The following is a 54198-nucleotide window of genomic DNA, read 5'->3' on the forward strand; positions in this document are numbered from 1 at the left end:
GGTGCTGCTGCCGCCGGAGCTCGAGAACTGGACCATCGACGTCTTCGGCTTCATCCCCAAGCGCTACGATTCCTCGCTGCTGAACTTGCAGATCCCGGGCGGCGCCGGCGCCAAGGTCTGGACCTTCGTCACCTATTCGCTGCTGCACGCCAATCTGACCCACCTCGGCTTCAACGTGCTCTGGCTCTTGCCGTTCGGCAGCGCGCTGGCGCGGCGCTTCGGCGCGGTCAGGTTCTTCCTGTTTCTGGCGGTGACGGCGGCGGCCGGCGCGCTCGCCCATCTCGTCACCCATGAGCATGCGGTGGCGCCGATGATCGGCGCCTCGGCCTCGGTGTCGGGCGCGATGGCAGCCGCGATCCGCTTCGCGTTCGTCCGCGGCAGCTTCCTGTCGTTCAACCGGTCGGACGCCGATACCGCAGCAAAGGTTCCGGCGCTGCCGCTGTCGCGCGCGCTGCGCGACGGACGGGTGGTCGGCTTCCTCGCCGTGTGGTTCGGCGTCAACATCATCTTCGGCGTCGGTGCGATCGGCATCGATTCCGAAACCACGAGCGTGGCCTGGCAGGCGCATATCGGCGGCTTCTTCGCCGGCCTGCTGCTGTTTGCGCTGTTCGATCCCGTGCCGCGCGTGCGAAACGATGCTGCGGATGCGTCATCACAGGACGTTTCAGACCGTATTTGAAGCAGCGCTTGCGGTGCGGCCCGAATTCATCCATCATTTGCCGGAAGAATGTTCCGAAGCTGCAAGCCGCTAGCGGCGATGCTTCGCAAAGCGCCTGAGCCTGCAACCGGCGCTGAAACTGTTAGTTGAAGACTCGAAGAACAAGTCCGGGCCGCCAAAGGCGGAACGGGTCCGATTCAGGGAGGCAACAATGACGGTACGTTCCATTCTCAACACCAAGGGCCACCAGATCGTGAGCGTCGAGCCCGACGCGAAGCTGGCTGCCGCGGTCAAGTTGCTCGGTGAGAAGAAGATCGGCGCGGTGCTGGTGATGAACCAGAGCCGGCTCGAGGGCATCCTGTCGGAGCGCGACATCGTCCGCGTGATCGGCGAGCGCGGCGCCGGCGCGCTGGAGGAGCCGGTCGCTCAGGTCATGACCCGCAAGGTCGTGACCTGCAAGGAGACCGACACGGTCGCCGAGCTCATGGAGATGATGACGTCGGGCAAGTTCCGCCATCTGCCGGTGACCGACAACGGCAAGGTGGTCGGCCTGATCTCGATCGGCGACATCGTCAAGCGCCGGGTCCAGGAATACGAGTCCGAGCAGGAAGCCCTGCGCGACTACATCAAGACGGCCTGATCAGGTCTGCTCGCCGGCTTTCGGCGCGGTGCCTTCCGGCGCCGGCGCCAGCACATGGATTGCCTCCTGGATCGACTCCAGCGCGCGCTCCGCGGCGCGGGTGCCATGAGCGATCAGGTCCTCGGAGCGGTGGAAGTCGAACCAGCCGAACTGGCCGACCCGCGGCGTGATCAACAGATCCGGCGGATCGCCGGCAAGGCGGGCGCGGGTGATGCGATCCTGCATGATGTTGAAGGCATCCACCATCACCGAGGAGATGCCGGGCCGGCCATTACCTCCAAAGAACTCGCGCTTCATCGTCCTCTCGGGCGAGAACAGGCGCGGGAAGCGCCGCTTGGCCGTCGGCTCCTCCGCCTCCGGAGCGACCGGGGCGGGCAGCGCGCCGTGCGAATAGATCGTCGTGGAATGGGTGAAGATGTCGCTGGAAAGATTTGCGGCGATGACGATTTCGGCGCCGAGCGCGCGGGCGGCTGAGACCGGCACCGGGTTCACCAGCGCGCCGTCGACCAGCCAGCGGTCGCCGATCAGGACGGGCGAGAAGATGCCGGGCAGGGCGTAGGACGCACGCATCGCATCGACGACGCGGCCGCGTGTCAGCCAGATCTCGTGGCCGGTGCGGACCTCGGTCGCGACGCTTGCGAACTTGATGGGCAGGTCCTCGATCAGGGTCTGTCCGACCGCATTCACGAGGCGGGTCGCCAGCTTCTCGCCGCCGAGCAGGCCGGAGCCGTTGAGGCGGATGTCGAGATAGCCGAGGATGTTGCGCATCCCTTGCAGGCTGCGCCCCCACTCTTCGAACGTCTCGAGCCGGCCGGCCGCATGCAGGCCACCGACCACGGCGCCGATGGAGGTGCCGACCACGACGTCGGGCACGATGCCGTTGGCAATCAGGGTCCTGAGGATTCCGATATGGGCAAAGCCGCGCGCCGCGCCGCCACCGAGGGCGAGGCCGATGACCGGCCGGCGGGTGGGGCCAAGGCCAATCTTCTCGCCGTTCGAGCCGTTCGCGCCACGCCCCTTCAAGATGTCTAGCACCGAAACTCTCCTACGCCGGGGCCTGCACCGTCAGACTAGGCACCGCATTTGCGCTTCGCCATATCAGGCGCGAAGCATGGTTTATGCCGCTTTGGAAAGGGCACGGGGCAGGAGTATGGCGAGGGACGGTTGCCTCTGGTGTAATCACGCAGGCGTCAACCAGGTTCCACCGATCTGCACGGGCCCGTATTTCCAGGGGTATCAGAGGCTTGAATTTGCCGCGTTTTCGGTGAAAAGCAGGGGGCATGACACGCGGGGGTGACGGCATCATCGGATGGCGGCGCAGCGGCAGGCTGCTGCCGGCGCTGATCCTTGGCGCGTGCCTCGTTACCTCAGGCCAAAACGCTGCGCAGGCGCAGCTTTTCTCCGATCGTCCGCCGCCGGTCCCACCGGCTTCGGTGCCCGAGCCCGGCGGCGCCGTCAGCCTGGCGCCGCCCTCCGGGCCGGGCGCCGGCCCGCCGAGCCTGCCGCCGACCCTGATGCAGCCGGCAACCCCGAGCATGCCGCCGCCCGCGGTCACGACCGTGCCGCCGGCCGCCCCGCTCAATGCGGCCGTGCCCGGACAGGGCGTGCTGTCGCTGACCGCGAAATACGGCAAGGATTCTCCGGCGATCACCAGCGGCCTGGTGTGGCGCGTGTTTGCCGACCGTCCCGACGAGAACGGCACCTTCAAGCTGATCCGCGAGGACCGCAGCGCCACGCCCAACATCGTGCTGCCGCCGGGCAATTACGTCGTGCACGTCGCCTTCGGCCTCGTCAGCGCGGTGCGCACCGTCAGCCTGAAGGCCGAGACCGATCGTGAGTCCTTCGTGCTGCCGGCTGGGGGCCTGCGGATCGAGGGCCGGGTCGGCACCAGCCGCATTCCCCAGAACCAAATCTCGTTCGCGATCTACAAGGGCAGCCAGTTCGAATCCGGCGAGCGCGCCTCCTTGGTGCCGAACGTCGCCGCCGGCGACGTCGTGCTGCTGCCGGAGGGCACCTACTACATCATCTCCAACTATGGCGACGCCAATTCGGTGGTGCGCTCCGACATCCGCGTCCAGGCCAGCAAGCTCACCGACGTCACCATCACCCACCGTGCTGCCGTGATCACCCTCAAGCTGGTCAGCGACAGGGGCGGCGAGGCGCTCGCCAACACCGCCTGGTCGGTGCTGACCCCGGGCGGCGACGTCATCAAGGAATCGATCGGCGCCTTCCCGCGCGTCGTGCTCTCCGAAGGCGAATACCGCGCCATCGCCAAGAACGAGGGCAAGGTCTACGAGCGCGGATTCAACGTCGTCAACGGCGTCGACGGCGAGGTCGAAGTCGTCGCGCGCTAAGGCCATCGCGCGCTAAGGCCGGGCGGCAATGCCGCCTGCAACCTGACACCGACCTGACGCTCGCACGGAAATTCTCATCGAGCGCACCAGCGTGCATCTCCTGTTACCGTCGCATCCGTCGTGGGGACTGGTGAGCAAATGCTCATCCCCATCAACCCCTGTGTTCTGCTTTGAATACTGCAAGCGCCGCCGGATTGCCTCCTGGGGCCAAGGCGAACACCGCTGGCGAAAGCTTATTCCCGCACCCCCGCCGTCGTCATCCCAGCGGTGCAAGAGACGAATTTCCGATCATCAATTTTATTCTCTTTCCACTCGGCTGGGTTATATGTCGGACATCCGTTTGATGGGGGAGGCCGGAGCAGGGGCTTGGATGCCTTTGCGAGACCGGCAAGGAGCAGGGGACCAAGCTCGTCGGCATGTTCGAAGTGATCCTCACCAGGCGCAAGCGGTTTGGCTGGCGATGGCAGGTGTGCGACCAGTCCGGCAAGATCTTTGCCGATGGTTTCGAGCGCACCCGGCCGTCCGCCAAATATCATGGCGAGCGCGCGTTGTTCTTCCTGTTGTCGCAGGCCTACTTGCGCAACCGCTCCGCCGCGTCCAGCGAGGACTAGCGGCGCGCACAGCTCCGTAGCCCGGATGGAGCGCAGCGTAATCCGGGGCCTTCGTGCTCTTAGCGAGAATCCCGGATTGCGCTGCCCTCATCCGGGCCACAAGCTCCACCTCAGACATCGACGACCAACTTGCCCTTGGCGGCGTGATCCCTGATCAGCGCATAGGCCTCGTCGACGCTCTCCAGCGTAAAACGCCTGGCGTCGAGCAGCGGCACGAGCTTGCCGGTCTCGGCGAGGCGCGTGGCTTGCGCCATGATCTCTCCATGATGCGCGCGGCCTTCGCCCGACAGCAGCGGCAGCAGCGTGAACACGCCTGAATAGGTGGCCGCCCGGAATGACAGCGGCGCAAGCGCATGCGTGCCCCAGCCGAGCGCGCTCACCACATGGCCGAAGCGGCGCACTGCTTCGAAGGAAGCGTCGAGCACCTTGCCGCCTACGGTGTCGTAGACGATGTCGAAGCCGCGGCCGCCGGTATGCTGCGTCACGTAGGTTTCGACCGAGCTGCCGCGGTCGATGAAGACGGCGCCGAAACCTTCGATGGTGGCGCGCTGCGACGGCGAGCCGGTTGCGAACACATCCGCTCCGACGGCGCGCGCGATCTGGATCGCGACATGACCGACGCCGCCCGCACCGCCATGAATCAATACCGTCTGGCCCGCCTTCAACGCCGCCCGGTCGATCAGGCCTTCCCAGGCCGTGATGACGATCAGCGGCAGGGCGGCAGCCTCCCGCATGCTGAGATTGACAGGCTTCGGCGCGAGGAGATCGGCATCGACCGCGGCGAATTCGGCCAGCGATCCCTGTACGCCGCCGACACCACCGGTCATGCCGTAGACCTCGTCGCCCGGCTTGAACCGCGTCACCTCGCGCCCGGCCAGTTCGACCACGCCGGCGAGATCGATCCCTGGAATCGCCGGCAGCGGATGGCGCGCATGCGCCGCGGCGCCCGCCTGGATCTTGGTGTCGAGCGGATTGACCCCGCTCGCCCGCACCCGCACCAGCACGTCGTGCGGGCCGATCTCGGGCGTGGAGATGGTTGAGACGCGCAAGGGAGCGTTGTGGGTCTCCAGGACGCCGGCGCGCATCGTCGATTGTCTCGTCATGATCGTCTTGCTCCGTGATCGGCTCAATATGCCCATGAAATTTTGCATGAGAAGGATCAAGGCTGTACGCTTGTCATACATTTTTGTATGGCGGGAAATCCTGATGGACTGGAGCGATCTACGCATCTTCCTGGCAATCGCGCGCGAAGGCACGCTCGGCGCTGCCGCACGAAAAATCGGCCAGACCCAGCCGACGATGGGCCGGCGGCTTCGCGCGCTCGAGACATCGTTGGGCCAGACCCTGTTCCAGCGCACCGCCGATGGCCTGGTGCTGACCGACGAGGGCGCCGCCGTGCTCCGCCATGCCGAGCGGATCGAGGACGAGGCGCTCGCACTGGAGCGTCATGTATCCGGCGCGGAGACGCAGCTCGACGGCCTGCTGCGCCTGTCGTCGTCGGACTGGTTCGGGACGGTGATGCTGTCGCCGGTGATCGCCGCGTTCGGCAAGCGTCACCCCAAGGTGACGGTGGAGCTCCTGACCGATGCGCGGCTCTACAGCCTGCCGCGGCGTGAAGCCGATCTCGTCTTCCGCATCAAGCCGTTCAGCGAGCCCGAGGTGATCTCCAGAAAGCTGCTGCACATTCCCTACGCGCTCTACGGCAAGAAGGGCAGCAAGCCGCCGCGCGCCGGCGGCGCTGTCCGCGTCGTGACGATGAATGCCGAGTTCGCCGACATGCCGGACGCCGTTTGGCTGAAGCGCGCACTGCCGAATGCAGCAATCGCCTCGCGCAGCAACAACAGGCAGGTGCAGGCCGAGCTTTGCGCCAGCGGTGACGGCTTTGCCGTGCTGCCGCGTCCGCTCGGCGACCGCGACCGCCGTCTGGTCGCGCTCGACGTCGGAACGGCGCCGCCCGGCCGCGACACCTATGTCGGTTATCACCGCGATCTCAGGCGCCTCGCCCGTCTGCGCGCGCTGCTCGATATCGTGATCGAGAGGCTGGCGGGGTGAGGCTTCGTAGCCCGGATGGAGCGAAGCGTAATCCGGGGCGCTCGTGCCTCGTAGCAGGACTCCCCGGATTACGCTGCGCTCCATCCGGGCTACAAGATCTTGCGCTGCCCGGCGGGCAAAACACGCGAGCCCTGGGTCAATCACGCGTGCCAAAAATATTCCACTTTACCGAAATTCGGAAATCACGTATGTGTCGCCTCAACCCGGCCCAAGGAAGAGGGGCGTATCGCGATCGTCACGAACGCGGGCCGGGCGGCGGTGGACGCAGGTGACATCGGCGCGAACAGCTTCGCAGGGCGGGTAACCGTGAGCGAAGACCTCGCGCACACGACCGGTGTGATCGGCGTACGGCAAAATCGTGTGGTCCTGACGCCCGGGGTCTGTGCGTCAAGTGTTGCGGTGATGGGTGTCGTCCAACCGGACACATCCGTCAGCCAGCCGCAAGGCGACGGGGGCAATAGTGCAACGCTCCCCGGGGAGAGCACGACATAAGCCGTAAGCCCACTGCGCAGGGAAGGCCGGATGTCCTGGCTACACCTGTATGCCGCTGTGCAACTTCTTGTCACGCAGGTTTCGCACAGTGGACCGCGGGTGCCAGCGGGCGCCCGGCCTTCCCTGCGCCCTCTTTCAATTATGAGGGTGAAGAGATCAAGCAAAGCTCGGGCGAGATGCGCCGCGAGGATGTGAAGGTGTGTCTCCACGTCGAGAGCGAATACGGAATGCTGCCGCAAGCTCTATCCATCACCGTCACCCTGAGGTGCGCGCGCTGCGGCGCGACAGCGACGCAGAGCAAGCCTCGAAGGGCGACGGCCCGGCTGCATCAGCTCGGCCGTTCATCCTTCGAGGCTCGGCATGCGATGCGTTCGCATCGCACGCCTCGCACCTCAGGATGACGGATTAAATATGGCCACTGCGGAAGGATTCTGGATTGCTTCGGCCTTCGCCAAGGCTTCGGCGGACAAGTCGCTGCGCTCGCAGTGACGATGTTGACGCAGTGGTGCGCCAAGCTCCGCTCTCGTGCCCCGGACGCTGCGCAGCGCCTCTTCGGCGGTGCGCTGCAGAGCCGGGGCCCATGTATCAGCACGTGCTGCGGCTTCCTGGGTCCCGGCTCTGCGCAGCAGCGTAAGAACGCTGCAGCGCGTTCCGGGGATACGAGAGCTTCGCATCACCGTCATAGTCTCTAACGCCCACTAACCAACACCTGACTTAAAACTGTCATAATCGCCGAATGGAACCCGCGCCTGCGGCCTTTTTACATGTCGTTAAGCGCAGCTGCATTGGATGCGCCGGGAAAGTGCGTTGGGGACTGCCATGAATGCCGCGAAGAAAGTGTCGGGAAAACCGGCCGCCGAAATGTTCGACGACATCCCGGTGCTTCAGCGCAAATGGCGTGCCGCGCTGAAGCCGGGCGATCGGCTGCCGCGCTATGAGGACGTGATGCTCGGCAGTCTCGGACGGCTCGCCGATCACATCGCGCTATTGAGGAACGACGGCACGCTCGAACTGTCACGCAGCGGACGCTACGTGCAAAAATGGCTCGGCGAGGAGCGTTGGGATATCCCCGTCGCCGAATTGTCGCCGGATTGCGCCACCGCGCTGTCGGAAGCGGCGACGAGCGCGCTTGCCAATGGACGACCCTATCAGGCCAGCGCGCATTGCGTGCGCGACGGCATGGTCCGGACCTACGATGTGCTGGCGCTGCCGACGGCCTCGCGCTGGGGCGCCACGCTGGTCGGCGCCTATATCAACGAGCGCGGCACCCAGTACAATCTGCTGGACGCGATCTTCGCCTCGACCGACGACGCGGTGATCTCGCTGGCGACGCTGCGCGATGCCGGCGGCAAGCCGTCCGATCTCCAGGTCGTGCACCACAACAACAGCGCAAGCGCGCTGCTATGTCGCGACCGGAAACCTGTTGTGGCGGCGGATCGGCAAGGGCAACACGCTGCTGGCCTCGCCCGAGATCATGGACTTTTTGCTCAAGGCCGTCGCGGGCGGCCGCGGCGAGCAGCTCGAGATCGAGAGCGAGGGCCGGCATCTGCGCCTCAGCGCCACGGCCTTCGCCGACGTGGTCTCGTTGACGATCTCCGATGTCACCGCGCTGAAGCGGCGCGACGCCTCGTTCCGCCTGCTGTTCGACAGCAACCCGGTGCCGATGTGGGTGTTCGACGCGCAGACCAAGGAATTCCTTGGCGTCAACGACGCCGCGGTCCAGCATTACGGCTACAGCCGCGCCACCTTCCTGCGCATGAAGCTGCACGAGATCTGGCCGGAGGACGAGTGGGACAGCCACGCCGAGGCGCTGGAGCGCGTCGGCGAGGCCTACCACTCATCGCGCAACTGGCGGCATTTGCGCGCCGACGGCAGCGAGATCGAGGTGCTCACCTTCGGCCGCCGCGTCGCCTTCGACGATCGCGACGGCTATCTGGTCGCGGTGGTCGACATCACCGAACGGCGCAAGGCCGAGGCGCGCATCGCGCACATGGCCCACCATGACGGGCTCACCGACCTGCCGAACCGCGAATATTTCCAGGAGCGGCTGAAGCAGGCGCTGGAGCAGGCGGCGGGAAGACGGGTCGGCGTGCTCTACATCGATCTCGACCTGTTCAAGAACATCAACGATTCCTTCGGTCATCCCGTCGGCGACCGCCTGCTCAAGGACGTCGCCGAGCGCCTGACCCTTGCCGTCCGCGGCGGCAATCTGGCGGCGCGGCTCGGCGGCGACGAATTCGCGGTGATCCTTGCCGCCGACGTCTCGCCGAACGAGGCCAGCGCCTGCGCTGGCCTGCTGATCGACATGCTGAAGGCGCCCTACGATCTCGACGGCCAGGAGATGGTGATCGGTGCCAGCATCGGCATCGCGCTGTCGCCCGGCGACGGCGCGACGCCGGAAGAGCTGATGCGCAATGCCGACATGGCGCTGTACCGGGCGAAGTCCGACGGCGGCGGCGTGCACCATTTCTTCGAGCGCGAGATGGACCTGCAGGCGCAAAAGCGCCGCGACATGGAGCTCGATCTGCGGCGTGCGTTCGCCAATGGCGAGTTCGAGCTGCACTACCAGCCGCTGGTGTCGATCGCCTCCGACCGCATCTCCGGCTTCGAGTCGCTGCTGCGCTGGCGTCATCCGGACAAGGGCATGATCTCGCCGGCGGAGTTCATCCCGGTTGCCGAGGACATTGGCCTCATCACCCAGTTAGGGGAGTGGGTGCTGCGCGAAGCCTGCGCCGAGGCCGTCAAATGGCCTGCCGACGTCAAGGTCGCGGTCAATCTGTCGCCGGCGCAATTCCGCAGCCGCAACCTGGTGCAAATCGTGATCTCGGCGCTGGCGCAGTCCGGCCTGTCGCCGCGGCGGCTCGAGCTCGAAATCACCGAGTCGATCTTCCTGGCCGAGACCGACGCCAATCTCGCCATCCTGCACCAGCTCCGCGAGCTCGGCGTCAGCATCTCCATGGATGATTTCGGCACCGGCTATTCCAGCCTGAGCTATCTCAGGAGCTTCCCGTTCGACAAGATCAAGATCGACCGCTCGTTCGTCAAGGATCTGGCGCAGCGGCCCGATTGCAGCGCGATCGTGCGCGCGATCTCCGGGCTCGGCCGCAGCCTCAACATCACCACGACCGCGGAGGGCGTCGAGACCGAGGATCAGCTCGACTGGCTGCGCGCCGAGGGCTGCAACGAGGTGCAGGGCTTTCTGTTCAGTGCGGCGCGGCCTGCGGCCGAGATCGCAAAGCTGCTCGCCGATTTCGGTCAGCGCGCCTCACGGGCGGCGTAGTCCCTCGGGGTAGCAGTCGTAGACCAGCGCCTTGAAGGCGGGCGTGATGCGGCTGCGCTCGTTCTGGGTCTGCTGCATCATGAGGTAGACCATGTGGAGCTTGGGATCGACGCCGAAATAGGTGCCGCTCCCAGAGTCCCATTTCAGCTCGCCGAGCGAGCCCGGCGGCGGCGGTTTGGCGTTGCCGGGATCGGTCCGCACCGCAAGGCCGTAGCCATAGCCGAAGCCGTCACCCGGGAAATAGAAATAATCGCGTCCGACGCCGGAGCCGGGTCCGATGTGATCGGTCGTCATGGCCTTGAACGCGGCAGGGCTGAGATAGCGCTTGCCCTCGAATTCGCCGCCGTTGAGCAGCATCTGCGAGAAGCGCTGATAGTCGGTGATGGTCGAGAGCAGGCCGCCGCCGCCGGATTGCCATTCGGGATGATCGAGGCGGTCGCGCTCGGCGGCGAGCAGGATGAAATCGTTCGGCAGCGGCCGCGCCATCCGCGCGAGCTCGTCTTCGGTCGCCAGCGTGAATTTGGTGCTGCTCATGCCGAGCGGGTCGAAGATGCGCTGTTTCAGGAACTGATACAGCGTCTGGCCCGAGATGATCTCGATGACGCTGCCGAGCACGTCGGTGGAATGGCCGTAGCGCCACAGCGTTCCCGGCTGCCGCGCCAGCGGCAGCTTGGCGATGCGGTCGGCGAATTCCCTGTTGTTGAATTGGCCTTCGAAGATGTTGGCGGCCTTGTAGGCCTGCTCGACCCATTTGCCGCCGATATAATCGTAGCTGATGCCCGAAGTGTGCCGCAGCAAATCCTCGATGTTGACGGGGCGGACCGGCGGCACGAGATCGAGCTCCAGCTTGCCGTTGGGCAGGGTGACCTCGAGACCGACCTTGGTGTCGGCAAACAGGGGAACGTATTTCGACACGGGGTCGGTGAGCGCGAGCTTGCCTTCGTCGATCAGCATCATCGCGCCAAGGCAGGTGATCGGCTTGGTCATCGAGTGGATCGCGAAGATCGTATCCGGCGTCATCGCAAGACTGGTCCTGACGTCGCGCACGCCAAACGTCTTCAGATAGACCGGCTTGCCGTGCTGCTGCACCAGGATCACGGCGCCCGGCAACCGGCCGCTTCCCACCTCGTTGTCGAAATACGCCGTGATGCGGTCGAGCCCGTCGGGCGAGGGGGCGGGGATGTCGGCGGCGCGGCTTCGTGCCATCGTGCCGGCCAGCAGCGCGGCCCCGACCAGAAAATCACGACGCTTCATCCCGGCTTCCTCCCTGGCCGGGATCAAAGCCGCAAGACGCCAGAGGCGTCAACAAGCCTTCGATTAAAAACGCGTCACGATTTCCGAAAGGAACGGCCGCGGACGGTCTTCGCTCGGCTTGGTCGGCGTGCCCACGTGGATGAAGCCGGCGAGCTTTTCGTCCGGCTTGAGGCCGAGGCCATCGAGCACCTCGCGATCGAACGAGAACCAGCCGGTCAGCCAGCAGGCGCCGTAGCCGAGCGCGGTCGCGGCCGTGACGATGTTCATGGCGCTGGCGCCCGCCGACAATTCCTGCTCGAACGCCGGCACCTTCGGATGCGGCCTGGTGAAGCTGACGATGCCGATCACCAGCGGCGCGTCGGTGAGGCGCTTGCGCTCAATCTCGACGTCGGCGGCGGGCGCGCCGGGATTTTTCCGGGCAAACACCTTCGCGATCACCTCGCCGGCGCGCTGGCGGGCGTCGCCCTCGAAGATGATGAAGCGCCAGGGCGCCAGCTTGCCATGGTCGGGCACGCGGGCGCCGATGGTGAGGATGGTCTCGAGCTCGGCCGCCGAAGGGCCGGGTCCGGTCATCTCGCGCGGCTTGACCGAGCGGCGGGTCTTCAGGAGTTCGATGGCGTCGGGCACTGGGAGATCCTCTTCAACTGGTCGTCGGGCGTGCCATGCGGAGATAAGCATGCACGCCCGCAACCGGAAGCGAGTTTAGATCGATTTCAGGGATCAGACCGCGCCCCGCACCCGCTTGACGTCCGGCGGGGTCGCCTCGTCGACCAGGGCGGCGATCGCCTCCTCGGTCGTCATCACCTTCTGGCCGTCGCTGCCGAGGCGGCGGACCGAGACCGAATGCGTCTCGGCCTCCTTCTTGCCGACCACGAGCAGGGCCGGGATCTTGGCCAGCGAGTGCTCGCGGACCTTGTAGTTGATCTTTTCGTTGCGCAGGTCGATCTCGACCCGAAGCCCGGCGCGGCGTGCCTGCTCCATCACCACCTTGGCGTACTCGTCGCCTTCCGAGGTGATGGTGGTGACCACCGCCTGCACCGGCGAGAGCCAGAGCGGGAAGTTGCCGGCATAGTGCTCGATCAGGATGCCGATATAGCGCTCCATCGAGCCGCAGATCGCGCGGTGCACCATGACAGGCGGCTTCTTGCCGCCGTCATGGTCGATGTAGAACGCGCCGAACCGCTCCGGCAGGTTGAAGTCGACCTGCGTGGTGCCGCACTGCCAGTCGCGGCCGATGGCATCGCGCAGCACATATTCGAACTTCGGCCCGTAGAAGGCGCCTTCGCCCGGGTTGATCTCGGTCTTGATGTGATTGTTCTGCGACTGGATCTCGCGCAGCACGGTGGCCATCACGCGTTCGGCGTGATCCCACATCTCGTCGGTGCCGACGCGCTTGTCCGGCCGCGTCGACAGCTTCACCGTGAGATCGCCGGTGAAGCCGAAATCGGCATAGGTGGACAGGATGAGCTCGTTGATCTTCAGGCACTCTTCGGCGAGCTGGTCCTCGGTGCAGAAGATGTGCGCGTCGTCCTGGGTGAAACCGCGCACGCGCATCAGGCCGTGCATGGCGCCGGAGGGCTCATAGCGATGCACCACGCCGAACTCGGCGAGGCGCAAGGGCAGGTCGCGGTAGCTCTTCAGGCCGTGCTTGAAGATCTGCACGTGACCGGGGCAGTTCATCGGCTTGAGCGCAAACCAGCGCTTGTCCTCGGCCTCGTCGCCGGCCGACTGCGCCGCGAACATGTTCTCGCGGTACCAGCCCCAATGGCCCGAGGTCTCCCACAGCACCTTGTCGAGGATCTGCGGCGCGTTGACCTCGCTGTAGTCGCCGGTCAGGCGCCGACGCATATAGGCGATCAGCTGCTGGAAGATGGTCCAGCCCTTCGGGTGCCAGAACACGACGCCCGGACCTTCCTCCTGGAAATGGAAGAGGTCGAGCTCGCGCCCGAGCTTGCGATGGTCGCGCTTCTCGGCTTCCTCGATCTGCTTGAGATAAGCGTCGAGGTCCTCCTGCTTGGCGAAGGCGGTGCCGTAGATGCGGGTCAGCATCGGGTTGTTGCTGTCGCCGCGCCAGTAGGCGCCGGCCACCTTCATCAGCTTGAAGGCGTTGCCGACCTTGCCGGTCGAGGTCATGTGCGGGCCGCGGCACAGATCGAACCAGTCGCCCTGATAGTAGATCTTGATCGGCTCGGTGCCGGGAATGGCGTCGACCAGCTCGACCTTGAAGGCCTCGCCCTTGTCGCGGAACACCTGCTTGGTCTTCTCGCGGTCCCAGACTTCCTTGGTGAAGGGTTTGTCGCGCGCGATGATCTCGCGCATCTTCTTCTCGATTGCGGCAAAGTCTTCCGGCGTGAACGGCTCGTTGCGGAAGAAGTCGTAATAGAAGCCGTTCTCGATCACGGGACCGATGGTGACCTGCGTGCCCGGCCACAGCGTCTGCACGGCCTCAGCCAGCACGTGGGCGCAATCGTGGCGGATCAATTCGAGCGCGCGCGGATCGTCGCGGCTGATCAGCTCGAGCTTGGCGTCGGCCTCGATGGGATCGTTGAGGTCGGCGACGACGCCGTCGAGCGCCATCGCGACCGTGCGTTTGGCCAGCGACGGCGAGATGCCCTTGGCGATATCGAGGCCGGTGATGCTTTGGTCGTATTGACGCTGGGCGCCGTCCGGGAAGGTGAGGGTAACTTTGGCGGCGGGGGTCACGGGCTTCAGATTGCTGAGGGAATATTGGAAGCCGGATTCGGACTTCGGCTGGTCCTTGGACTGGTCAGTCATTGCTTTTCTCCTGAGGCTCACTCCTGCGAACGAGCGCAGGTAAGCGGGAACGAGCGATATATCAGGCGATTCGGCCTGCGCAATCCGGCAATTCCAAGAAAATCGGCGCATAAAACGGGCGTGCGCACGAACTATTTCGCACCGGCCCTTTAACTGGCCCGGCGGCTGCTCTACATGCACTTGCATGGAAAATGCACGCGCCCCGCGTTTCGCGCCAACCGCCTCGATGCTCGGCAATCTCGTCACTGGCTGCTCGGTGCTGGCGCCGGCGGGCATGCTGCCGGAGTTGGCGACGGGGCTCGACGTCAGCATTCATGCGGCCGGGCTCCTCATCACCTTCGGCGCGATCACGCTGTGCATCGGCTCGCCGCTGACGGCCTGGCTGACAAGCCGCATCGAACGGCGGACGCTGCTCACGACGACGCTGGCGGTGCTCGCCTTCAGCAATCTCGCCTCGGCCTTTGCACCCGATTACACCAGCCTCCTCGCCATCCGTCTCGTGATGCTCGCGGTCGGTGCGCTCTACACGCCGCAGGCCGCCGGCACGGCGGCGTTGATCGTGCCGGTGGAGCGGCGGGGCAGTACCATCGCCTATATCTTCCTCGGCTGGTCGCTGGCTGCCGCCGTTGGCCTTCCGCTGATCACCTTCATCGCCAGCCGCTATGGCTGGCGCGCAGCCTATGGCGAGATCGGCGCGCTCGGCTGCATCAGTTTCCTCTTGTTGCTGCTGCGTCTGCCGGCAGGCCTGAAAGGCGCGCCGGTGGACCTGAAGACCTGGCGCGACGTCGGCCGCAACAGCACAATTCTGCTGCTGCTGGCGATCACCATGCTGCAAATGTCGGGGCAGTTCGTGGTGTTCACCTTCATGGGCCCGTTGCTCAAGAAGCTCACCGGTGCCGGTCCCGATGCGGTCGGCATGGTGTTCGCGCTTTACGGCGTCTGCGGCTTCCTCGGCGTCGTCATCGCCACCCGCATCGTCGACACCTCGGGCCCCTATCGGACCTCGCTGCTGTTCACCTGCCTGCTGCTTGCGGGCATCACGGGCTGGGCGCTCGGCGCCGGCACGCTAGCCTTCATGACGGTCGGAGTCGCGATCTGGGGCCTCGGCTTTGCCTCGACCAATTCGATGCAGCAGGTGCGGCTGGTCGCGGCCGCGCCGCCGCTGGCATCGGCGACCGTCGCGCTCAATACGTCCGTCCTCTATATCGGCCAGGCGGTCGGCTCCGCCGTCGGCGGGCTGCTGTTCGCCCGCGAACTCCTGCATGCGCTCGGCTTCGTCGCGGTCGGTTTCGTCGTGCTGGCGCTGATCCTGGTGGTCCTGACCCGGCCCCGGCCTGCGGCCGCAACGGCCTGAATCCCGCGGCTTCGTGTACGCAATGTGCTTGGCAAACCGCGCGCGGGAGCGCTAGAACGCCGGTCATGGGGACCAAAGAGAGTTGACTGAAATGAGGATGATTCTGGCGGTTGCCGCGGTGCTCTATTCAGCCTCCGCGTTTGCGCAAGCCGACAAGCCACCGATGGTGGGGGACAAGCCCTTGGTGCAGGTCAAGCCCAAGGGGACGAAGGAGGCAGCGGCCAAGCCGGCCGCAGCGCCGAAGGGCAAGCCGCAATCGATCGCGGCCCGGCTCCAGGCCTGCCTCGAGCTCGACGACGGCACCAAGGACCGCCTCAACTGCTACGACGCGGTGATCGCGCCGGCGCCGAAGCCGAAGCCGGCGAAGGCCAAGGGCTACGCCGATTGCCGCTTCTTGAAGGAAGAGGACGAGCGGCTGGCCTGCTTCAACGGCTTTGCCGAGAGCATTCCGAAGCTGCCCAAGAGCTAGTACTGACAAGAGCTGATCGTAGACGAGCTGAAGCTCAGTCGCTGATCCGGCTCAGCACGGCCCGGAAGGCAACGCCCGGCGCCTGCAAGGCGTTGCCTTCGAATTCCGCGTTGTCGCCGTCCTCCCGGCCGGCGAGCGCCAGCGTGATCCGGTCGGTGCCGAACAGCGCCTTGAAGGAGGGGTCGTCGTTGTAGCGCTGGGTCGAGATCTTGACCTTGATGCTGTCGCCTTCGCCCTGATAGGTGCCGATGAAGGCGAAAGCGGAATTGCCCCCGCGCATCTTGCCATCCATCACATAGACGACGCCGCAGCCCGTTCCATGAACGGTATGGAAGTCGACCTTGTACAATCCCTGACGCACTGCCTGTCCCCACCGAATTCCAATCGCAAACTGGCCGGCAAACTATGAGCCTTGCTGGCGGAAGCAATCCGGTGGCACCCGGGGATGTCGGCCATCAACATTACATTTTGATCAGAGCCTGAGGGAATTGCAGGCAATGCAGCCGGACACCGGCTGGACCAACATCCAAACCTATCGGCTCGATGCGCCGGAACTGGTGGCGGCCACGCGGGTCAGCGCCAGCGCCGGCGTCGCCGACATCTTCACCAGCACATCCTTGAGTGGATCCCGCGTCCAGGCGCGGGTGACGTAGTCGCGATGGGTGATGCCCTCGCCGGTCTCGACGAACACCACGCTGCCGGGACGCAACGGGCCGTCCATGTCCTCTGCGACGCTGATGCCCTTCTGCCGGAGCATGCTCATCAGCTCGCGATCGCGCCGCGCGGTGTGGCGGGTGTAGGCGCTGACGAAGAAGCCGGAACGGTGGTTCTCGATCCAGGACGCGAACTTGTCCATCTCGCCATAGACGGCGTCGAGCAGCACGACGCCGCGGACGCGGTCGCTGATGCCGCCGACCTCGAGGCTCCAGGCCGTCGGCAGGAAGCCGCCGCTGTAGCCGACGATCACGATCGGCATGTTGGCGAAGGCGCGGGCGCTGTTGGGATCGCCGGTGACGCGGGCGAGGTGGTCGGCCGATTCCGCCATGAAGCGCTTGAAGCCGCCAGGTTGCCAGAACTTGCCGGCGCTGGAATCGGCGGCATCGACGGCCATCTGGGGGGCGAGCAGCACGGCATTGGCGCCGGAATCGGTGATCTGCTTCGGCACCAGCTGGCGATCACGCACGTCGCGTTCGAGCGTTGCGCCATTGCCGTGGAAGAACACCACGATCACGCCGGGCTTGCGGACGTCGAAATGCTCGGGCACGTGCATCAGCACGCGGCTGTCATTGTAGGTCTCGTCCTGCCAGAACACGCGACCGGAATAGCTGCGATGGCCGCGGCGGTCGCCCTTGGCGACGTTGAGGAACGGCGCGTCGGAAGCGGGGTTGTTGCCGAAATAGGGGAAGGCCGACGACTTCATGCTGACCAGCGTCGTCAGGTCGTCGCGGGGCGAACGCTTGTAGGGGACCTGCGGCTCGAGCGAAGCGACCTTGTAGGGGGCCTGCTCCGGGGGCGATTGCTGCACGGCCCGCTTCGGCGAGAAGTCCGACATCTGCCGCTGCAGAAAACTCTCGCTCGCCGAGGGGAAGCGCTCCCCGAATTGCGGGGCGGGGAAGCGATCCTCGAACGTGTCGCCGCTCGCGACTTGCTGATTTGTCTTCGCAACGACCTGAACATTGGCCTGCGAATTCGCCGCGAGGGCCGCCGGATTGGGCGCCTTGCCGCATTGAACCAGTGTCAGCGAAAGCGGCACCAAGGCTGAGATCAGGCCGACCCGGAGCGCATGACCGCGCGCACCGGACGACGTCCGGTCGGCACGCATGTCAGCTCTCAATTTCGGAACGGCCCCGACCATCCACCCATGACCCCAAAGTCACGTCCATCGGCGTATTAAGAGACAATTGAGCCGACCGGCGTTTAGGTGACGTTAAGCGTCCGGAGAACTTCCCCACATCCGGAACGCTCAAAAGGACCATGCAATCGTGTCCTGATTGTGGGGGAGGGGGACGGGCTTTCCCGGGGCTGGCGCAGCTTTAGCGCTTGGGAGCAGAATAAGCGGTGTTCAATTACCTGCTTCCGTCGCCTCATTTAGCCCTTGTTAACCCTGCTTGAATTGACTGGGCCAACCTGCACGATGCGCCCATGAGGCACGACGCCTGAGGTTAAGGACCCCGATGACGGCATCAAATGCGGGAACCGCGCCCTGGACTGGCCGGCTGACCGGAAGCGGGACCGGGGTCTCAGTTCTGGTCGCAACCGCCATCGTCGTGGCCGACATGATCGGGGTCGGCGTCTTCACCAGCCTCGGCTTCCAGGTCAAGGACATCCCGTCCGGCTTCTCGATCCTGCTGCTGTGGACCGTCGGCGGCATCGTCGCGCTGTGCGGGGTGTTCGCCTATAGCGAGCTCGGGGCGATGTTTCCGCGCTCGAGCGGCGAGTACAATTTCCTCGGTCGCGCCTATCATCCCGCCTTCGGCTTTCTCGCCGGCTGGGTGTCGGCGACGGTCGGCTTCGCAGCGCCCGTCGCGCTCGCCGCGATGGCGTTCGGCGAATACGCCAAATCGGTCGTGCCCGATCTGCCGCCGATCCCGCTCGCCATCGCCGTGGTGTGGCTGGTCTCGCTCGTGCAACTGACAGGCGTCAGGCACTCCTCGACCTTCCAGCTGATCGCGACGATCATCAAGGTCGCGCTGATCGTCGCCTTCCTGGTCGCCGGCTTCGTCATCGCTGCCCCGCAACCGATCACCTTCGCGCCGCAGCCGGGCGATCTCGCCCACATCGTTAGCGCGCCGTTTGCGATCGGGCTGGTCTTCGTGATGTATTCGTTCTCGGGCTGGAACGCCGCGACCTACATCATCGGCGAGATGAACATGCCGCAGCGGAATCTGCCGCGCGCGCTGCTGGCGGGCACGCTGATCGTGCTCGTGCTGTACGTCGCGCTGAATGCAGTGTTTCTCCATTCGACGCCGGTCGGTGCGCTTGCCGGTCAGCTCGATGTCGCCAGCGTCGCCGGTAGCGCCATCTTCGGCAGCCTCGGCGGTCGGATCGTCGGCGCGATGATCTGCGTTGGCCTGATCTCCTCGATCAGCGCGATGATGTGGATCGGCCCGCGCGTGATGATGACGATGGGGGAGGACATTCCCGCCTTATGCGTGTTCTCGAAGCGATCGGCGAGCGGCGCACCGGCCTATGCGATTCTGTTTCAGCTCGCCGTCGCCAATCTGCTGCTGTTCACGCGCAGCTTCGAGGCGGTGCTCGACTTCATCCAGTTCGCACTGTTGTTCTGCTCGTTCTTCACGGTCGCCGGCGTCATCAAGCTGCGCATCACCGATCCCGATTTGCCGAGGCCCTATCGCGCCTGGGGATACCCGTTCACGCCCCTGGTTTTCCTGCTCGTGACTGCGTTCATGATGTACTACCTGTTGACCGAGCGGCCGCTGCAGTCGCTCGCGGGGATGCTCGTCATGCTCTCGGGCCTAGTGATTTATGCTGTTTTCCGCAGGCGGCCGGTCGCCGCTGGCAATTCACACGATCGCACATAGACATGTTTCGTCCCCTCAGAATTGCGGTCACAGCTCTTGCCCTGCTGGCCGCGGCCGTCTCGTCCGCCCGCGCCGCCGACGCCACCTTCGATGACACCGCGCGCTTCCTCGCGGGCATGCAGCCCTCGGCGGACTCGCCACTGGTGGCGCTCACGAAGGACCCAGGCTGGCAGCGCCACGCAAAATTCTTCGACGGCGCCTTCGCCCAGCTCGAACAGCGCCAGCTCTCCAAGATCCGCGATTGGGCCGACGTCAATCTCGCCGCGCCCCGGCCGACCATGTTCTACATGTTCAGCGGCCCCGATTTTCTCTACGCCAACGCCTTCTATTCCAAGGCCAGCACCTACGTGCTTGGCGCGCTGGAGCCGGTTGGCGCCGTGCCCGATTTGACCCGGCTGCCGCGCGGTTCGATCGGCGCCGCGCTCTACAATGTCGAGCGCTCGCTCGGCTCGATCCTGAGCTTTTCCTTCTTCATCACCAAGCAGATGAAGGTCGACCTGCACGCCAACCAGGTCAACGGCACCTTGCCGATCCTTTATGTTTTCCTGGCGCGCTCCGGCAAGACCATCCGCAACGTCGAGATGATCGCGCTCGACGACAAGGGGGGCTTGCGTGTCGGCGACGACAATCCGGGCCGTAACGCGACGCGCGGCGTTCGCATCACCTTCGCCGGCAGCGACGGGGAAACGCGCACGCTGTATTATTTCTCGACCGATCTTTCCAATTCCGGCGCGCGCAACACCGGATTCTTGAAATTCTGCGAGACGCTCGGGCCCGGCAACAGCCTGCTCAAGAGCGCGTCCTATCTCATGCACTCCGGAAACTTCACCGTCGTTCGCGACTGGTTGCTTGCCAACAGCGCCACCATCATCCAGGACGATTCCGGCATTCCGCTTGCGAACTACGGCGCGCGGCAATGGCGTTTCTTCCCGTTCGGCCGCTATCTCGGGCCGATCGACGAATTCCCCGGCCGCTACCAGGAGCGCTACGCCGAGTTGTTCACCCGGGCCCAGCCGATCGATTTCGGCGTCGGCTACCGCTGGCGGATGCACGAATCCAATTTGCTGCTGGCGGTGAGGGTGCCGGGCATCGAAACGGCGCCGGGCGGGGAGGCCACCTCGTCGGCCGATCCGACGCCGAAACCGCCGCGTCCAAAACGGCTGCGGCCGCCCGAGCCGATCCCGCCGCCGCCCGGGCGCTTTTACTGGTTCCGATAATCACCAGTGCACGCTCTGGCTCGGTACGATGAACGCAGTCGTGCTCGGCGCGGTGGCTAAACTCGTCGCCAGATACCAGCCGGAGCCAAGCACGAGCGCCAGCAAGGCGACGATCGCGAGCAGATCCAAGGTTCTGGGGTCGTGGTGCCGCCTGGAGCCGGGGGTGGGCCCAGGCCTGAAGTGAGAAAGCCCGAAGTGAAAAGGCCTAAAGTGAAGATGAGGGCTGATTTTCCAGCGCATTGTTGTTTCCTCCCGGGGGAGCATCAAAACAACGCGGGAAGAACCCTTACGGTTCCCCTCAGGCCACCGATGCTCAGAGCATCGCAGCACTCTCAGGATGCATTGACGCCGCGCCAACGGCCGTAGCGCCAGGGCAGATACCAGTGTGCGCCTGGCGGTGCGGTGAGCGGTACATTGTCGATGCCCGACGTGCCGAACGGATTGCAGCGGAGCAGGCGCGCGAGCGTCATCCAGCCGCCGGCCCAGAGACCGAAGCGTTCGATCGCCTCGTCGCCATAGACGGAGCAGGTCGGCAGATGCCGGCAATTGTAACCAACCAGGGGCGACAGCGTGTGCCGGTAGAGCCAGATCAGCGCACGGCCGAATCTGCGCGGGAGCCGGAGCACATCTTCGACCGGACTGGAACAATGCTCGCAGGCTGAATGCTTCATGGGCGCTTTGCTGCAATGTTGATCGAGGTGTTGCACAGTTCCGGCGCAGGGAACTGTAAGCTGTTGTTTGCGCGCCATATTTTGCGTGCTTTTTGGGAGCAGTGCAGCAAGTAGCTGTGGACGATCTGTATTCCCACGGATACCATTTTTGTGACGTCCATGTGTAGAAACATACGCCTGTATGATGGACTCAGAGGGCGCTACCAAGGATTGTTGGGGACCTTAGGGGCTTGGGGAAGGAACCAGATTGAGACTTCTGAACTCCCTTAATCTTCGCGGCTGGTTGCTGGTGGGAACCGCCGTCTGTGGAGTCGTGCTGGCTGGCGCCGTCGCGACACTCGGGTCATCGGCTCGCGCGGGTGTTGCTCTCGAAGAGCGCAAGCTGCCGATGAAGTTCAACTGGATTGCCTGCGAGCCGAACTGCCGCGGCTGGGTCAGCGCGGTCGGCATCATCACCGCTGACACACCGAAGGATTTCGAGGAGTTTTCCCGCGGACGCCAGCTCGGCGGCGCCACCGTGGTGCTCGATTCCAGCGGCGGTTCCGTCAACGACGCGATCACCCTCGGCCGACGTTTCCGCAATCTCGGACTCCTGACCACGGTCGGCGTAAGTCTCCGCGGCGGGCAGTCTGGCCGCCCGGCGGTTGCGCCAGAGGCCTATTGCGAATCCATGTGCGTGTTCCTGCTGCTGGCCGGCAAGAAGCGCTACGTGCCGGAAGCTGCCCATGTCCGCGTCCATCAGATCTGGATGGGCGACCGCGCCGACGATGCGAAGGCGGCGAGCTACAGCGCGCAGGACCTGATGATCGTCGAACGCGACATCGGCCGGCTCGCCAAATACACCTTCGACATGGGCGGAGCCGGCGATCTGCTGTCGCTCGCGCTCAGCGTGCCGCCCTGGGAAGACCTGCATGAGCTGGACGCCGGCGAGCTCAAGCTCACCAATCTCGTGACCACCGATCTCGTCGCCGACGTGCTGCCGCATGTGGACATCTCCGCCCCGGCAATGGCGGAGCTTGCGCCGAAGACGCAGGCGAGGTTCGGCGCGGAACCGGAGCAGTCGCAAGCTGCCAAGTCGACCAAGACGGCGGAAGCCCTGGTGCCGACCGGCGGCGTGGCCGCGCCGGCTCCGGCGACGCAGAAGTAAGCTCTGAAATCTTGATCATGATTCCGGGTTCGTCGCTTGGCGACGCCCCAGAATGACCTAGGGAAGTTCAGCCCTGCGCCGCAGCCGGCTGCTTGGCCTTGGCTTCGATCTGGCCAATGGCGTCGACCACCGCATCGAAGGTCAGGAGCGTCGAGGCGTGCCGCGCCTTGTAGTCGCGGACCGGCTCGAGGAATTTGATCTCCTCCCATTTGCCTTCAGGAGGCGCACCGTTTTCCTTCAGCATCTTGCGAACAGTTTCGCGTAACTCACGGAGTTCGCTCGCAGTCGAGCCGACGATGCGACTTGCCATGATGGATGAGGAGGCTTGTCCGAGCGCGCAGGCCTTCACGTCATGGGCGAAGTCGGTGACCCTGTCGCCCTCCATCTTGAGATCGACCTTCACGGTCGAGCCGCACAGCTTGGAGTGGGCGGTGGCGGAGGCATCGGGGTCCGGCAGCCGTCCGAGGCGCGGAATATTCCCGGCCAATTCGATGATCCGCTTGTTGTAGATGTCGTTCAGCATGTGATGGGGTCCAGCACTTCCGCATCGGATCGGCCTTGGCGGGCGCCGTCCACGGTCCTATATAGGGTCGGAACTGGCGGAAAAACAGTCCAGCGGCGGTGGCGACAGGCCATGCGGCCGACGGGAGAGGTGAGGACCTTTTCGCCGGGTTCAACTGTTCTCTTCAGGCGTCCGGCGGCATGCCGCCCCGTCTGCCGGTGACACTCCGGCCGAAAGGCCGTCGAACGGAGTAGACATGGACGCGACCATCAAATCCATCCGCCCCAACAAGCCCTCCGACCGGCAGCCCGAGAGCCGCCCGGCCGAGCTTGACCCTGCCGAATTCCTCGCGGCCGCCGTCCGCGCCGACCAGCCGCGCCCGGCGCGTGCCGAGGCCGAACAGGCGGTGAAGACGTTGCTCGCCTATATCGGCGAGAACACCGAGCGCGAGGGCCTGCTCGACACGCCGCGCCGCGTGGTCGAGGCTTTCGACGAGCTCTATCAGGGCTATCACCAATGCCCGGCCGAAGTGCTCGACCGCACCTTTGGCGAGACCGCGGGCTATGACGATTTCGTCCTGGTGCGCGACATCGAGTTCACCTCGCAATGCGAGCATCACATGATGCCGTTCTACGGCAGGGCGCACATCGCCTATACGCCGGTGGAACGTGTTGTCGGCCTGTCCAAGCTCGCCCGCCTCACCGACATCTTCGCCCGCAGGCTCCAGACCCAGGAGCATCTGACGGCGCAGATCGCGGCTGCAATCGACGAGGTCCTCAAGCCGCGCGGCGTCGCGGTGCTGATCGAGGCCGAACATACCTGCATGTCGGTGCGCGGCGTCGCCAAGCATGGCGCCTCCACCTTCACCAGCCGCTTCACGGGCATGTTCCGCGACAACCCGGCGGAGCAAGCCCGTTTCCTGTCCCTGGTGCGAGGCCTGCAGCGCTGACCTCGCAAAGCTCTGTTGTTTGAGCATGATCTTTTCGGAAAACCGCTTCACACTTTTCCGGATCATGCTCTAGCGAGGTCGCTGTGTCCGCCCACTCCCATGAGATCGAGGAAGGCCTGTCCTTCCTGCCCAAGTTCGACGCGAGCGGCCTCGTGACCTGCGTCGCGACCGACGTCGCCTCCGGTGACGTGCTCATGGTCGCGCACATGAACGAGGAGGCGCTCCGCAAGACGATCGCGACCGGCGAGGCCTGGTACTTCAGCCGCTCGCGCAATGCCTTGTGGCGAAAAGGTGAGACCTCGGGTCAGACCCAGCGCGTGATCGAGATGCGCACCGATTGCGACCAGGACGCAGTCTGGATCCGTGTCGAGCAGATCGGCGCTGCCTGCCACACCGGGCGAAGGTCGTGCTTTTATCGCAAGGTCGAGGCCGAAGGCGGCGGGGCGAAGCTGGTCTTCGCCGATGCGGAGCGGCTGTTCGATCCGGACGCGGTCTACAAGAAATGACTTTCGTCATTCCGGGGCGGCTCAAAGAGCCGAACCCGGAATCTCGAGATTCTCAGGTGCGCAACTGCGCGCCATAGTTCGCGCTGCGCGCGCCCCGGAATGACTCGGAGAGGGGTCGCCCCCCGAATTAACCCCGCATTAACCATACCTGTCCCACGGTGAGACGACGGGCGCCGAATTGCCGGCGCTGCTCAACGCCGCGCGGGGCGGGCACCTCATCATGTCGGTCGACAATTCCAGTGCCACGCAGACGGCGGTTCTCGATCCGTCGCGGGCGCGCGTCGCCGGTGCGATCAAGCAGGCCTCGAATGTTTCAGGCGTCAGCTTCCAGTACATGCTGACCACCGCCAAGATGGAATCGGATTTCGATCCGACGGCGGGAGCCACCACGTCGTCCGCCCACGGGCTCTACCAGTTCATCGACCAGACCTGGCTCGGCACGGTGAAGGAGGCGGGCCCCCAGCTCGGCTATGGCAATTATGCCAACGCGATCTCCAGGACGACGTCGGGCGGCTACGCCGTCGACGATCCCGCGATGAAGCGGTCGATCATGCAGCTGCGCGACGATCCCGAGGCCGCCTCCAGCATGGCGGCGGCGCTGACGCAGTCGAATAGTTTCAAGTTGACGGGCCTGCTTGGGCGCAGGCCGAGCGACAGCGAACTCTACATGGCGCATTTCATGGGCGTCGGCGGCGCCGCGAAACTGATCGCCAATGCCGAGGACAATCCGCAAGCGGTCGGCGCGCGGCTGTTTCCCAATGCGGCATCCGCCAACCGCTCGATCTTCTACGCCAAAGACGGCCGCGCCCGCAGCGTCTCCGAAGTCTATTCGGTGCTGGACGCGCGCTATGCCAGCGCGGCCAATTCGAAAACGACCCGCAGCGCGATGGCGATGTACGGCGGCACGCCGTCGACCACCGAGGTTGCGAGCGCGAGCGGCGTGCAGCCCACCGCGCCTGTTATCGACAACGCCGCCTATCTCCAGACCTTCCCGAACACACGCGCGGTGACGCCCGTCAGTGCGACATCGCCGACGACGGTTGCGGACAATGCCCCGACCGCGCCGGTGTTTCGTTCGATCTATCAGCCCGGCGATGCCACGCAGCCGGTCTCGACCACAGTGCAGAAATTGTGGGGCAACAACGCCTCGCTCACGTCGGTCGCACCAGCGACCTCAGTTGCATCCGCGACGCCGGATGTGCGTCCGCCGCAGCCGCTCGATCTGTTCAGCGATCGCAGCGGCACGTTCTCGAGCTGACCCCGCTCTCGTGTCCCGGACGCGCTGCAGCGCCTCTGTTCCCTTAACAAAACGTCAATAAAACCAGCCAGTTATGGTGAACGCTTTGTTAAGCGTCGTGGTTTATTTTGTGTTGCAGGTGACGAGCCGTCACCATTTTCGTTTGTTGTGTAAGCCGGAAGCAGCATGATTGTTCGGCAGTTTATCAATTGGATCAGGACGGCGCCCGCCGGCGAGCGGGCCGAGGCAACACGGGCGTTGGCCCGGGCCTGGCTGATATCAGATCTTTCGACCGACGACCGCCTCGCCGCCGAAGGCGCGCTTCTGATGCAGCTCGACGATCCCTCGCCGCTGGTGCGGCAGGCGATGGCCGAGGCTTTTGCGCGCAGCACGGATGCGCCGGCCTCGATCGTGCGGGCGCTGTCGGCGGACCAGCCGACCGTCGCGCTGCCCGTGCTCGAACATTCCCCGCTGCTGATCGACGCCGATCTCGTCGACATCGTCGCGACCGGCAATGACGAGGTGCAATGCGCGGTCGCGCGCCGCATCGCGCTGCCGGTCTCGGTCTGCGCCGCCATCGCCGAAGTCGGCTGCGCGGCGGCCGCGCTGGAGCTGATCGAAAATCCCAACGCCGAGCTTGCACCATTCTCCTGGGATCGCATCGCCGAGCGCCACGGCCATCTCGCCGCGATCCGCGAGGCGATGCTGGTGCTGGACGATCTGCCGTCCGCAACGCGTGCCGCGCTGGTGGCGAAGCTCTCCGAGACGCTGGCGCAATTCGTCGTGGCGCGGAACTGGCTCAGCGCCGACCGCGCCGAACGCATCGCGCTCGAGGCGCGCGACCGCTCCACCATGAACATCGCATCGCGCTCGCGCGGCGAGGACATGCAGGGCCTGGTGCGGCACCTGCGCGTCACCGGCCAGCTCACGGCGGGCCTCGTCCTGCGGGCGCTGTTGTCGAGCAATCTCGACCTCTTCGACGCGGCGCTGGCCGAGCTTGCCGACCTGCCGCTGGCGCGCGTCACCGCGCTGTTGCACGACCGCGGCGGCAACAGCCTGCACGCGCTGCTGCGCCGCGCCGGGCTTCCCGAGGCGACGTTCGCGGCGTTCCAGGTCGCGCTCGATGCCTGCCACGAGCAGGGCTTCGTCGACAGCGACGACGGAGCGGTGCGGCTGCGTCGGCGCATGGTCGAGCGCGTGCTCACCCATTGCGAGACCGACCGCGGCGTCACCGAGCCGCTGATGGTCCTGCTCCGCCGCTTCGCCACGGAGTCCGCGCGGGAGGAAGCAAGGCTGTTCTGCGACGAGCTGGTCGCGGATGATACGATCGATCCGCTGTATGGCGATCTGATTGCCGCGTAGCGAGCTGCCGTAGGGTGGGCAAAGGCGCACAGCGCCATGCCCACGACCTATCAGTATGATTCGAGATGAATCGTGGGCACGCTTCGCTTTGCCCACCCTAAGATGCTGCCCGTGCGGATGGAGCAGCCTCCCACGAGATGAAAAAGACGGGCCTTTACTCCGCCGGCGCTATGCTCGGCGCGAGGATTACCTCGAGATGCTCGGGGCGGTCGCGGTTGACCTGGGTGAGATAATCGTCGGCGACCTTGCGCAGGCGGCGGCTGAGCTCGGCGGAGACGCTGATGCTGTCGAGCCTGGTGTTCTCGTGCACGATGGCGAGGATGGCGTTGATGTGGTGCGTGAACAATTCGGCCGGCACCTTTTCCAGATCAGGCGCGTGCTCGATGACGCGGCACAGGCTCTCCGCGATTCCGGCCGCGGCCGGATAGCCGAAGGTCGCGGCGTCGCCCTTGATGTCATGCGCGGCGCGGAACAGCTCGTCGCGCCGCTCCTTGGTGAAGCCGTCATTACGGATGGCGACATAGGCGGCCGAGAGACGGTTGACCTCGGTCGTCATCCAATCCTTGAATTCGCCGGACAGGCCCGCGAGCGCCTGCTCGGCGCGGCCGATCGGATCGTCCATGTCCTTGTCTTCGACCCGGCGCAGGACTTTCCGCAGCGGGTTGGGCTGCGTGATGATCTGATGCGTGGCGAAGGCCGTGATCTCGATGTCCTTTGCGCTGTTCTTCGCCATGATGCCTGCCTCGTCTGAAGGCGTTGCGCTAGATGGATGAGCGGGCCTTGTCGAGCAGCGAGGGCTGCTGGAGCACCTCGTGCTTCTCGCCGACGCGGCGCTCGGGACCCATATAGGCGGAATTGGTGTTGCGGCGCCGGTCCGGCCCGAAATAGGTCTTGGTCTTGATGAAGGGGCGGGGATTGGCGACCACGTTGAGGATGCGCTGATAGAGCCCCTTGGCCGAGATCGGCTTGGCCAGGAATTCGGTGACGCCGGCATCGCGCGCCACGGTGACGCGGCGCTTCTCGGAATGGCCGGTCAGCATGATGATCGGCGCGTAAGGGTTGCCCTTGGATTCCGGCTGCCGGATCATCTGCGCCAGCTCGAGCCCGTCGAAGATCGGCATCGCCCAGTCGGTGATGACGATGTCAGGCACGTAATGGCTGTACATTTCGAGCGCGGTGGCGCCGTCCTCGGCCTCATAGACCTCGCGCGCGCCGAAGGAATGCAGCAGCGTCCGCAGGATGCGGCGCATGTGCGGATTGTCGTCGCAGACGAGGAAGCGCAGCTTGTTGAAGTCGATACGGAACATGACGCCCGGGCCAAAGCGGTCAACCTTCGTTAACCATATCGTGGCGAGGGTTAACGAAGGGTTGCGACCGGGCTCCCGCAGCGTGCGGGGGCAGGGGCTCAGTAGCCGAACTGCTCGCGCAAAATGCGTTCTTCCAGGCTGTGGCCGGGGTCGAACAGCATGCGCATCGAGATGCTCTTGTCGGACAGGACCTCGACGCGCCGGACCCTGCGGACCTCCTCATGGTCGGCGACGGCCGCGACCGGACGCTTGTCGTCCTCCAGCACCTCGATCACGACATAGGCGGTGTTGGGCAGCAGGGCACCGCGCCAGCGGCGCGGGCGGAAGGCGCTGATCGGGGTCAGTGCCAGAAGGGCGGCGTTGATCGGCAGGATCGGTCCCTGCGCCGACAGATTGTAGGCCGTCGAGCCGGCCGGCGTTGCCACGATGATGCCGTCGGCGATCAGCTCGGGCATGCGCTCGCGCTCGTCGATCAGGATCCGCAGGCGCGCCGCCTGCGAGGTCTGCCGGAACAGGTAGACCTCGTTGATGGCGTGGTGCAAATGGACGCGGTCATTGACGTCGGTTGCACGCATCAGGAGCGGATTGATCTCGGATTCATGCGCCGTCTCGAGCCGCGTGCGCAGATCGTGCGTCGCGTATTCGTTCATCAGGAAGCCGACGGTGCCGCGATGCATGCCGTAGATCGGCTTTCCCGTGCGCATGTTCTGGTGCAGCGTCTGGAGCATCAGCCCGTCGCCCCCCAGCGCGACCACGACGTCGGCCTCCCTGGGGTCGCAATTGCCATAGTCCCTGGTGAGCTGGCTGAAGGCGGTCTGCGCCTCGCTGCTCGGGCTGGCGACGAAGGCGATGCGTTCGTATCGCTGGGGCTTGGTCATGGCTTGTCAGGCAGGCCGCTGGCTGGAGGAAGTTCCGCCGGGCTCGTCTATACGAGGTGGCCCTGCATTGTCGAGGATGACCGGGTCTCAAGGCAAACGGGCGATTGTCGATCCGGAGAACAAAACGGGTTGATTTGAGCCGTCCCGGGCGCCTTACTTGCCCATCGGGCCGGTGATCCCGCAAAGCGTCGCAATTCCGCGCTAGCTTTGATGCGCACCGGCCGTGACAGCCGGGCAGGGAGAACGATCATGTTCACGATCTTGCCGACGCTGCGACGAACCGGGCTCGCGCTGGCCGTGTCCGCGGCCGCGCTCGCGAGTGTCGCGCGCGCGGATGATCCGCCGCAGCCGCGCTCCGAGGCGGCATCGCCAGCGGCACAGAAGGGTGGGCGCGCCGCCAATCCGCAAAGCGCGACGCAGGCCTCGCCGTCCGCGGCCGAGCCACACCGTCTCCCCGCGGATTCGACCACGAAGCAGACGCTGGATCTGCCCGGCCGCACCCTCAATTTCGCCGCGACCGCCGGCTCCATCCGCGTGTTCGACGGCAAGGGCGAGCCGCTGGCCGACATCGCCTATACCTCCTACCAGCTCGACGGCGCCGACCGCGCCACGCGCCCGGTCACGTTCCTGTTCAATGGCGGGCCCGGCGCGTCCTCGGCGTGGCTCCAGTTCGGCGCGGCCGGTCCATGGCGGCTGCCGCTCGACGGCGAAGCGCTGTCGCCCTCGGCCTCGCCCGAGGTGAAGCCGAACGCGGAGACCTGGCTCGACTTCACCGATCTCGTCTTCATCGATCCCGTCAGCACGGGCTACAGCCGCTTCATCGCGAGCGGCGAGGACGCGCGAAAATCGTTCTACTCCGTCGACGGCGACGTCAACGCGATCGCGCTGGTGATCCGCCGCTGGCTCGAGAAGCACGACCGCCTGACCTCGCCGAAATACGTCGCGGGCGAGAGCTATGGCGGCATTCGCGGGCCGAAGGTCGTGCGCCAGTTGCAGCTCCAGCACGGCGTCGGCGTCAAGGGCTTGATCCTGGTGTCGCCGCTCTTGGATTTCCGCGAATTCACCGGCACCAGCCTCCTGCAATATGTCGCGACGTTGCCGAGCTATGTGGCGGTGGCGCGCGAGGCAAAAGGGCCGGTCAAGCGCGCCGATCTCGCCGACGTCGAGGCCTACGCGCGCGGCGAATTCCTGGCCGACCTCGTCAAGGGCGAGGCGGACAAGGAGGCCACCAATCGTCTTGCCGACAAGGTCGCCGCGCTTACCGGCATCGACCAGGCGGTGAGCCGCCGGCTCGCCGGCCGTTTCGACGTCGGTGAATTCCGTCGCGAATTCGACCGCAAGAACGGAAAGGTGACGGGACGTTACGACGCCTCCGTGCGCGGCTTCGATCCCTATCCGGATTCGAGCAGCTCGCGGTTCGGCGACCCCTCGGGCGACGCACTCCAGGCGCCGCTGACGAGCGCCGCGGTCGATGTCCTCACGCGCAAGCTCAACTGGCGGCCCGACGGCTCCTATGAAGTCCTGAACGGCAGTGTGGAAGGTCACTGGGATTTCGGCCGTGGCATCAACCCGCCGCAATCGGTATCCGAGCTGCGCCAGATCCTCGCCACCGACGCGAAACTGAACGTGCTGGTCGCGCACGGCCTGTTCGACCTTGCCACGCCCTATTTCGGAACGAAGCGGGTGCTCGATCAGATGCCGGCCTTCGCAACGCAGCGCGTGAAGTTCGTCGTCTATCCCGGCGGCCACATGTTCTATTCGCATGGCGGCTCGCGGCAGGCGTTTCGCAGCGAGGTCGAGGCGCTGATCAGGGAATAGAGCATGATCCGGAAAAGTGTATAGCGGTTTTCCGATAGGATCATGCTCCGATTAAAGAGGCCTCCGTTTGCGCGGCGGATAGCGGCGCGCGATCTCCTTCGCGACGACGCCTGCGGGCTTGACGTTGGCGCCGGCGATCCAGACCTCGCTGATCCTGCCGCGCTTGTCGCGGATCCGGCGCACCGGCTCGCCATGACTGGAATAGCCCGCAGCCCAGGCGAGCTTGCCGGTGTCGCGGCCGGTGACCTCGATCTCGGCGGCATCCATGAACGGATTGTTGAATTGCGGATTGGCGACGAGCACGCGGTTGCCTATCGGCACGAGGTCGCTCGCGCCCCAGATCGTCCACCAGCGGCCGGTCCAGTCGCGCAGGCGCCGGTCGGCCGTGCCGCGCGTCTTGAACACGCGCAAGATCTGCATCGCGCCGTCCATCCAGAACGGCGCCGCGCCGTCGATGGAGTTGCTGAGGATGCTGATCGTGAGCTCGCAAGCGGGGATGGCGCAGGTCCGGGAGATGTAGCCCTGAAAGCCACCGCCATGGCCGAACCAGTCCCAGCCGTCGGTCTTGCCGGCGTTGACGCCGAGCCCGTAATAGCCCTCGAAGCTCTGCGGGATGCGCCAATGGTGTCGCGTCATCTCGCGGCGGCTCGCGAGCGAGAGCACGCTCTTCTTCGCATTGGGCGCAAGCTGCGCGAAGAAGCGCGCGGTGTCGCCGGCGGTGGCAACGAAGCCTGCGGCCGAAGCCATCGCCTGTGCGGGATTGTCGCCGGGGATCACGCATCGCTCGCCGAATGGCAGCTTTCGCGTATGGCCGCGCGCGAACGACGCGCCTTTGGGCAGCGGCGCGTCCGGCTCAGTTGCGCGCAGGCCCGCAGGCTCGACGATCTCGCGCTTGATCCAGGCTGAGTAGGGATGCTTGGTCACCGCCTCGATGACGAGGCCGAGCAGGCCAAAGCCGTGATTGGAATATTTGAAGCGGGTGCCGGGCTCGATCGCGGTCGGCAGCTTCAATTCCGCGAGCAACTCTTTCGCGTTGAGATAGGATCGGCGGTCGATGAACTGTCCGGAATCGGCGCCGTCGCGCGTCAATCCGGCGCTGTGCGAGAGCACCTGCGCGATCGTGGTCTCGGCGACGCGCGGATGCAGCCCGCCGACATATTGGCCGACCGGATCGTCGAGCCGGAGCTTGCGCTGCTCGCGCAGCTTCATGATGCCGGCCGAGGTGAAGGTCTTGGAATGGGAGGCGATACGGAAGCGGTGGCGCGGGGTGAGCTTCTCGCCGGTGTCGAGATTGGCGAGGCCGAACGCATGCTCGGCGACGATCTCGCCGCGATGGGCGAATGCGATGATGACGCCTGGCTGCTGGATTGTCGTCAGTTGGAATTCGATCCAGGAGCCGATGTAGTCGATCGCGGATCGCAGCCACGGGTCCATTGCACACCAATTTAGTGGGAAAATCGATGCGAGAGGCTAACCGAGAAAGCCGAACGGGCACAACCGAAAGGTTGTGCCCGTTCGCTGCGTTCGAAGAATGCGATTGCCTTAGTAGACCAGCGTCGCGCCGGTCGGCTTGTCGAGCGCCGTGGCGAGCGAGCGATACTCGGAGCTGTCGGTGCCGGCGAGCGAGGCGATCTTGTTCAGATGATACTGCGCCTGTTCGCGATTGCCCTGCTCGAGCTGCCAGAGGCCGTAATACTGCCAGGTGCGGACGTGGTTCGGATCGTCCTTCAGCGCCAGCTCGTAATAGATCTTCGACGACTGGTAGTCGCCGAGCTTGCGATAGGAGTAGCCGATCAGGTTGGCGACGTCGGCGACGTCGTCGCGCTTGAGCGACTTCAACTGATCGATCGCGCCGGTGTAGTCGTGGTTGTCGTAGATCGCGGTATAGGCGGTGCGATAGGCGGCGAGGAATTTGGGATCGCTGACCGAAGAGCTCTTCTTCTTGCCCTTCTTGGACGAGGAGTCCGACTTCGGCGGCGGCGAGGGCTCGTCACTGCCGGCGGCATAGGCGCTGGACAGCACCGGCGCGGTCGCCAGCGACATGGCGACCAATCCCGGCACGACAAGCATTGAGAGTTTGCGCATCTAAATTCTCCCGTATGGAACGTGGCGATCCTACACGATTGCCCGAAGACCGGAACACCCGTCTGGCGAAAACATTCCCGCTCCGCACGATCTATTCGCCAGGGCGCGGATGACAAACTTGTCATCCAGATGAACGGAAGCCTGCAGGGGGCTTCAGACAGGGTTCAGCGCGCCGCTCCTAGGCTCCCACCCACGATCGAAGGGTAGGCGAGAGGGCGCCGCCTCAAGATCCTTCCAAGAGGAGACCACCATGCTGAAGACGATTTCCGCAGCCTTGCTCGCAGCTTCCGTGATTGCAGCCCCGGCCTTCGCTGCCGAGGCCGGCAAGACCACTACGGCCCCGGTGATCAAGGCGGACCAGAGCCAGACCAAGGCCTCGACCACCGCCGCGAAACCGGACACCGGCATCAAGGCCGATGCCAAGGCGGTCGATGCCAAGACCGACGCGAAGGCCGGCGACGTCAAGCCCGCCGACGTCAAGGCGGACGCCAAGGTGGATAGCAAGTCGAAGGCGCTGAATGCCAACGCAGCGGTCACGCCCGACGAGCACAAGACCGTGCGCTCCCATCGCCATCACCACAAGCATCTGTCGGCGAAGAAATCGCTGAAGGCGCAGCCGGACCTGACCAAGCCGGCAACCACCGAGAAGCGCAGCTAACGACTGATCCTCTCGCGGCGGCATCCCGCATTGCCCCGCCGCCGCGTCAGGACGTCAGGCCCGGCCCGTCGTCTCGGCGCCTTGCGCGAAAGCGAAAGACGCCGGCGGCGGGACGGTGCGTGCGTCGCAAAGCCCGGGGACGCGAATTCCCTTTGAGCGACCTTGCGGCTAGAACGTCCCCTTAGTCTGTTCGAGCGGGAGCGGGATCTGTGGGGCGATTGGCGAAACGTGCGGCAAGCTTGGCATCGGTCCTGTTGTTGCCGCTGGCGCTCGCGGCATGTTTCGGCAGCGACGGTGATCGTCCAACCATCATCGGTGGGACCCAGGCCGGAGGGCCGCAGCCGTTTCCGGACAATTTCCGCGGCGACATTCCGGCACTGATGCGCACCTATCTGAACAACCCGGTCGGCGTGCGTGAGGCCAGCATGGCCGAGCCGGTCCAGCGCGAGGTCGGCGGCCGGCAGTTCTATGTGAGCTGCCTGCACTTCACCCCGCGCGAGACCGATGGCAGCTACAAGGCCATGCGGGAACGCGCTGTGATCTTCGTCAACGGACGCGCGGACCGCGTCGTCGACCGCACGAGCGAGCTCTGCGCCGGCGCGGTTTACGTACCCTTTCCGGAACTCGAAAAGATGACGCGGTAGCGCAAAGCCCGTCTTCATCGCCGGGTGCTAGAACGATAACTGCCGGAGCCGCGGATCACATTTCGGCGAGCTTTGAACGGGTTGGTTTGACCTCGCGACAAATTGTTACGGCAGGTGCTGCGCAGACGACAAGAATAGTCGGTGCAGGACGACGGGACGGAACAAAATCGCGTTGTTGCCCCTCCGTCACAGTCACGAGCGATCAACGTTCCGGCATCGCCGCGAAGCAACCCAATTCACGCCACGTTGTTTCCTGAGTGTCGTAAATGAAAGAACGGGGATGATCATGAAATCGATTTTGCTGGGTGCAGCTGCTCTGCTTGCGCTGGCCGCGCCGGCGGCAGCCGCGGACATGCAGCCGCGCACCTACGCCAAGGCCCCGGCCTATACGCCGCCGCAGCTGATTTATAACTGGACCGGTTTCTACATCGGCGGCCATGTCGGCGGTGCGTTTGCCGGCGACAGCAGCTTCCAGTCCAGCGACGCCCGCTTCCTCGGCGGCGTGCAAGGCGGCTTCGACTACCAGTTCGCGCCCAACTGGGTGGTGGGTATCGAGGCCCAGTATTCCTGGCTGCCGACCAACAACAACGGTGTCACGTTCCCGCTGGGCACGCAGGTGACCTCCAACACCGACCAGCTCGGGTCGGTGACCGGCCGTGTCGGCTACACTTGGGGTCCGGCGCTGCTCTACGCCAAGGGCGGTTACGCCTGGCGCAATGGCGGCCTGGGCGTCAATGTCGCAGGGGTGCCGCAGGGGTTCACCACCACCGGCAACAGCAAGGACGGCTACACCGTCGGCGCCGGCCTCGAATACATGTTCGCGCCGAGCTGGTCGGCCAAGGCCGAGTACCAGTACTACAATTTCGGCAGCACCACCTTCACCTCCGGTCCGGCCGACATCGTCGGCGTTCGCGGCCGGGAGGACGAGCATACCGTCAAGGTCGGTGTGAACTACCGCTTCGGCTGGGGCGGTCCGGCAGCCTCGCGCTACTGACCCTCACCGCGACCACGCTCTGGAAAGGCCGGCTTCCCGCCGGCCTTTCGTTTGTCAGCCTCTTGCCTGTCGGCCCCATGTTTGCTTTGCATGAACCATCTGGCGCGTCATTTGCTGGAAAACACTCCGGCGGGCGCCTTCTCACGCGCGTCATGGGACTTGGGTAAAGCAAAAATAATTTTTGCCGCTTACGGAACTCGCGCTCCGGAAAGCGTTATATGAGAATTACCGGGCTGGTGGGACGACGGACATGCGTATCTTGGTGTCGGCGGTGGTGCTCTCGTGCTTTATCTGCCTGCCGTGCTCTGCACAGACAATCCTCAAATCAGAGCCTTTGATGCTGGCACCTTACGAGGTGGCTTTCGTCAAGGACGCGTCCTGCCCGTCGGGCAAGGTGCTCAAGGTCACCGGCGCGATCCGCGGGCTGCATCGCCGCAAGGCCTGCGTGGCGCTGGCTGGTGAGCAGGCCTCGCTGGCAACCGCAACGCCCTGATCGCTTGGCGGCCTCCGCCGCCAGATCTCACGGATTCAGCTCGAGCTCCATTTTCGACTGGCGGTCGGCCTCGGCCTTGTTTCGCGCGGGGTCCTCACCCTGCGCGACCCGGCAGGGCTTGATCTCGTAGTCGTTGTCGAGCACCCGGCGTGGCCCAGGACGGTCCTCGTCGGCGCTGACGTCGACGACCAGGCCGCTCCGATACGCGAGTTTCCAGACGTCGGATTCACTCGGATAGGCCTTGCTGATCTGGGCGTCGTTGCAGAACAAGGCGTAGGGCATTCTTCCCGCTCCCGGAAAGCGCATTAACGACCTCATGGGCCGGCGGTTCCGGGGGGCAGGCGATCACGGGGCCGTGATCGGGCTGCCGGGGCCCCTGAGTCCTTAACGAGTCCTGAATCGGGAAAAAAAGAATCCTTGGGACTCGTTTGGCGGAATCAGCGGATGTTTTCCGCCATGACGAGCGACCTGAAGACCTCCTGCGGGCACATGCTCCTGCCGCTGACGCTGGCGTTATTCGGCGCCTGCGCGGCCAATCTTTGGCTGGTGTGGTCCTGGCTGTAGGCCCCACTGACGGGAGGGGGGCCTTATTTTCTGGCCGGTGGGGCCGGGGCGTCGTGGATGGCGGCGCGCAATCTGGTCAGGGTTTCGGCACAATATTCCTCGCGCTCGCGCTCGAACCGCTCCTGATGCTTGCGGAAATTGGCGATGCGGGCCTGCATCTCGGTGCGGAAATCACCGATCGCCCGCGGTGGCGGCAGAGGCGTGGGTGGTACCGGGGCTTGCGCCAGCTCGATCTCGACGGTGGCGGCCTTCACGGCAACGATTTCGACCGCGACGGTCGTGGCAACCGAGGTCCCGTCCGGCTGAAGGACGTCATCCTTTCTGCCAGTTACCGATTGGACGAAGGCCAGTGTCTGCGCGATCAGTGCGTCGCGTTCCGCGATCCATTTCATGATCCACCTCAGCCGGCCCCATTCCAGCAAAGCGGCTGCGCCGAATCAAGGCGGTAAACAGGGGATTGCATATTTTTCCCGGTCACCCGACATTAGGCGGATGGATTCCGGAAAAGAACGGTCGGACGAAGTGGAGGGCCTGAGGCTCATCCGCGCGTTCCTGTCGCTACCGCCCGACAAGCGGGCGGAGGTGATCGCGTTCGTCGAGGAATTGGCGCGTGCGCATGGCCGGCCCGAGGAGGGCACGCAGGCGTCGCCGAGGTGAGCGCTATCGCTGGCGCGGATTGATGTTGGGCTCGAACGGTGCGCCAACCACCCGGACCGGTGTCTGAACCGGTGTCCGGGTGACGTCGATCATGGCTGTCTCCGCGACCCGCTTTTCGGGGGACGGCGAAAGCATCGGCTCCAACAACGTCAATGTCCCGGCCACGGCGACACAGCACAACGCCACCGTCGCCAGCAGAAACATATTTCGGTTTTCTTCCCTGATCCGCATAGGTCGACAACGGCTGACGCGGAGGCTCGGTTCCGGGCTGGCGATGCCGATCGCGCGACCGAAAACGGGCCGAAGCTTACGCCAGGCTTACGCCGGAGCGCAGAAGGGTTATTTTTGCGTAAGAATACCCGGGCGGATTGAGGTTAAATCTTAACATCCGCCGGTTCCAATGCACGGTGCTGGGATTATCGCCGGCAGCACCATCATTGGACGGCACAAATGAGCCTTTTGAACAATCTGAAGATCGTCTGGAAGGTCGCGTTGATCGTGACCGTGATGGGGTGTGCGATGATCGCCGTCGCGGCCTTTGGCGTGCGCGAACTTTCCGCGACCGTCGACGGTTTCGGCGAGCTCTCCGCCGCGCAATCTTCCTCTCTCAACCTCACCCGCGCCCAGCGCCGCGCCGAGACCTACCACGCGGCGCTCTATGCGGTGTTCACCGAGGCAACTGAGGCGGGCAATGCCAAACGCCTCAAGACCGCGACCCAGAACCGCGACGAAATCCGTCAATTCCTCGATGCAGCCGAGCAGGACGATCCATCGCGTGCCGGCGAGCTGAAGAGCATCGGCGACCAGTTGAAAGCCGCTTTCATCGGCTGCGATCCGGTGCTCCAGGCCGGCTCACAGGCCAGCAGCACGGAAGAAAATGCCAGGGCAGCCGAGCGCGCGCACAAGGAGTGCGATCCCCTGATCGATGCGGCCCTGCTGCGCATCGCCAAATTCACGACCGAAACCGGTCAGGCTGTGGCCAAGCGAAAGGACGCCATCAACCGCGACGCTCACGCCGCGACCTGGACCGTGATCGGCGTCAGCGCCGGCGGCCTGATCCTGGGAATTGCGATCGCGCTGTTCATCGGCCTCAAGGCGATGTCGCAGCCGATCGCCCGGCTCAAGCTCGCCATGGAGGGACTTGCCCGCAACGATCTCAAGACCGAGGTGCCCGAGAAGGACCGGCGCGACGAGATCGGCGATATGGCCAAGACGGTCGAAGTGTTCAAGACCAATGCACTGGAAGTCGAGCGCCTCAAGGCTGCACAGCTCGAAGCCGAGAAGCAGGCTGCCGAGCAACGCCGCCGCGACATGGTCAACCTCGCCGACGGCTTTGAACGTGCAGTCGGCGAAATCATCGACACGGTCGGATCCGCCTCCACCGAGCTCGAAGCATCGTCCTCGACGCTGGCGACCACCGCGCAGCGCGCGCAGGAGCTGACCTCGGTCGTCGCAGTCGCGTCCGGCGAAGCCACCGGCAACGTACAGTCGGTCGCGACCGCCACGGAGGAGCTGTCCTCCTCGGTCAACGAGATCAGCCGGCAGGTGCAGGAATCCGCGCGAATGGCGGGCGAAGCCGTCGCCCAGGCCCGCACCACGACGGAGCGGGTCAGCGAGCTCTCGGTTGCCGCGACGCGGATCGGCGACGTCGTCGAGCTCATCAACACCATTGCCGGCCAGACCAACCTTTTGGCACTGAACGCCACGATCGAAGCGGCGCGGGCGGGCGAGGCCGGCCGCGGTTTCGCGGTCGTCGCTTCTGAGGTGAAGACGCTGGCCGAGCAGACCGCGAAGGCGACCGGCGAGATCAGCCAGCAGATCTCCGGCATTCAGACCGCGACCCAGGAATCCGTCAACGCGATCCGCGATATCTCGATGACCATCGAGCGGCTGTCGGAGGTGTCTTCGACCATTGCCGCGGCCGTCGAGGAGCAGGGTGCCGCGACCCAGGAGATCTCGCGCAACGTCCAGCAGGCCGCTCACGGCACCCAGCAGGTCTCCACGAACATCACCGACGTGCAGCGCGGCGCGGCCGAGACCGGCTCGGCCTCCTCGCAGGTGCTCTCGACCGCCAAGATGCTGGCGAGCGACAGCAACCGGCTGAAGGACGAGGTCGGGAAATTCCTGCGGACGGTGCGCACGGCGTAAGTCCGTCGGCATCCGTCCGTCGCGCGTCTTAGAGCGCCAGCAGACAAGCGAGCACGAACACGAGCAGCACGGCCGTCATGACGACGGCCGTCACCGCGCCAGCGGCGATCCTGGCCTTCTCTGTCGGGGTGGTGGAGCGCATCGGACGCGAGTATAGCGTGTTTGCACCGGAATCTCGACCTTGAGTCCGATCCCATGATCTCCAATCGTCCTCCCGTGCTCGCCCACGAACGCTTCGTCGCCGACCGCGACAATTTCTCGGGACTAGATCTCGCCGCGCGGTTCGAACGGATCGAGCGGACGAACCTTTGGGGCGCTCCCGACTCGGTGTCGGGCCTCGGCTCGGAGGACTCGGCCACCGCCGCGATCCGGGAGGCGCTTCCTTCGTTGCTGCAACGGCTCGGCGCGCGCTCGCTGCTCGATGCGCCCTGCGGCGATGCCGGCTGGATCGGCCGCCTCAATCTCGATCTCGATTACATCGGCATCGACATCGTGCGGTCGCTGATCGAGACCAACAACGCGCGTGCGGTGCGCGGCGAATTGTCCGGCCGATTCCTGGTGGCCGATATCACGTGCGATGCATTGCCGCGCGCCGATCTGATCCTGTGCCGGGACTGCCTGGTGCATCTGAGTTTTCAGAACATTGCCCGCGTGATCACCCGCTTTCGCGAGAGCGGCGCGCAATTCCTGCTCGCCACGACGTTTCCGGAGTGGGAGGAAAACCGCGATTGCGAGGATGGCGACTGGCGCGCCCTCAATATGACGAAGGCGCCGTTCGACTGGCCGGCGCCGCGCGAATTGATCGACGAGCGCTGTGAGGAGGGCGATGGCGGCTGGCGCGACAAGAGCCTCGGGCTCTGGCGGCTGGATGAGTTGCCGGGTCGCGTCCGCACGGCCACGGATGTGTGACAGCTGCGGGCGGAACGTCCATTGCATCAGTGATCGCCCCGGCGATAGACTTTGGGTTGTGGAGCGATCTCGTATCGCGATGACCTGCCGGAGCCCACCATGAGAGCACGTGCTGTCCTGGCCGCGTTGTTGATCTGGTGCAGCGCGCCGGCGCTGGCCCAGCAGGAGGGGGCCGCGCTCTATGCCGCGCATTGCGCGCAATGCCACGACGGCGATGTGCAGACCCGCGTGCCGGGCCGCGGCGCCCTACAGGCGATGTCGTTCGACCATGTGCTGGCGGCGTTGACCTCCGGCAGCATGGCGGCGATGGCAAAGGATCGCAGCGACGCGGAACGCCGCGCGATAGCGTCCTTCGTCACCGGCAAGATCGCGACCGGCGGCGTTGCGGCCGACGCGGAAGGTCGTTGTACGCAGCAGGCCAGCGGTTTTCCGCAAGCCCTCGACGGTCCGCGCTGGAACGGATGGGGCGTCGACACCAACAACAGCCGATTCCAGCCCGCCGACATGGCGGGGCTGACGGCGGAACAGGTGCCGCGCCTGCGGTTGAAATGGGCCTATGCATTCCCCGGCGCCTCGGTGTCGTTTGCGCCGCCGACCATCGTGGGCGGAATGCTGTTCATCGGCGGCACCGATCGCAAGGTGCACGCGCTCGACGCGCGCAGTGGCTGCACGCTGTGGACGCTGGCGATCGATGCGGCGGTGCGCGCCGCGATCAGCTTTGCGCCGCTTCCTGGCTCCGACCAGTTCGCGATCTTCTTCGGCGATTTGCGCGCCAACGCCTATGCCGTGAACGCGCTGACCGGCGCGCTGATCTGGAAGACGAAGGTCGAGGAGCATGCCGCCGCGCGCATCACCGGCGCGCCGACGCTGCATTCCGGCGTGCTCTATGTGCCGGTGTCCTCGATCGAGGAAGCGGCGGGCTCGCAGGCCAGCTACGAATGCTGCACCTTCCGCGGCAGCGTGGTGGCGCTGGACGCGGTGACCGGCAAGCTGGTCTGGCAGGCCTATACGATTCCGGAAGTGCCGCATCCGACCGGCAAGAGTGCGAGGGGCACGCAGCTGTTCGGTCCGTCCGGCGCCGCGATCTGGTCGGCACCGACGATCGATGCGAAGCGGGGCGCCGTCTATGTCGCAACCAGCAATTCATACTCGAACCCGCCGGCGGTAACCGCCGACGCGATCCTCGCTTTCGAGCTTGCGACCGGGAAGCTGCTCTGGAAGCAGCAGGCGACGCCGAAGGATGCCTTTGTCGTGGCGTGCTTCACTGCGGACAAGTCCAATTGTCCCGAGGATCACGGACCCGATCACGATTTCGGCCAGTCGCCGATCCTCGTGACCTTGCGCGACGGCAGACGCGTGCTCGTCATCGCGCAGAAATCCGGCGTCGTGCACGCGCTCGATCCCGACGACGGCGGCAAGATCCTGTGGCAGACCCGGATCGGGAAGGGCGGAGCGCTCGGCGGCAGCGAATGGGGCTCGGCCGCGGACGGTGAGCGCATCTATGTCGCCAACTCCGACGTGCACTTCATGCGTGACGGCACGCGGCAACTCGATTCCACGCAAGGCGGCGGCCTGTTCGGACTTGACCTCGCCAGCGGCAAGATTGCCATGGAAGTGCCGCCGGTCGCCTGCGGCGACCGCCCCAAATGCAGCCCCGCGCTCTCGGCAGCGGTGAGCCTGATCCCGGGCGTGGTGTTCTCCGGCGGCGTCAGCGGCTTCCTGCGCGCCTATGCCACCGACGGCAAGCTGCTCTGGGAGTTCGACACCGCGCAGGATTTCAAGGCCGTGAACGGCGTCCCCGCCCATGGCGGCGCGATCGACGGCCCCGGGCCGGTCATCGCCGGCGGCATGCTTTACACCAATTCCGGCTACGGCCAATGGAGCGGCGTCGCCGGCAACGTGCTGCTGGCGTTCGAGGTGGGGACGGAGTGAGCGTCACGAGTTCGCTCTCGTGTCCCGGACGCGCTGCAAACGCCTTCAGCGTTGCGGCGCTGAGCCGGGACCCAGAAAGCGGCACGGAGGAATGCGGCGCGATGGGCCCCCGCTCTGCAGCGCATCGCCGAGGAGGCGCTGCACTGCGTCCGGGGCACAGGTCGGGGCTGCTTCGTCAACCTCGTCATCGGCGCCTCCCTTTCAACTTGCATCCCGACGAACGAGGAGAGAATTCGATGATCGATGCCAGATGCAGCTGCGGTGCTCTCGCGCTGTCGCTGCCGGGACCATCGCGCCTCGTCGTCGCCTGTCATTGTGTTGATTGTCAGCGACGAACCGGCGCGCCGTTCGGCGTCGGCGCCTTCTATCCAGTGGAGACCGTCACCATTACAGGGACACCAAAGCCGTACGTCCGGACAGCCGCAAGCGGCGGCAAGGTCCGCAGCTATTTTTGTCCCGAGTGCGGCTCGACGGTCTATTGGCAGGCCGAGAATTTGCCGGCGATGATCGGCGTCGCCGTCGGCGCGATCGCAAATCCGGATTTTCCGCCGCCGATCAGATCGGTGTTCGAGCAGTCGAAACATGGCTGGGTGGAGATGTCAGGTGCCGAGCACTTCCAGCAAGGTAGCGCGCCGAAGCGTTCGAGCTGAGAGCTGTACGCCAGACGCTGGTGCCGGCTGAGGGGATTGAACCCCCGACCTTCGGTTTACAAAACCGCTGCTCTACCGCTGAGCTAAGCCGGCGACGCCTGGAGGCGGGCAGGGCCGGCATGGGCCGGGGTGTCCACCCGTTGCGCGCCGCAATACCAGACTTGATCGGAAAGCGCCACAACCGGAAACGTCGTGGCCGCAGACATGAATCAGGCGGCCCGAAGGCCGCCTGATCTCTCGCATCGATCTAGACCGCCTTATTGGCAGATGTGCCGGCGGCCGTCTGCGCCCTTGAACCAGGTGCCGGGCGTGCAGACGAAGCCGTTACGCTGGGCGTAGGTGCGGGTGTCCCAGCCACGATTGTCCCAGCCGCGGTTGTCCCACGAATTGTCGTAGGCGTAGGAATTGTCCCAGGCGCGGAACGGCGCGCTGGCAATCGCGCCCGCGGTGCCGATCGCGGCGCCGGCTACGCCGGCCGCAACGTCGGTCGGCCAGAAACCGGTGCGGCCCCTGTTCCAGTCGTTATTCCAGTCGCCATTGGCCTGACGGTAGGAATTGGTTTGACGATACGACACGCGGCGATGGCGCGATCCGCGATCGGTGTAGGGATTGCCGGGGCCGAGATTCTGGCAATTGGCGTTGGGGAATTGCGCCGAGCAGCGTCCGGGTTCGTTGACGACCGCCTGCGCCATGGCCGAGCCTGCCAGCATGGTCGCCGCAATCGCCGTCGCTCCAAGAAGTTTGATGTTCATGGTTGTTGGCTCCCATTTTGTTGACGGGGGCTAAACGCTTGCGACGCCGGACGTTCCGATGAAACCGGTGGATTTTCTCGCAACCGGCGGTCAAACCGATGTGAGCAGCCGCGGTTCCGCTTGGCGAAGCCACATGCCGTTAATGCTTCGCTAGTCCGCCTTGCAGCATTTGAGTGGCGCGCAATCCTTACACATTAGGCTTACCGGAATTTGGTGAGCGGGCCTTAACCCTCTCTGCGCCGCGATCGGATAGGTTGCCGCCGCATAACCGGGGTCCCCCTCATGCGCGTTGTGGCGCTCGCTGCCTTTCTGATCGGACTGCCCGCGACGGCGTTTGCCGATGGCGGCTTCGATATCGTCGTTCCCGGCCGGCCCGGCGTGCCGATCATCATCAACAACATCGACGCGTCCTATGCCGTGGTCGAGGGTGTCTGGGGCCTGGGCAAGAACCAGCAGGTGCAGCCCACTATCTATGGCGGGCGCTATATCGCCGAGCGGCAGCCTGCCGACGTCGGCCATTATTATCCGACGCTGGGCCTGCGGCCCGGCTACGGCCGGCTCGAGGTCGAGCCGCCCGCGAACCGCAAATTGCCGAAGCCCGCCGAGAGCTATCACCAGAGCTGGGGCGCGCAATCGGCGCCGCTGCCGCCGCAGATGGACGTGCCCGTCGATCCGCCGCCGGTGATCCTCGCGCCTGAAATCAACGATCGTCCGCGGCCACCGCGACCGCGGCCGCATGTCCAGGTCCCCGGCAAGCCGCCGGGTTAAGAAACGTCAAAATTCAACAAACGAAAATCAACAGGAGAGAGTAATGCGTCAAATGATTTCGGGACTGGTTGCGGCGGCTGCCGTGATGTTCGCCGCCACCGGGCCCGCTGCGGCCTGCGGCTTCACCAGCTGCGCGCCGGTTGCGCCGGTCTATACCGGCTGCAACACCGGCTGCGGCGGCTATGGTTATGGATACGGCTATGGCTATGGCGCCTATGAGCGTCTCGCCGAGCCGACCACGCAGTACTACTACGTCAACCAGGGCCCGACCTACACCGGTCCGGGCGCGTTCGCGCCGTATCCGACCTACCGTGAAGACGCGGTCGTCGCGCCCGCCAATTATGGCTACGGCTATCGCGCCGCCGTGGCTCCCTATCACCGCCCGTACTACCGTCCGTATCGCTACGGCTACGGCCCGCGCTACGGCTATCTGCCGCGCGTGCACTACGGCCATGGTCCGCGCTACGGCTACGCCCATCGCCACGCGCCGGCGCCGTACTACGGCGGCCACCGCGTGCTGCGCCGCTACTACTGATCCCTGATCGGTTGAGCTAACGAGACGCCCGTTCGCGCGATGCGGATGGGCGTTTTGTTTTTTTTGCGACGTGCGCGTGGTCGCGATTGGAATCGATCGGGGCTGTCAGCCCGCCTACGCCTGCCGGCTACGGCGTGGCAGCCTTCGCTCGCTTCGCTGAATGATGTTCTGGATTGGCTTGCCGAGCCGTAGCTCGCGAAGCGAGCGAAGGCTGGTGGGGGAGGCAGGACTCGAACCTGCGAAGCCATGAGGCGGCTGATTTACAGTCAGCTCCCTTTGCCACTCGGGACACTCCCCCGCTCGACGGCAGCACAATCGGGCCGGACCTTGCCGGCGACCGAAGACGGCCATGGAACGTGAAGGCCGCGACAGCCCGGATGGGGGCGCGACCGGGCGCGGTTATGGGCGATCCGGTAGGGCAAAGTCAACCGAGGCGAACAGCTAAAATCGCCTCCCAAGCCACCCAAATTGCCATATTCCGGGACCCGTGACACAAGCGAGCCCATGAAGGACAAAAAATTCACCTCCAGGGGTCCCCGCGGCGGGGCTAAGCCCTTCAACAGGCCCGGGAAATCGGGCGGCCGGCCGGCCTGGCGCGACCGCGATTCGCACCCCGACGGGCCGGTCATCCTCTATGGCTGGCACACCGTCACCATGGCGCTGGCCAACCCGGAGCGGCGGATCCGCAAGCTGACGCTGACCGAGAACGCTGCGAAGCGACTTGCGGACGAGAACATCGAGACCCGCGTCACGCCCGAGATCGTCCGGCCCCAGGAGATCGACCGTCTGCTCTCGCCCGATGCCGTGCATCAGGGCCTGCTTGCGGAAGCCGATCCTCTGCCTTCGCCTGATATCGAGAGCTTGAAGCAAGAAGGCATGGTGCTGGTGCTCGACCAGATCACCGACCCGCACAATGTCGGCGCGATCCTGCGCTCCGCCGCAGCGTTCGCGGTGAAGGCGATCGTCACCACTGCGCGCCACAGCCCGGAAGCCACCGGCGTGCTCGCCAAGGCCGCCTCCGGCGCGCTGGAGCTGGTGCCAATGGTGACCGTGCAGAACCTCGCGCGCGCCCTGACCACCCTGAACGAAATCGGCTTCCAGACCGTCGGGCTGGACAGCGAAGGCAGCGCGGATCTCAGCGACGTCGCGCTGCGTGAGCCGCTCGCGCTGGTGCTCGGCGCCGAAGGCAAGGGGCTGCGGCAATTGACCCGCGAGACCTGCAGCGTCGTGGCGCGGCTCGACATGCCCGGCGAGATCAAGAGCCTCAACGTCTCGAACGCCGCCGTGCTCTCGCTCTATGTCGGCGCGAGCCGGCTCGGGTTGATGAAGTAGGCGGCCGCGTCAAGCCGCTACTCCATCATCTCCCGCACCATCGGTACCACCTTGCGCCCATAAAGCTCGATGCTCTTCATCAGCTTCTCGTGCGGCAGGGGCCCCGCCGAATACTTCAACTGAAACCGCGAAACACCAAGCGTCTTCGCCGTCCTGGCGATCTTGCGCGCCACCGTTTCCGGCGAGCCCGCATAGAGCGAGCCGTGCTCGACCTCGTTGACGAACTCGTCGCGGCCCATCGGGGGCCAGCCGCGCTCCTTGCCGATGCGGTCGCGCATGGCCTTGTAGTCGGGCCATAGCTGTTCGCGCGCCTCTTCATCCGTCTCGGCGACATAGCCGGGCGAATGCACACCGATCGGCTGCGCGGGGCGGCCGAACTCCTTGGCGGCGCGGTGATGGAGATCGACGAAGGGCGTAAAGCGCGCGGGATCGCCGCCGATGATCGCGAGCATCAAAGGCAGGTCATAATGCGCAGCGCGCACCACCGATTGCGGGCTGCCGCCGACGCCGATCCACGTCTTGAGCGTGCCGTTCTCGACCGGGGGATAGACCAGCTGATCCCTCAGCGGCGGACGCAGCTTGCCTTCCCAGGTCACCGGCTTCTGCGACAGCAGTGCGGCGAACAGGTCGAGCTTCTCCTCGAACAGCTCTTCGTATTTGCGCAGATCGAAGCCGAACAGCGGAAAGGATTCGGTGAACGAGCCGCGGCCGAGGATCACCTCGGCGCGCCCGTTCGAGAGCGCATCCAGCGTCGCAAAGCGCTGGAACACGCGGATGGGATCGTCCGAAGACAGCACCGTCACGGCCGAGCCGAGATGGATGCGCTTGGTGCGCGATGCGATCGCGGCGAGCACGGTCTCCGGCGAGGAGATCGCAAAATCGGCGCGATGGTGCTCGCCGAGGCCAATGAAGTTGAGGCCGAGCTCGTCGGCCAGCACGGCTTCGTCGACGACATTGCGGATCACCTGCGCGTGCGGAAGCATCGCGCCTGCGGCGTCCCTGGTGACGTCGCCAAAAGTATCCAGTCCGAATTGAAGCGATGCGGTCATCGGTGAGGTCTCTGCGGACGCAGCTTGCGCTTGTCGCTGTGGGAGGGGATCGTTTGTGGTGGAGCTAGGCCGCGGCGGCCGGTGCAACAATGCTGCTTCGAGAAACCCACCGTTTCCTTTTTGGATGGTGTCAGGCCTGTGCCCGAGTATTCAGTCGGACTTGGCGAACATCTCGACCAGTGTCTCGCGCAGCCAGCGCTGCGCCGGCACGGTGTCGTTGCGCTGGTGCCAGAACAGGCTGACGATGCGCGGCGGCGCCTTGAGCGGCAGGGGCATGGCGTGCAGGAACGGCGCGTGCCGGGATTGCGAGCGCAGATCGCTCGGCAGCACGGCGATCAGGTCGGACTGGCGCACCACCTCGTAGGCGGCGCTGTAGTGGTTGACGGTCGCGACCAGATTGCGCGACAGACCGCGAGAGGCGAGGAAGAGATCGTAGGACGGCAAGGTCTTGCCGGCGAGGCTCACATCGACATGGCCTGCGCCGAGGAAGCTGCGCGTGCTCAGCCGCTTCTGGGCGGCGAGCGGATGGCCGCGCCGCATGAAGCAGGCGTAGTCGACCGTCCACAGCGAGCGCGAGCGGATGGCGGCCGGCTGCTGCGCTTCGTTGACATAGACGCTCAGCACGCAATCGACGCGATTGTCTTCGAGCTGATCGGCGATCTCCAGAATTGTGTTGGGAACGGTGTGCACGCGCGCCTTGGGCGCGACCTTGCCGAAATGGCCGAGGAGGTTCGGCATCACCAGCGAGGCGACGTAATCCGACATCGACAGGCTGAACTCGGTCTGCGCGCGGCGCGGATCGAACACCTGCTCGTCGAGCGCGCCGCGGACGCTTTCGAGCGCCTCGCCGATCGGCTCCCACAACACCACGGCGCGCTGGGTCGGACGGATGCCGGTGCCGGACCTGACGAACAGGGGATCGCCGAGCGCGTCGCGCAGCCGCGCCAGCGCGTTGCTGACCGCGGGCTGCGTCATCAGCAGCGCGTTTGCTGCGCGCGTGACGCTGCCCTCGGTCATCAGGGCTTCGAAGACTTTCAGCAGGTTGAGGTCGAGCGATCGAAACGACAGAACATTCACCGTGGTGATGTATGGGATCACGATTATAAATTATGACGATAATATCTCTTTGTCTATGGTTCCCACCGGGACTTGCGGATGCCGGGCCGCCGGACAGAGGGGGACTTACATGTCGATGATCTCGGCGCGCATCGAGCGCCTGCCATTCGCACGCTTCCACACGCATCTTTTGTTGATGGGCGGGCTCGGCTACATGTTCGACGCGATGGACGCGGCCGTGCTGGCGTTCATCCTGCCGGTGCTGCGCACCGCCTGGAATCTGACGAGCGTGCAGATCGGCGTGCTCGGCAGCAGCACCTATATCGGCTTCCTGTTCGGCGCGTTGCTGGCGGGCACGCTCGGCGACCTGATCGGCCGCCGCGCTGTGATGATGTCGGCGCTGGCGCTCTATTGTGCCGCATCGATCGTCAGCGCCGCCGTGGACAGCTGGCCGTCCTTCTTCGCCGCCCGCGTCGTCGCGGGCATGGGCACCGGCGCCGAGAGCGCGATCATCGCGCCTTACCTCGCCGAGTTCGTGGCGCGGCGCTTCCGCGGCAGCTTTACCGGCGCGCTGGCCGGGTTCTTCTCGTTCGGCTTCGTCGCAGCGGCCTTGCTTGGCTACTTCATCGTGCCCGCCTATGAGAACGGCTGGCGCATCGTGCTGGTCATCACCGCAGTGCCGGTCGTCATGCTGTTGTGGTGGCGCAGGGCGTTGCCGGAATCGCCGCGCTGGCTGGAAAGCCGGGGCAGGGCGAAGGAAGCCGAAGCGGTGCTGGACAAGATCGAAGCCGGCTTCGCGCGCCAGGGGCATGTGCTGCCGCAGCCGGTCGTCGATTCAGTCAGCCCGCCCGTCGCCGGGGGCACGTTGCTTGCCAATTTCGCGGCGCTGCTCGACGGCCGGCAGGCGCGCATCACCGTCATGACCTGGATCATGTGGCTTGCGATCACCTTCAGCTATTATTCCTTCTTCGTCTGGATCCCCGGCCTTCTGGTCCAGAACGGCATGAGCATCACCAAGAGCTTCGCCTATTCGATCGCGATCTATTGCGCGCAGATCCCCGGCTATTTCAGCGCCGCCTGGTTCAACGAGCGCATCGGCCGGCAGGCCACCATTGCGTCCTACATGGTGCTCGGCGGCATCAGCGCGCTCGGACTCGCCTTCGCGCAGAGCGACCAGCACATCATGGTCGCGGGGATTCTGCTGTCGTTCTTCATGAACGGCACCTATGCCGGCGTCTATGCCTATACCGCAGAGGTGTTCCCGACGCCGGTGCGAACCACCGGCGCCGGCCTTGCCTCGGCGATCGGCCGCATCGGCGCGATCGTCTCGCCGATCCTGGTCGGCTACCTCTATCCCAATTTCGGCTTTGCCGGCGTGTTCGGGATCACCACCAGTGTTCTGCTGATCGGAGCGCTCACCGTCGTGGTGATGGGCGTGCCGACGCGCGGCCGTTCGCTGGAAGATATTGCCGCGGGCGAGGTCGCATGAGGGAGACGACACGCCGGGCCGATCCGCTGCTCGGCGCCGTGGCGGCGGCGCAGGGCAGGGTGGATCAGCCGGAGGCGCTGTTCTCGGCACTGGACGACGCCTTGAAATCGGCGATTGGGCACAAGCTGTTCACGATCCTGACTTATGACGACGACACCGGCGAAGCGGCGCGGATCTATTCCAATCTCCCCGGGCCTTACCCGACGGGCGGACGCAAGCGCCTCGCGCCGGGACCATGGACCGAGGCCGTGCTCGACCGCGGCGAGGCCTATATCGGCCGCAGCCTCGACGATCTGCGCAATGTCTTCGCCGATCACGAGCTGATCGCTTCACTCGGCTGCGAGAGCGTGCTCAACATGCCCGTGCGCTGGCGCGGACGCACGCTCGGCTCGCTCAACCTGCTGCATGAAGCGGGCTGGTACGGTGCGGACGATGTCGCCGCGTGTCTCCCGTTCGCCCAGCTCGCATTGCCCGCGCTGCTCACACAGTCCTGACCGGACAGGAAACGACCATGACTCGCACCCTCTTCAAGAACGCCGCTCTGCTCGATCCGCTTCAGCCGGATTTGCTGGAAGGCCATCACGTGCTGGTCGAGGACAATGTGATCAAGGAGGTCTCGGACCGGCCGCTTCAAGTCACCGCCGACCGGACCATCGACCTGAAGGGCAAGACGCTGATGCCCGGCCTGATCGACCTGCATGTCCATGCGGTGGCGGTCGAGCTCAACCTGTCGCAGCAGGTGCACATGCCGAATGTGCTGGTGACGCTGCGCTCGACGCTGCTGCTGCGCGGCATGCTGCGCCGTGGCTTCACCACCGTCCGCGACGCCGGTGGTGCCGGCCACGCGCTGAAGCAGGCGATCGACACCGGTCTCACCGACGGCCCGCGGCTGTTCGTCTCCGGCCGTGCGCTGAGCCAGACCGGCGGGCATGGCGACATGCGGGCACGTTCGGATTATCTCGCGAGCGACGCGCCATGTCCGTGTTGCGTGCGGGTCGGCGCGCTGGCGCGCGTCGCCGACGGCGTCGACGGCGTGCGCAAGGCGGCGCGCGAGGAGCTGCAAATGGGCGCCGACCAGATCAAGATCATGGCGTCCGGCGGCGTCGCGTCACCGACCGACCCGGTCGGCGCCTTCGGCTACTCCGAGGACGAGATCCGCGCCATCGTCGAGGAGGCGCGCGGGCGCCAGACCTATGTGCTCGCCCATGCCTACACCGCGGCGGCCATCGAACGCGCGGTTCGCTGCGGCGTGCGCACCATCGAGCACGGCAATCTGGTCGATGCCAAGACCGCGCGCCTGATGGCCGAGAAGGGCGCCTATGTGGTGCCGACGCTCGTCACCTATGAGGCGCTGGCCAATGAGGGCGAGCAATACGGCCTGCCGCCCGAGAGCGTCGCCAAGATCGCCGACGTCCGCGACGCGGGTCTCCGTTCGCTCGCGATCTATCGCGACGCCGGCGTGAAGATGGGGTTCGGCAGCGATTTGCTCGGTCCGTCGCAGCGCCTGCAGAGCGATGAATTCCGCATCCGCGCCGAGATTCTCGGTCCGCGCGCGGTGATCGCCAGCGCCACGGTGATCGGCGCCGAGGTGCTCGGCATGGAGGGCAAGCTCGGCCGTATCGCGCCCGAGTCGATCGCGGACCTGCTGGTGGTCGACGGCAATCCGCTCAGCGACGTCGCTTGCCTGCTCGGTCAGGGCGAGCATATTCCGCTGGTGATGAAGGCCGGCAAGGTCCAGTTCGACCGGCTGAACGCGTAGTTGCGCCACGTCACGGGCATCTTCGCCCGTTTGTGCGTCCTATGTCGAGATGCGCACGACCATCTTGCCGAGCGCTCCGCGCGTCTGCATGGTCCTGAACGCCTCCCGGAAGTCATCCAGCGCGAAGATGCGACCGACCACCGGTTTCAATTGGCCGTCGGCAAGCCAGCCCGTCAACTGCGACATCAGGCCCTTTTGCACCTCGGGCTCGCGCACGGGAATCTGCGCGAGGTCGACACCGTGCAGGGCGCCACCCTTCAGCAGCGGCAGGTTGAACGGCAATGCCGGGATCGCGCCGGCGGCAAAACCGACCACGAGATGACGGCCGCGCCAGGCGATGGAGCGAAAGGCCTGCACCGAGACGTCGCCTCCGACCGGGTCGAAGATCACGTCAGCGCCGTGTCCTCCCGTCAATTCCTTCAGCGTGTCGCGCCAGCCGGTCTGCGTGTAGTCGATCACAGCGTCGGCGCCGTGTTGTTGGGCGAAGGCGCGCTTGTCCGGTGTCGATGCCGCTGCGATCACACGGGCGCCAAGCAGCTTGCCGATCTGCACTGCCGCAATTCCGGTGCCGCCAGCTGCGCCCAGCACCAGCAGCTGCTCGCCTGCGGCCAGCATGGCGCGTGCACTGAGCGCATAGAGCGCAGTCAGATAATTGGCGCGAAACGAGGCGGCGACTTCGGCCGCAACGCCGTCGGGCAGGGGATGGAGCGCTTCGGCCCTGACGACGATCTCCTCGGCAAGCGCGCCCGAGCGCGTCATCCCCATCACGCGCATTCCGGGTTGATAGCCGCCGGGCGTGCCGGGCGCGTCCGTCACCACGCCCGCGAACTCCGTCCCGGGAACGAAGGGCAGGGGATCCCTGGTCTGATAGCGTCCCTCGATCTTCAACCCGTCGACGAAGCCGATCCCGGCAGCTTCCACGCGGATGCGCAATTGTCCGGGCTCCATGGACGGGGGCGGAACGTCCTTCAGTTCGATCTGATCGATCGGCGCGTATTGCTCGACGACGACGGCTTTCATGTCGGACCTCTGTTGTTCCAATTATCCTGACAGGTCCCGACACGAGCCTCTTGCGTCTACCGCCACATCCCCCGCATCTTTGCTCCGATGTCGACCTTCGGGCCCTGCGCGGCGGTGCGGGCCGCACCGCTTGCGGCCTTCGGCCAGGCGGTGCGCTCGAACAGGTAGACCAGCTGCTCCGGGATGAAGCGGGTGCGCGAGGCGTAGACGTGGCGGTCGCCCTTGGCGGCCTGGCCGTGGACGAAGAAGCGCTGGGGAACGACGAGGTGCAGATCGTCCTTGGCGCGCGTCATCGCGACATAGAGCAGGCGTCGCTCCTCTTCGAGTTCGGCGCTGGTGCCGGCGCCGAGATCGGACGGCATGCAGCCGTCGACGACGTTGAGCACGAACACCGACTTCCACTCCTGGCCCTTGGCGGAGTGGATGGTGGACAGGATCAGATAATCCTCATCGCGCAGCGGCGGCCCGGATTTGTCACTGGTCGCATCGGGCGGATCGAGCGTGAGCTCGGTCAAAAATTTCTCGCGCGAGGCATAGCCGCTCGCGATCTGCTCGAGCTGCATCAAATCGGCGCGGCGCGTCTCGGAATCCTCGTGGAGGCGATCGAGATGCGGCTCGTACCAGAGCCGTACGCGTTCGAGATCGACCGGCCATTCCGAATAGCGCAGGTTCTCGACGGTGCGGACGAAGTCGGTCCAGTCCGCGCCCGTGCGCGCGGGTACCGGGAGCTGGCCCAGCGTGTGAAGCGGATCGGTGCTCTCCGCCATCTGGTCGAGCACGCGCTGTGCGGTCGCGGGGCCGACGCCCGGCAACAGATGCAAAATGCGGAAACCGGCGACACGGTCGCGCGGGTTCTCGGCAAAGCGCAGCAGCGCCAGCACGTCCTTGACGTGCGCGGCGTCGAGGAATTTCAGCCCGCCGAACTTGACGAACGGAATGTTGCGGCGGGTCAGCTCGATCTCGAGCGGGCCGGAATGCGAGGAGGTCCGGAACAGCACCGCCTGGTGCTTGAGCAGCGCGCCTTGCTCGCGGTTCGCCAGCACCTGTTCGACGATGTAGCGCGCCTGGTCGGCCTCGTCGTGCACGGTGACGAGCTGCGGCTTGTGCGAGGCGGTGCGGTCGGTCCACAAATTCTTGGTGAAGCGCTCGCGCGCAAGTCCAATCACGCCATTGGCCGCCGCCAGCACGGTCTGTGTCGAGCGGTAGTTGCGGTCGAGCGTGATCATCTCGGCGCGGGGCGAGAAGCTTTGCGGGAAATCCAGGATGTTGCGCACGGTGGCGGCGCGGAACGAATAGATCGACTGGGCGTCGTCGCCGACCACGGTGAGCCCGCGTCCATCGGGCTTGAGCGCCAGGAGGATCGAAGATTGCAGGCGGTTGGTGTCCTGGTATTCGTCGACCAGAACGTGATCGAAGCGGCCGCCGATTTCCTCGGCGATCAACCCATCGCTCATCATCTGCGACCAGTACAGCAGCAGATCGTCGTAATCGAGCACGTGCTGGGCCTGCTTGGCCTCGACATAGGCCGCGAACAGGCCCTTCAGCTCGGCGGCCCAGCCCGCGCACCAGGGATAGTGCACCCCCAGCACCTTCTCGATCTCCATCTCGGCGTTGACGCAGCGCGAGTAG

The 54198-nt window shown here is 65.4% G+C and carries 53 protein-coding genes, 2 tRNA genes and 1 pseudogene (2 of these 56 cut by a window edge); 31 read left to right on the plus strand and 25 right to left on the minus strand.

The window, feature by feature from the left end; translation table 11 throughout:
- Together GGD67_RS16970 and GGD67_RS16975 are read left to right on the plus strand one after the other, a co-directional pair.
- On the plus strand, positions 1-679 hold the 3' portion of the coding sequence (locus GGD67_RS16970; protein ID WP_179734334.1) for a rhomboid family intramembrane serine protease. 143 nt of this gene lie to the left of the window's left edge; 679 of the gene's 822 nt are visible here — the last part of the coding sequence; its start codon lies beyond the left edge, outside the window; the stop codon is at positions 677-679.
- A gap of 190 nt (positions 680-869) precedes the next feature.
- Complete coding sequence (locus GGD67_RS16975; RefSeq protein WP_179734336.1) at positions 870-1298, plus strand: CBS domain-containing protein; 429 nt, start codon at positions 870-872, stop codon at positions 1296-1298.
- Here the strand turns inward: GGD67_RS16975 and GGD67_RS16980 are convergent, their stop codons facing one another.
- Positions 1299-2333: a patatin-like phospholipase family protein gene (locus GGD67_RS16980; RefSeq protein ID WP_018322143.1), complete on the minus strand. Its 1035-nt coding sequence runs from the start codon at positions 2331-2333 to the stop codon at positions 1299-1301. It lies immediately after the preceding gene.
- Between the two features lie 245 nt (positions 2334-2578).
- Between GGD67_RS16980 and GGD67_RS16985 the strand changes: the two genes are divergently transcribed.
- A complete protein-coding gene (locus tag GGD67_RS16985; RefSeq protein WP_018322144.1) occupies positions 2579-3652 on the plus strand; it encodes a hypothetical protein in 1074 nt (357 codons plus the stop codon).
- Positions 3653-4068: 416 nt separating this feature from the next.
- Entirely contained in the window at positions 4069-4263 is a 195-nt protein-coding gene (locus tag GGD67_RS16990; RefSeq protein WP_018322145.1) for a hypothetical protein, read from the plus strand.
- Between the two features lie 110 nt (positions 4264-4373).
- Here GGD67_RS16990 and GGD67_RS16995 read toward each other — a convergent pair whose 3' ends face one another.
- Positions 4374-5366 (minus strand): zinc-dependent alcohol dehydrogenase family protein, encoded by a 993-nt coding sequence (locus GGD67_RS16995; protein ID WP_210286497.1) that lies wholly within the window; start codon positions 5364-5366, stop codon positions 4374-4376.
- A gap of 103 nt (positions 5367-5469) precedes the next feature.
- Here GGD67_RS16995 and GGD67_RS17000 point away from each other — a divergent pair, with 103 nt between their 5' ends.
- Together GGD67_RS17000 and GGD67_RS17005 are read left to right on the plus strand one after the other, a co-directional pair.
- Positions 5470-6315 (plus strand): LysR family transcriptional regulator, encoded by an 846-nt coding sequence (locus tag GGD67_RS17000; RefSeq protein ID WP_179734338.1) that lies wholly within the window; start codon positions 5470-5472, stop codon positions 6313-6315.
- A 1311-nt stretch (positions 6316-7626) separates the two neighbouring features.
- A pseudogene (locus GGD67_RS17005) lies at positions 7627-10087 on the plus strand (putative bifunctional diguanylate cyclase/phosphodiesterase).
- Here GGD67_RS17005 and GGD67_RS17010 read toward each other — a convergent pair.
- The 3 genes from GGD67_RS17010 to thrS form a co-directional block, all read right to left on the minus strand.
- Entirely contained in the window at positions 10073-11341 is a 1269-nt protein-coding gene (locus GGD67_RS17010; protein ID WP_179734341.1) for a serine hydrolase, read from the minus strand. The pseudogene GGD67_RS17005 and the gene GGD67_RS17010 sit on opposite strands and share 15 nt — an antisense overlap.
- A gap of 63 nt (positions 11342-11404) precedes the next feature.
- Positions 11405-11968 (minus strand): nitroreductase, encoded by a 564-nt coding sequence (locus GGD67_RS17015; protein ID WP_018322150.1) that lies wholly within the window; start codon positions 11966-11968, stop codon positions 11405-11407.
- A 93-nt stretch (positions 11969-12061) separates the two neighbouring features.
- Positions 12062-14116, minus strand: coding sequence for a threonine--tRNA ligase (gene thrS, locus GGD67_RS17020; RefSeq protein WP_018322151.1), 2055 nt, complete (start codon positions 14114-14116; stop codon positions 12062-12064).
- Positions 14117-14300: 184 nt separating this feature from the next.
- On the opposite strand from thrS, the gene GGD67_RS17025 reads away from it, so the two are divergent.
- Positions 14301-15470 carry an MFS transporter gene (locus GGD67_RS17025; RefSeq protein WP_179734343.1) on the plus strand — a complete coding sequence of 390 codons (1170 nt, stop codon included), beginning with the start codon at positions 14301-14303 and terminating at the stop codon, positions 15468-15470.
- 91 nt (positions 15471-15561) lie between these two features.
- Positions 15562-15939, plus strand: coding sequence for a hypothetical protein (locus GGD67_RS17030; RefSeq protein ID WP_179734345.1), 378 nt, complete (start codon positions 15562-15564; stop codon positions 15937-15939).
- A 34-nt stretch (positions 15940-15973) separates the two neighbouring features.
- Here GGD67_RS17030 and GGD67_RS17035 read toward each other — a convergent pair whose 3' ends face one another.
- Together GGD67_RS17035 and GGD67_RS17040 are read right to left on the minus strand one after the other, a co-directional pair.
- Positions 15974-16300, minus strand: coding sequence for a GrlR family regulatory protein (locus tag GGD67_RS17035; protein ID WP_179734347.1), 327 nt, complete (start codon positions 16298-16300; stop codon positions 15974-15976).
- 171 nt (positions 16301-16471) lie between these two features.
- Positions 16472-17761 (minus strand): alpha/beta hydrolase, encoded by a 1290-nt coding sequence (locus GGD67_RS17040; RefSeq protein ID WP_246783199.1) that lies wholly within the window; start codon positions 17759-17761, stop codon positions 16472-16474.
- Between the two features lie 352 nt (positions 17762-18113).
- Here GGD67_RS17040 and GGD67_RS17045 point away from each other — a divergent pair, with 352 nt between their 5' ends.
- Positions 18114-19481 (plus strand): APC family permease, encoded by a 1368-nt coding sequence (locus GGD67_RS17045; protein WP_179734351.1) that lies wholly within the window; start codon positions 18114-18116, stop codon positions 19479-19481.
- A 2-nt stretch (positions 19482-19483) separates the two neighbouring features.
- Positions 19484-20698 carry a hypothetical protein gene (locus tag GGD67_RS17050; RefSeq protein ID WP_179734353.1) on the plus strand — a complete coding sequence of 405 codons (1215 nt, stop codon included), beginning with the start codon at positions 19484-19486 and terminating at the stop codon, positions 20696-20698.
- Here the strand turns inward: GGD67_RS17050 and GGD67_RS40170 are convergent, their stop codons facing one another.
- A complete protein-coding gene (locus tag GGD67_RS40170) occupies positions 20699-20938 on the minus strand; it encodes a hypothetical protein (protein ID WP_026202694.1) in 240 nt (79 codons plus the stop codon).
- A 92-nt stretch (positions 20939-21030) separates the two neighbouring features.
- Complete coding sequence (yidD, locus tag GGD67_RS17060) at positions 21031-21369, minus strand: membrane protein insertion efficiency factor YidD (protein WP_179734355.1); 339 nt, start codon at positions 21367-21369, stop codon at positions 21031-21033.
- 247 nt (positions 21370-21616) lie between these two features.
- Here yidD and GGD67_RS17065 point away from each other — a divergent pair, with 247 nt between their 5' ends.
- A complete protein-coding gene (locus GGD67_RS17065; protein WP_179734357.1) occupies positions 21617-22516 on the plus strand; it encodes a hypothetical protein in 900 nt (299 codons plus the stop codon).
- 67 nt (positions 22517-22583) lie between these two features.
- Here the strand turns inward: GGD67_RS17065 and GGD67_RS17070 are convergent, their stop codons facing one another.
- Positions 22584-23039 (minus strand): iron-sulfur cluster assembly scaffold protein, encoded by a 456-nt coding sequence (locus GGD67_RS17070; RefSeq protein ID WP_018322160.1) that lies wholly within the window; start codon positions 23037-23039, stop codon positions 22584-22586.
- A gap of 235 nt (positions 23040-23274) precedes the next feature.
- Here GGD67_RS17070 and folE point away from each other — a divergent pair, with 235 nt between their 5' ends.
- From folE to GGD67_RS17090, 4 genes are all read left to right on the plus strand, one after another.
- Complete coding sequence (folE, locus tag GGD67_RS17075) at positions 23275-23967, plus strand: GTP cyclohydrolase I FolE (protein WP_018322161.1); 693 nt, start codon at positions 23275-23277, stop codon at positions 23965-23967.
- Positions 23968-24050: 83 nt separating this feature from the next.
- Positions 24051-24473, plus strand: coding sequence for a phosphoribosyl-AMP cyclohydrolase (gene hisI / locus GGD67_RS17080; RefSeq protein WP_092260358.1), 423 nt, complete (start codon positions 24051-24053; stop codon positions 24471-24473).
- A 220-nt stretch (positions 24474-24693) separates the two neighbouring features.
- Positions 24694-25731 (plus strand): lytic transglycosylase domain-containing protein, encoded by a 1038-nt coding sequence (locus GGD67_RS17085; RefSeq protein WP_246784426.1) that lies wholly within the window; start codon positions 24694-24696, stop codon positions 25729-25731.
- A gap of 165 nt (positions 25732-25896) precedes the next feature.
- Positions 25897-27072, plus strand: coding sequence for a DUF2336 domain-containing protein (locus GGD67_RS17090; RefSeq protein WP_179734362.1), 1176 nt, complete (start codon positions 25897-25899; stop codon positions 27070-27072).
- Positions 27073-27226: 154 nt separating this feature from the next.
- On the opposite strand, the gene GGD67_RS17095 is transcribed toward GGD67_RS17090, so the two are convergent.
- The 3 genes from GGD67_RS17095 to GGD67_RS17105 form a co-directional block, all read right to left on the minus strand.
- The gene (locus GGD67_RS17095) at positions 27227-27805 is read right to left on the minus strand and encodes an Hpt domain-containing protein (RefSeq protein ID WP_179734365.1); all 579 of its coding nucleotides are present in this window, start codon (positions 27803-27805) and stop codon (positions 27227-27229) included.
- Between the two features lie 28 nt (positions 27806-27833).
- Positions 27834-28379 (minus strand): response regulator, encoded by a 546-nt coding sequence (locus tag GGD67_RS17100; RefSeq protein ID WP_008549760.1) that lies wholly within the window; start codon positions 28377-28379, stop codon positions 27834-27836.
- A gap of 98 nt (positions 28380-28477) precedes the next feature.
- Entirely contained in the window at positions 28478-29257 is a 780-nt protein-coding gene (locus GGD67_RS17105) for an NAD kinase (protein WP_018322166.1), read from the minus strand.
- Between the two features lie 249 nt (positions 29258-29506).
- On the opposite strand from GGD67_RS17105, the gene GGD67_RS17110 reads away from it, so the two are divergent.
- Positions 29507-31075: a S10 family peptidase gene (locus GGD67_RS17110; RefSeq protein WP_179734366.1), complete on the plus strand. Its 1569-nt coding sequence runs from the start codon at positions 29507-29509 to the stop codon at positions 31073-31075.
- A 51-nt stretch (positions 31076-31126) separates the two neighbouring features.
- On the opposite strand, the gene GGD67_RS17115 is transcribed toward GGD67_RS17110, so the two are convergent.
- On the minus strand, positions 31127-32509 hold the full coding sequence (locus GGD67_RS17115; RefSeq protein ID WP_179734369.1) for a serine hydrolase: 1383 nt from the start codon (positions 32507-32509) through the stop codon (positions 31127-31129).
- 108 nt (positions 32510-32617) lie between these two features.
- Complete coding sequence (locus GGD67_RS17120) at positions 32618-33160, minus strand: tetratricopeptide repeat protein (RefSeq protein ID WP_179734370.1); 543 nt, start codon at positions 33158-33160, stop codon at positions 32618-32620.
- A gap of 250 nt (positions 33161-33410) precedes the next feature.
- Here GGD67_RS17120 and GGD67_RS17125 point away from each other — a divergent pair, with 250 nt between their 5' ends.
- The 4 genes from GGD67_RS17125 to GGD67_RS39945 all read left to right on the plus strand — a co-directional run bounded on the left by GGD67_RS17125 (position 33411) and on the right by GGD67_RS39945 (position 35949).
- Positions 33411-33818, plus strand: a complete 408-nt coding sequence (locus GGD67_RS17125; protein WP_179734372.1) for a His-rich protein BRANT — start codon at positions 33411-33413, stop codon at positions 33816-33818.
- A gap of 209 nt (positions 33819-34027) precedes the next feature.
- A complete protein-coding gene (locus GGD67_RS17130) occupies positions 34028-34462 on the plus strand; it encodes a hypothetical protein (RefSeq protein WP_018322171.1) in 435 nt (144 codons plus the stop codon).
- 286 nt (positions 34463-34748) lie between these two features.
- A complete protein-coding gene (locus GGD67_RS17135; RefSeq protein WP_026202698.1) occupies positions 34749-35456 on the plus strand; it encodes an outer membrane protein in 708 nt (235 codons plus the stop codon).
- A gap of 250 nt (positions 35457-35706) precedes the next feature.
- Entirely contained in the window at positions 35707-35949 is a 243-nt protein-coding gene (locus GGD67_RS39945) for a DUF6719 family protein (protein WP_018322173.1), read from the plus strand.
- A gap of 27 nt (positions 35950-35976) precedes the next feature.
- On the opposite strand, the gene GGD67_RS17145 is transcribed toward GGD67_RS39945, so the two are convergent.
- Together GGD67_RS17145 and GGD67_RS17150 are read right to left on the minus strand one after the other, a co-directional pair.
- Positions 35977-36231, minus strand: coding sequence for a hypothetical protein (locus GGD67_RS17145; RefSeq protein WP_018322174.1), 255 nt, complete (start codon positions 36229-36231; stop codon positions 35977-35979).
- 305 nt (positions 36232-36536) lie between these two features.
- On the minus strand, positions 36537-36905 hold the full coding sequence (locus tag GGD67_RS17150) for a hypothetical protein (protein ID WP_179734375.1): 369 nt from the start codon (positions 36903-36905) through the stop codon (positions 36537-36539).
- On the opposite strand from GGD67_RS17150, the gene GGD67_RS17155 reads away from it, so the two are divergent.
- Positions 36904-37170 carry a hypothetical protein gene (locus GGD67_RS17155; protein WP_179733901.1) on the plus strand — a complete coding sequence of 89 codons (267 nt, stop codon included), beginning with the start codon at positions 36904-36906 and terminating at the stop codon, positions 37168-37170. The two genes, GGD67_RS17150 and GGD67_RS17155, sit on opposite strands and share 2 nt — an antisense overlap.
- Before the next feature lie 3 nt (positions 37171-37173).
- Here GGD67_RS17155 and GGD67_RS17160 read toward each other — a convergent pair whose 3' ends face one another.
- Positions 37174-37374: a hypothetical protein gene (locus tag GGD67_RS17160; RefSeq protein ID WP_179734377.1), complete on the minus strand. Its 201-nt coding sequence runs from the start codon at positions 37372-37374 to the stop codon at positions 37174-37176.
- Positions 37375-37620: 246 nt separating this feature from the next.
- Between GGD67_RS17160 and GGD67_RS17165 the strand changes: the two genes are divergently transcribed.
- The 4 genes from GGD67_RS17165 to GGD67_RS17180 all read left to right on the plus strand — a co-directional run bounded on the left by GGD67_RS17165 (position 37621) and on the right by GGD67_RS17180 (position 42809).
- Complete coding sequence (locus GGD67_RS17165) at positions 37621-39318, plus strand: methyl-accepting chemotaxis protein (RefSeq protein ID WP_179734379.1); 1698 nt, start codon at positions 37621-37623, stop codon at positions 39316-39318.
- 195 nt (positions 39319-39513) lie between these two features.
- Positions 39514-40227 (plus strand): class I SAM-dependent methyltransferase, encoded by a 714-nt coding sequence (locus GGD67_RS17170; protein ID WP_179734382.1) that lies wholly within the window; start codon positions 39514-39516, stop codon positions 40225-40227.
- Between the two features lie 99 nt (positions 40228-40326).
- Positions 40327-42159 carry a PQQ-binding-like beta-propeller repeat protein gene (locus GGD67_RS17175; RefSeq protein ID WP_179734384.1) on the plus strand — a complete coding sequence of 611 codons (1833 nt, stop codon included), beginning with the start codon at positions 40327-40329 and terminating at the stop codon, positions 42157-42159.
- A gap of 236 nt (positions 42160-42395) precedes the next feature.
- A complete protein-coding gene (locus tag GGD67_RS17180) occupies positions 42396-42809 on the plus strand; it encodes a GFA family protein (RefSeq protein WP_179734387.1) in 414 nt (137 codons plus the stop codon).
- Positions 42810-42827: 18 nt separating this feature from the next.
- Here the strand turns inward: GGD67_RS17180 and GGD67_RS17185 are convergent.
- Both GGD67_RS17185 and GGD67_RS17190 read right to left on the minus strand, forming a co-directional pair.
- Positions 42828-42902, minus strand: a tRNA-Thr gene (locus tag GGD67_RS17185).
- A gap of 164 nt (positions 42903-43066) precedes the next feature.
- Positions 43067-43561 (minus strand): hypothetical protein, encoded by a 495-nt coding sequence (locus GGD67_RS17190; protein WP_179734389.1) that lies wholly within the window; start codon positions 43559-43561, stop codon positions 43067-43069.
- A 282-nt stretch (positions 43562-43843) separates the two neighbouring features.
- Here GGD67_RS17190 and GGD67_RS17195 point away from each other — a divergent pair, with 282 nt between their 5' ends.
- Positions 43844-44329 (plus strand): hypothetical protein, encoded by a 486-nt coding sequence (locus GGD67_RS17195; RefSeq protein ID WP_179734391.1) that lies wholly within the window; start codon positions 43844-43846, stop codon positions 44327-44329.
- A gap of 43 nt (positions 44330-44372) precedes the next feature.
- On the plus strand, positions 44373-44864 hold the full coding sequence (locus GGD67_RS17200; protein WP_018322186.1) for a hypothetical protein: 492 nt from the start codon (positions 44373-44375) through the stop codon (positions 44862-44864).
- Positions 44865-45076: 212 nt separating this feature from the next.
- Here GGD67_RS17200 and GGD67_RS17205 read toward each other — a convergent pair.
- A tRNA-Tyr gene (locus tag GGD67_RS17205) sits at positions 45077-45162 on the minus strand.
- 206 nt (positions 45163-45368) lie between these two features.
- Here GGD67_RS17205 and rlmB point away from each other — a divergent pair.
- Positions 45369-46196, plus strand: coding sequence for a 23S rRNA (guanosine(2251)-2'-O)-methyltransferase RlmB (gene rlmB / locus GGD67_RS17210; protein ID WP_179734393.1), 828 nt, complete (start codon positions 45369-45371; stop codon positions 46194-46196).
- Between the two features lie 17 nt (positions 46197-46213).
- Here the strand turns inward: rlmB and GGD67_RS17215 are convergent, their stop codons facing one another.
- Both GGD67_RS17215 and GGD67_RS17220 read right to left on the minus strand, forming a co-directional pair.
- Positions 46214-47245, minus strand: coding sequence for an LLM class flavin-dependent oxidoreductase (locus GGD67_RS17215; RefSeq protein ID WP_179734396.1), 1032 nt, complete (start codon positions 47243-47245; stop codon positions 46214-46216).
- Between the two features lie 150 nt (positions 47246-47395).
- Positions 47396-48343, minus strand: a complete 948-nt coding sequence (locus tag GGD67_RS17220; protein WP_283806125.1) for a LysR family transcriptional regulator — start codon at positions 48341-48343, stop codon at positions 47396-47398.
- 88 nt (positions 48344-48431) lie between these two features.
- Between GGD67_RS17220 and GGD67_RS17225 the strand changes: the two genes are divergently transcribed.
- The 3 genes from GGD67_RS17225 to GGD67_RS17235 are packed head-to-tail and all read left to right on the plus strand — an operon-like array spanning position 48432 to position 51549.
- The gene (locus GGD67_RS17225) at positions 48432-49790 is read left to right on the plus strand and encodes an MFS transporter (RefSeq protein ID WP_179734397.1); all 1359 of its coding nucleotides are present in this window, start codon (positions 48432-48434) and stop codon (positions 49788-49790) included.
- On the plus strand, positions 49787-50284 hold the full coding sequence (locus GGD67_RS17230) for a GAF domain-containing protein (protein WP_179734399.1): 498 nt from the start codon (positions 49787-49789) through the stop codon (positions 50282-50284). The genes GGD67_RS17225 and GGD67_RS17230 overlap by 4 nt, the downstream gene beginning before the upstream one ends.
- Before the next feature lie 17 nt (positions 50285-50301).
- Positions 50302-51549 carry an amidohydrolase family protein gene (locus GGD67_RS17235; RefSeq protein ID WP_179734401.1) on the plus strand — a complete coding sequence of 416 codons (1248 nt, stop codon included), beginning with the start codon at positions 50302-50304 and terminating at the stop codon, positions 51547-51549.
- A 39-nt stretch (positions 51550-51588) separates the two neighbouring features.
- Here the strand turns inward: GGD67_RS17235 and GGD67_RS17240 are convergent, their stop codons facing one another.
- The gene (locus GGD67_RS17240; protein ID WP_179734402.1) at positions 51589-52569 is read right to left on the minus strand and encodes an NADPH:quinone oxidoreductase family protein; all 981 of its coding nucleotides are present in this window, start codon (positions 52567-52569) and stop codon (positions 51589-51591) included.
- Between the two features lie 56 nt (positions 52570-52625).
- On the minus strand, positions 52626-54198 hold the 3' portion of the coding sequence (locus GGD67_RS17245) for an ATP-dependent helicase (protein ID WP_179734404.1). The gene runs 485 nt beyond the window's last position; 1573 of the gene's 2058 nt are visible here — the last part of the coding sequence; its start codon lies off the right edge, out of view; the stop codon is at positions 52626-52628.

Origin of the sequence: Bradyrhizobium sp. IAR9 (assembly GCF_013408065.1) — a bacterium.
Taxonomy (GTDB): Bacteria; Pseudomonadota; Alphaproteobacteria; order Rhizobiales; family Xanthobacteraceae; genus Bradyrhizobium.

What these genes read in the sequence shown, in the direction of transcription:
- GGD67_RS16975 (WP_179734336.1), top strand. Translation starts at nt 870, where the DNA reads ATGACGGTACGTTCCATTCTCAACACCAAGGGCCACCAGATCGTGAGC.
- GGD67_RS16985 (WP_018322144.1), top strand. Translation starts at nt 2,579, where the DNA reads ATGACACGCGGGGGTGACGGCATCATCGGATGGCGGCGCAGCGGCAGG.
- GGD67_RS16990 (WP_018322145.1), top strand. Translation starts at nt 4,069, where the DNA reads ATGTTCGAAGTGATCCTCACCAGGCGCAAGCGGTTTGGCTGGCGATGG.
- GGD67_RS16995 (WP_210286497.1), bottom strand. Translation starts at nt 5,366, where the DNA reads ATGACGAGACAATCGACGATGCGCGCCGGCGTCCTGGAGACCCACAAC.
- GGD67_RS17000 (WP_179734338.1), top strand. Translation starts at nt 5,470, where the DNA reads ATGGACTGGAGCGATCTACGCATCTTCCTGGCAATCGCGCGCGAAGGC.
- GGD67_RS17010 (WP_179734341.1), bottom strand. Translation starts at nt 11,341, where the DNA reads ATGAAGCGTCGTGATTTTCTGGTCGGGGCCGCGCTGCTGGCCGGCACG.
- thrS (WP_018322151.1), bottom strand. Translation starts at nt 14,116, where the DNA reads ATGACTGACCAGTCCAAGGACCAGCCGAAGTCCGAATCCGGCTTCCAA.
- GGD67_RS17025 (WP_179734343.1), top strand. Translation starts at nt 14,301, where the DNA reads ATGGAAAATGCACGCGCCCCGCGTTTCGCGCCAACCGCCTCGATGCTC.
- GGD67_RS17030 (WP_179734345.1), top strand. Translation starts at nt 15,562, where the DNA reads ATGAGGATGATTCTGGCGGTTGCCGCGGTGCTCTATTCAGCCTCCGCG.
- GGD67_RS17040 (WP_246783199.1), bottom strand. Translation starts at nt 17,761, where the DNA reads ATGCGTGCCGACCGGACGTCGTCCGGTGCGCGCGGTCATGCGCTCCGG.
- GGD67_RS17045 (WP_179734351.1), top strand. Translation starts at nt 18,114, where the DNA reads ATGACGGCATCAAATGCGGGAACCGCGCCCTGGACTGGCCGGCTGACC.
- GGD67_RS17050 (WP_179734353.1), top strand. Translation starts at nt 19,484, where the DNA reads ATGTTTCGTCCCCTCAGAATTGCGGTCACAGCTCTTGCCCTGCTGGCC.
- GGD67_RS40170 (WP_026202694.1), bottom strand. Translation starts at nt 20,938, where the DNA reads ATGCGCTGGAAAATCAGCCCTCATCTTCACTTTAGGCCTTTTCACTTC.
- yidD (WP_179734355.1), bottom strand. Translation starts at nt 21,369, where the DNA reads ATGAAGCATTCAGCCTGCGAGCATTGTTCCAGTCCGGTCGAAGATGTG.
- GGD67_RS17070 (WP_018322160.1), bottom strand. Translation starts at nt 23,039, where the DNA reads ATGCTGAACGACATCTACAACAAGCGGATCATCGAATTGGCCGGGAAT.
- folE (WP_018322161.1), top strand. Translation starts at nt 23,275, where the DNA reads ATGGACGCGACCATCAAATCCATCCGCCCCAACAAGCCCTCCGACCGG.
- GGD67_RS17085 (WP_246784426.1), top strand. Translation starts at nt 24,694, where the DNA reads ATGTCGGTCGACAATTCCAGTGCCACGCAGACGGCGGTTCTCGATCCG.
- GGD67_RS17090 (WP_179734362.1), top strand. Translation starts at nt 25,897, where the DNA reads ATGATTGTTCGGCAGTTTATCAATTGGATCAGGACGGCGCCCGCCGGC.
- GGD67_RS17095 (WP_179734365.1), bottom strand. Translation starts at nt 27,805, where the DNA reads ATGGCGAAGAACAGCGCAAAGGACATCGAGATCACGGCCTTCGCCACG.
- GGD67_RS17100 (WP_008549760.1), bottom strand. Translation starts at nt 28,379, where the DNA reads ATGTTCCGTATCGACTTCAACAAGCTGCGCTTCCTCGTCTGCGACGAC.
- GGD67_RS17105 (WP_018322166.1), bottom strand. Translation starts at nt 29,257, where the DNA reads ATGACCAAGCCCCAGCGATACGAACGCATCGCCTTCGTCGCCAGCCCG.
- GGD67_RS17110 (WP_179734366.1), top strand. Translation starts at nt 29,507, where the DNA reads ATGTTCACGATCTTGCCGACGCTGCGACGAACCGGGCTCGCGCTGGCC.
- GGD67_RS17115 (WP_179734369.1), bottom strand. Translation starts at nt 32,509, where the DNA reads ATGGACCCGTGGCTGCGATCCGCGATCGACTACATCGGCTCCTGGATC.
- GGD67_RS17120 (WP_179734370.1), bottom strand. Translation starts at nt 33,160, where the DNA reads ATGCGCAAACTCTCAATGCTTGTCGTGCCGGGATTGGTCGCCATGTCG.
- GGD67_RS17125 (WP_179734372.1), top strand. Translation starts at nt 33,411, where the DNA reads ATGCTGAAGACGATTTCCGCAGCCTTGCTCGCAGCTTCCGTGATTGCA.
- GGD67_RS17135 (WP_026202698.1), top strand. Translation starts at nt 34,749, where the DNA reads ATGAAATCGATTTTGCTGGGTGCAGCTGCTCTGCTTGCGCTGGCCGCG.
- GGD67_RS39945 (WP_018322173.1), top strand. Translation starts at nt 35,707, where the DNA reads ATGCGTATCTTGGTGTCGGCGGTGGTGCTCTCGTGCTTTATCTGCCTG.
- GGD67_RS17145 (WP_018322174.1), bottom strand. Translation starts at nt 36,231, where the DNA reads ATGCCCTACGCCTTGTTCTGCAACGACGCCCAGATCAGCAAGGCCTAT.
- GGD67_RS17155 (WP_179733901.1), top strand. Translation starts at nt 36,904, where the DNA reads ATGATCCACCTCAGCCGGCCCCATTCCAGCAAAGCGGCTGCGCCGAAT.
- GGD67_RS17150 (WP_179734375.1), bottom strand. Translation starts at nt 36,905, where the DNA reads ATGAAATGGATCGCGGAACGCGACGCACTGATCGCGCAGACACTGGCC.
- GGD67_RS17160 (WP_179734377.1), bottom strand. Translation starts at nt 37,374, where the DNA reads ATGTTTCTGCTGGCGACGGTGGCGTTGTGCTGTGTCGCCGTGGCCGGG.
- GGD67_RS17165 (WP_179734379.1), top strand. Translation starts at nt 37,621, where the DNA reads ATGAGCCTTTTGAACAATCTGAAGATCGTCTGGAAGGTCGCGTTGATC.
- GGD67_RS17170 (WP_179734382.1), top strand. Translation starts at nt 39,514, where the DNA reads ATGATCTCCAATCGTCCTCCCGTGCTCGCCCACGAACGCTTCGTCGCC.
- GGD67_RS17175 (WP_179734384.1), top strand. Translation starts at nt 40,327, where the DNA reads ATGAGAGCACGTGCTGTCCTGGCCGCGTTGTTGATCTGGTGCAGCGCG.
- GGD67_RS17180 (WP_179734387.1), top strand. Translation starts at nt 42,396, where the DNA reads ATGATCGATGCCAGATGCAGCTGCGGTGCTCTCGCGCTGTCGCTGCCG.
- GGD67_RS17190 (WP_179734389.1), bottom strand. Translation starts at nt 43,561, where the DNA reads ATGAACATCAAACTTCTTGGAGCGACGGCGATTGCGGCGACCATGCTG.
- GGD67_RS17195 (WP_179734391.1), top strand. Translation starts at nt 43,844, where the DNA reads ATGCGCGTTGTGGCGCTCGCTGCCTTTCTGATCGGACTGCCCGCGACG.
- GGD67_RS17200 (WP_018322186.1), top strand. Translation starts at nt 44,373, where the DNA reads ATGCGTCAAATGATTTCGGGACTGGTTGCGGCGGCTGCCGTGATGTTC.
- rlmB (WP_179734393.1), top strand. Translation starts at nt 45,369, where the DNA reads ATGAAGGACAAAAAATTCACCTCCAGGGGTCCCCGCGGCGGGGCTAAG.
- GGD67_RS17215 (WP_179734396.1), bottom strand. Translation starts at nt 47,245, where the DNA reads ATGACCGCATCGCTTCAATTCGGACTGGATACTTTTGGCGACGTCACC.
- GGD67_RS17225 (WP_179734397.1), top strand. Translation starts at nt 48,432, where the DNA reads ATGTCGATGATCTCGGCGCGCATCGAGCGCCTGCCATTCGCACGCTTC.
- GGD67_RS17230 (WP_179734399.1), top strand. Translation starts at nt 49,787, where the DNA reads ATGAGGGAGACGACACGCCGGGCCGATCCGCTGCTCGGCGCCGTGGCG.
- GGD67_RS17235 (WP_179734401.1), top strand. Translation starts at nt 50,302, where the DNA reads ATGACTCGCACCCTCTTCAAGAACGCCGCTCTGCTCGATCCGCTTCAG.
- GGD67_RS17240 (WP_179734402.1), bottom strand. Translation starts at nt 52,569, where the DNA reads ATGAAAGCCGTCGTCGTCGAGCAATACGCGCCGATCGATCAGATCGAA.